This window comes from Thalassomonas sp. M1454 (genome assembly GCF_007097525.1).
In the GTDB taxonomy this organism is placed as follows: Bacteria; Pseudomonadota; Gammaproteobacteria; order Enterobacterales; family Alteromonadaceae; genus Thalassotalea_A.
Genome location: NZ_VKDD01000003.1, coordinates 288,358 through 346,028 on the forward strand (window position 1 = coordinate 288,358; position 57,671 = coordinate 346,028).

Consider the following 57,671-nt stretch of genomic DNA (forward strand, 5'->3'; position numbering starts at 1 on the left):
TCATTGGCGCTAATCGTGATGAATTTCATTTAAGGCCTACAAAATCAGCTCACTTTTGGCCGGGTAGTGACAAAATTTTAGCCGGTTTAGACCTGCAAGCTGGCGGTACTTGGTTAGGAGTTAACGGCAAAGGAGAATTCTCTGCTTTAACTAATATACGTAGTGGCAAAGCAGAGCCTGCAGCACAATCTAGAGGCGAGCTAGTAACTAAAGCTCTTCAAAGCCCCGCTTTAATCGATTTAAATTGGCTCAAACAACACAGTAATAATTACAACCCATTCAACCTAATTTACAGTCAAAATCAGCAGTTATTTTGTTATAACAGCCAAAGCCAAAAACAGAGTCCTCTGGGTGACGGTTTTCATGCTATTTGTAATGGAGCCCTTGATGACGTTTGGCCTAAAATGGCAAAGGGAGAGCGCTTGCTAGAACAACTAATCAGCGAGCAAAAAACACTTAACCCTGAGCATATTTTTGCCATTATGAAAGATCAAACCCAAGCCCCTGATGAATTATTACCTAACACTGGGGTAGGTATTGAATGGGAGCGGTTATTGTCGAGTATTTTTATCCAATCAACAGATTATGGCACTCGCTCTACTACGGTTATTATGCAACACCACTCAGGCAGCATTGACTTTTACGAGCAAAGTTATACAACTGATGGTAGTATTTTTAACAAACAGCAATTTGCTTTAGCCAAGAGCTAAAATTAAAACAATATAAGTGAAAATAAATGAGTAAAATATGTGTAGTTACAGGTGGCTCTTCTGGCATTGGTTATGCCTTAGTCAGTAAATTTATTGAAGCTGGCTACCAAGTATTTAATTTAGATATACAAGGTTCACAGCTAGGTAATTATATTGAATGTGATGTAGCTAATGTTACCCAAGTTAAACAAGCTATTGCACAAATCATCGAGCAAACTGGTAAGGTTGATGTGCTAGTATCTAACGCTGGTATTCATCTATCTGCCAATATTGAAAATACGAATGAAGAGTTACTCGATAAAGTTTTTGCCATCAATGTAAAAGGCGCATACGCGGCAACTCAAGCTGTATTGCCAGTAATGCAACAACAAAAAAGTGGTAGCATTATCTATATTGCTTCTGATCAGGCTTTAATTGCTAAAACGAATTCTTTTGCTTATAACTTATCAAAACATGCATTAGCTTCGATGGCTAAAACCACGGCGCTAGATTATGCCGCATTTAATATACGCGCTAATGCTCTTTGCCCTGGCACAATTGAAACGCCGCTATATCATAAAGCTATCGACAGCTATTGCCTTAAAAGTGGTGCCGATAAAAAACAAATACACCATGAAGAAGAACAACTGCAACCATTAGGGCGATTAGGTCAACCAGACGAAGTGGCTGAGTATGCACTGTTTTTAGCAAGTGACAAAGCAAGCTTCATTACCGGTAGTTTGCAGGTAATTGATGGCGGCTATACCACCGCATAATTATATACTTATGGATATTATCGATCCCCACCTACATTTATTTGACCTAAAAAGAGGTGATTACCATTGGCTTAAAAGCAGTGAGCCACCCTTTTGGCCAGACAAAAGTATACTCCAGCAAAACTTTTCTGAACATGACTTAACTCTTGCTAGCAACATTAATCTAGTGGGTTTTGTACATATAGAAGCCGGTTTTGATAATAAGCAGCCTCATCGTGAGCTTGAGTGGCTAGAGCAAACATGCAGCTTGGCTTTTAAATCAATAGCTTTTGCAGAACTTAGCGCTAATGACTTTGCCTTGCAGCTAGATAAACTTGAACAATTTGAATCGTTTGCCGGTATTAGGCATATTCTTGATGAGCAGCTACAACAGATATTACAACAGCCTAACACGCTAGCTAATTTACAACTATTAGCCGATAAAGGTTTGATCTTTGAAGCACAATTTGATGTGACCAACTATCAGCATAGCCAGTTATTTTATAATACCATTAAGCAATGCCCTAACTTAAAAGTAGTCATTAATCATGCAGGTTTCCCTGCGCATAATAAAGCCGATGAACAATACAGCAACTCACTTAGCATGCTGGCATCATTAGATAATTGCGCAATTAAATGCTCTGGCTGGGAAATGCAAAACAGGCAATGGCAAATAAGCGAAGTTAGTAACCTTATAAACCTAGTTATATCAGTTTTCGGTATAGATAGAGTGATGCTTGCAAGTAACTTTCCTGTAAGTAACTTATCTACTAGCTACAATCAACTATGGCAAAGCTATTGCTTTGATTTATTAAAGCCCTTTTCTACTGATGAAAAAAAACAGCTTAGCGCAAATAACGCTAAGCTGTTTTATGGATTAGTTCTAAGCTAAATAAGTGCTAGTGCAAACTAGTCTTGCTTATCCATCTCTAACATTACTTTGGCTTGGTCCATGTTTACGTATTTGCTAGAGCCTTTACCAAAACGTTTTAAACTACCAAGTACGCCAATAAAATTATCATTAATTGGTTCGATGCGCTCAGCATTTACAAAAGAGATGCCACCAGAGCGAGGGTCCGGAGAGCCAGGGAAAAATACCACAACTAAATCTTCTGTTGTACGCTCAACTTCATAACCGATTTGCAGTTGATCATCAAAACGAACCATAACAGGTTTTAATGCATTAGTTTCATCTGATGCACCTGCAACGCCTTCGGTAACGCTTTTAAGGTATGCATAACCTGGTATTACAAGCATTAACTTATCATCTAATGCTGAGAAAAGTTTTTTACCTAATTTGCTGCTAGCAAATAAACCAGCAATAAAACATATTAATACAATAGCAATATCTGCAATGATGTTAGCAACGGCAACACCACCTACCGCTTCAATTGGTACTAAATTACCTAAAGGCTCTGCCACTTTAAGCATAAGCTCATAAGCTTTGCCTAAGATCATCACAAAAATGATCACTGGGATCAAAAATAAAAAACCGCCTTTAATGGTATTTTTCAAAAAATCTAACATGTATTCACTTCCAATAATAAGTATGTTGCAATTGATATTGCTTTGATTGGAAGGATTATATAAGGCGCTGTAAAGGCAAACTGTAATACTTTGAGAAACTTTTGTTACGCAATTGTAAGGCGCAAGTTAATATAACGAAAAAAGGCACCCCTTAGGTTGCCTTTATATAACTTAGTACGCAATGACTTAGTTTAGTTCAAATTATTTTACCGTAACGTGTGGCGATCTCATTACAACGTCATCATTTAACTCGATTCCTATGCCTGGCTCTTCAGATACTTCAAAGAAACCATTTACCGGTTGCGGATCTTGAATACATAATTCACGGTTCCACGACTTAATCGCATAAGTATGGTGTTCATGAATTAAGAAGTTTGGAATTGCTGTTTCTAAATGCAATGAAGCTGCTGTTGCAACCGGGCCGCCACACACATGTGCTTGAATACGAATATCGTATACATCAGCATAATCACATACTTTTTTCGCTTCAGTAAAGCCGCCACATAAGCCAACATCAGGTTGCAAAACATCAATACTTTGATCTTCAAAATATGGGCGCACATCCCAACGATGATATAAACGTTCGCCGCCAGCAATCGGCACATTTACGTTATCCGACACTTTTTTATGCACCGCTGAATTTAAATAATTCACCGGCTCTTCGTACATCATACAGTCAACTTCTTCGATAATTTTACCCATTTGAATCGCTGATGCTGCGCCCATTAAAGAGTGCGACTCGAAAATAATATCAACATCATCACCAACAGCAGTACGAATAGCTCTTAGTCTATCACCAAATAAACGCATTTGCGGTTTGGTAAATAACTTGGTGCGATCAAAAGCAGAGCTGCCATCATGGTTATATACGATAGGATCAACTTTAACTGCATCATAGCCCTCGCTAACAGCTTTTAAAGCAGCTTCAGCATATTCTTCTGGCTGAATAAGTTTTTTACATTCCTTATCCCAGTCAAATTGTAATTGGCTAGCATAAGTGCGTAATTTACCATTAACTTTACCACCAAGTAGTTGATAAACAGGAACCCCTAAAGCCTTACCTTTTATATCCCAAAGCGCAGTATCTATTGCACTCATCGCAGAATATAACACTGGACCGCCACCTAATCCCCAAAAGCTCTCTCTTAACATTCGCGACCATAACAACTCAGTTTGAAATGGGTTGTAACCAATAAGCACAGCTTCTGCAATCTCTTTGATCATCGCCGCCGCAGCACTGTGGCCCCAATCATAAGCAAGACCCGCTTCCCCCACACCTGTTATGCCTTCATCGGTATGAATACGAATAAAAACAGGGTTCCAAGGTGGTCGCTCAGGACAATGGATATCAAATATTTCAACGTGGGTGATTTTCATTTTTATATGGGTTCCGTATTTATTTTTATATGTTGAATAGTTCTAACAATCTATGTAGCAATCTATGTGGCAAAACTTGGATCTAAACGATATGCTTTGCGGATCATCGCTGGCCAAGACTTTTGTCCACCAGTGCTTCCAGTATGTACTATCTTAGCTTGGGCAAAGATATTATCGACAATTGCCTGTGGGATACTTATGGTATCTTGCCCTGCGGCTTGTAACATTAATTGAATCTCACAGGCTCTGTTTAAATCATACATACGCATAAACGCATCACCAATAGTAGCGCCTAATGTTAAACCACCATGGTTGCGCAACAATAAATGATTATTCGTACCTAAGTTTTGCTGTAAGCGTTTTTTCTCATCCGGATTAACTGCTAATCCTTCATAGTCGTGATAGCTCATCGATGCCATAGAAAACATCGAGTACTGACTCAATGGCAACAAGCCTTGCTTTTGAGAAGCGACAGCGATAGTAGAGTTTGTATGTAAATGCATTACACATTGTGCATCGTGACGTACTTGATGAATGGCACTATGGATTGTGAATCCAGCAGGATTTATCTCAAACTCACCACCATCAAGTACATTGCCATCAATATCTATTTTAACTAAATTTGAGGCCGTAACTTCATCAAATGCAACGCCAAATGCATTTATCAAAAAATGTTCTGTACCTTCGATACGAGCCGAAATATGGGTGTAAATAAGATCATCCCAACCAAAATCAGCAACCAAACGATAACAGGCGGCTAAGTCGACACGAGTTTGCCACTCTATTTCTGAAACCTTTTCTTTTAAATTTCTTTCAAGTAATTCGTACACTTACTTTTCCTATAATTGATTATTAAAACAGTATAACCATTATTTAATCTCTAGTAATCAATGTTACAGCAGAGTACACTTATTTCAGTATATTTTTTAACAATGGACTAATGAATGTTGAATAAAGTATTCTCAACAATTCTATACATATACAGTTTGATTTTAGTCAATCAGATGGCTTTCGCTCTGGAATATAAACTACCAGAGGATAATAGTCGGTTAATTGGTGAAATAACTAAACATACTGTAGTCAAAGGAGAATTTTTTCAACAACTAGCACAGCGCTATAACGTTGGCTTGTTAGCATTGATGGAAGCTAACCCTGGCGTAGACCCTCTTCTTCCAAAAGAAGGTACTGAACTTGTTATACCTACCCAAATGATTTTGCCTTATGGCAAGCATGAAGGCATCGTTATTAACTTATCTGAATTACGTCTTTATTACTTTGATAATGCTAAACAAACAGTAAATGTATTTCCTGTAGGTATCGGCAAAATAGGTAATGCAACGCCTAAATTAATTAGTGAAATTACAGAAAAACGTACTAACCCCAACTGGTTCCCTACCGTTGATAAACGCAAAGAGCACTTTGCCACACATGGTGTTGAGTTACCAAGAATGGTTAAAGCGGGTCCAAATAACCCTTTGGGTGATTATGCTATGCGTATTGGTCGAAGTACTTATTTAATCCATGGAACTAATCAACGCTTTGGTATTGGTATGCGTGCAAGTTCAGGTTGTATACGTATGAATCCCGAAGATATTGAATGGTTGTTTAAACAAGCCGACTCAGGAACTAAGGTTAAAATTATAGATCAGCCAATAAAGATGACTTATTTAACTCCAAGTCAGCGCATGATAGAAATACATTCGCCATTATCGTTAAGTGAAGATGATAAGCCTAGCCTCTACCCTTTAAGCTCAGGCGTAAAAAGCTTTATAGGTGATAACCCTAAAGACCTTGAAGCATTAGATAAAATAATTAAACAACCTAAAGGCCTACCAGTTAAATTTTAATCCTAGTTTAACAGGCATAAAAAAACCGAGTTGCCTCGGTTTTTAAGATTAAATAATTAATTTGCAGTTATTTTTTATAGCTACTTACTACATTATCAACTCGTTCATTAGCTTGAGATGCTTTTGCCTGTGCATCTGCTGCCATTTCTTTAGCAGCTTGGGCATCGGCAGCACTTTGCTCTTGCGATGCTTTAAGTTGACCAACCTCACCAGATAGGCTTTCTACTTGGCTCGATAAGCTATCAATTTTAGAATTTAAATCTGCAACATTTTGCTCCATTGCATCATTATTAGCACACCCTGCTAAACCAAATGTAAAACATACTGCAGCTAGAGTAATTATTTTCTTGTTCATCCTGACACTCCAAAGTTTATTTTATGTAAATAACAAGTATTCGTTCTTGCCTACTTTCAGTATGGCATAAAAAATTACTAAACTCATAATAATGTTAAATATAAGTTACTTAGAGTGTGTTCTAAACTTCTAATATAGGTAAACCTAAATCTTCTTTCACATTTTCCATAACCACATAAGTATGAGTTTGTGAAACAGCAGGTAAGTTAACTATATAGCCAAGCACCTCTCGGTAGTTTTTCATGTCAGCTACTCTGATCTTAACTAAGTAGTCAAAACCACCAGCAACCATATGGCATTCTGCGACCTCGTGAATATTAACCACTTTGTCGCGAAACTGGTCAAATACATCAGCCGTGGTTCGATCTAAAGTTACCTGTATAAATGCTGACATGCCCATATTAAGCTTTTCAGCATCTAATACGGCCCCGTAACGCTTGATAAAACCTTCGGCTTCAAGCTTTTTTACTCTATCTAAACATGGACTTGCACTTAAATTGACCTGCTTTGCTAGCTCGACATTAGAGATCCGCCCTTGCTTTTGCAAAGTGTCTAAAATTGTTAAATCTATCCTATCAAGTGTTCTACTTTTGTAACTCATGCAGTATTTTCTATGGTATTTGATTACAATTGCATCATATTACACTGAAATTAACTGAATTTCATTAACACATTCTGCGAGTATTTATATAACATTCGCACCATATTATTTTGTATTTATCTAGGCTGATATCATGCTTTTTAACGGAAACTTAATTACTAATGACCCTATTCGCCAGCAAATTCGCGATCATTACCGAGCTGACGAAAATGAGGTATTAAACAACCTGATCCCACTAGCTGAAATTGGTGCCAATGCACGTTCAAGAGCTTGGGAACGCGCCAGACAAATGGTTGTTCAAATTCGAAAAGATCAAACAGGCAAAGGCGGTGTTGACGCACTGTTAAACGAGTTCTCATTATCAAGTGAAGAAGGCGTAGTGTTAATGTGTTTAGCCGAAGCATTACTGCGAGTTCCTGATAAATTAACAGCAGATAACTTAATTCGCGATAAATTAGCAGAAGGTGATTGGAGTTCGCATTTAGGCAATAGTGACTCTATTTTTGTTAACGCATCATCTTGGGGTCTATTATTTACCGGTAAATTAGTTAATTACACTGATGAAAATAAAAAACAACAATTTGGTCTGTTAAAGAAAACTATCGGCCGCTTAGGTGAGCCAGTTATCCGTAAAGCTGTACGCTATGCCATGAAGATCATGGGCACACAATTTGTTATGGGTCACACTATCGATTCTGCAGTCGAGCGAGCAGTAGATACCGAAGCAAAAGGTTATACCTACTCTTACGATATGCTAGGTGAAGGTGCTCGTACTATGGCTGATGCAGACCGCTACTTTGATAGTTACGTTAAGGCTATTGATGTTATCGGTAAAGCAGCAAAAGGCCGAGGCCCGCAAAAAAGCCCTGGCATTTCAATAAAGTTATCTGCGATACACCCACGCTATGAATTTACCCATCGTGAGCGTGTTATTGCTGAATTAATCCCTCGCTTAAAACACTTAGCTCTAGCAGCAAAATCATACAACATTGGCTTTACTGTCGACGCCGAAGAAGCTGATCGCTTAGATATATCTCTAGATGTTATCGGCGCAGTATTTTTAGATGAAGACTTAGCTGGTTGGGATGGTTTTGGTATTGCATTACAAGCTTATCAAAAACGCGCTTTATATGTTGTTGAGTGGGTACGCGAGCAAACATTAAAAGCAGGTCGTCAAATGATGGTGCGCTTAGTAAAAGGCGCTTACTGGGATGCGGAAATAAAAATTAGCCAAGTAGAAGGTTACAACGACTTCCCGGTATTTAGCAGAAAACCATCGACCGATGTCTCATATCATGCCTGTGCTAAAAAATTATTAAGCTACCGCGACAGTATTTACCCACAGTTTGCGACTCATAATGCCTACACAGTTGCTACTATTTTAGAAATGACTGATGACTATGAAGGTTTTGAATTCCAACGTTTACACGGTATGGGTGAGTCACTTTACGACCAAGTTGTTGTTAACGATAACGTACCTTGTCGTGTTTACGCGCCTGTTGGTCATCACGAAGATTTACTTGCTTATTTAGTACGTCGTTTACTTGAAAACGGTGCTAACAGCTCATTTGTAAACAACATTGTCGATGAAAATATTCCTGTTGAATCATTACTAACCGATCCAGTTGAGCTTGTTCAGAGCTGGCAAAATAAGTACAACCCACAAATCCCTCAATCTATTGAGATGTTTGGCAGCGAGCGTGCAAATTCTAAAGGCTTAGATTTAACCACCATAGATCAAATAACGCCTATGCGTGATAACTTAAATGCTTGGTTTGAAAAAGCAACGGCTACACAAGCTGTTGCCGATGCTGAAGCTGTTATTAACCCAGCAAATCACAATGAAGTTATTGGCTATATAAAACATGCCGATAGCAAGGCAATGCAAAACATCTTAGCGAGTGCCCATACGGCATTTACTCAGTGGAGCCAAACAGACGTTAATGTTAGAGCCGAGTTGTTATTAAAAACAGCAGATGCGCTTGAAGCAAATCAAGACGAGTTAATTGCTCTTTGTATAAAAGAAGCAGGTAAAATTCCAGCCGATGGTGTTGCAGAAGTTCGTGAAGCGGTAGATTTTTGTCGTTATTACGCAGCTCGTGCGCCAGAATTAATGGCTGATAAAAACTTACAGTCTCGCGGCGTGGTACTTTGTATTAGCCCGTGGAACTTCCCATTAGCAATATTCTTAGGACAAGTTGCAGCAGCAATCGTAACCGGTAATACCGTTGTAGCAAAACCGGCTGAACAAACCAGCTTAATTGCCCTGCGTACTATTGAATTAATGACAGAATGTGGTTTACCAGAAGGTGTTGTTGTACCAGTAATTGCTCGAGGTAGTGAAGTTGGTGCACACATTGTTCCTGATGAACGCATTCAGGCAGTTATGTTTACAGGTTCAACTGAGACAGGTACATGGATTTCACAAAAACTGGCAGAGCGTCAAGGTGAACAAGTTCCTCTGATCGCCGAAACTGGTGGCCAAAACTGTATGATAGTTGACTCAACTGCGCTTCCTGAGCAAGTAGTTGATGATGTGGTAACTTCAGGGTTCCAAAGTGCAGGTCAACGCTGTTCAGCATTACGAGTTCTATTTGTGCAAGAAGATGTTGCCGACAAAGTTATCTCTATGATCAAAGGTGCAATGGCTGAATTACATGTTGGCGACCCGGCATTTTTAAGTACTGATGTTGGCCCTGTTATTGATAACAAAGCATTTACCGCACTTAATGATCATGTAAGTTATTTAGAAGGTAAATCAACTTTACATTACCAATGTAAGCTGCCTGAGATGGGAGACACTGGTAACTATTTCTTTGCCCCAAGACTTTACGAAATCAGCGACTTATCTGTACTTAAAAAAGAAGTATTCGGTCCTTGTGTTCACGTTATTCGCTTTAAAGCGGCAGATATTGAAAATGTTATTGAGCAAATTAACGGTACTGGTTTTGGTTTAACTATGGGTATTCATACTCGTATTGAAGAGAAAAGTGAATACTTATCTAAGCGCTCTCGTGCAGGTAATGTCTATGTTAACCGTAACATGATTGGTGCGGTTGTTGGTGTACAACCTTTTGGTGGTCGAGGCTTATCAGGCACTGGCCCTAAAGCAGGTGGCCCAATGTACTTAACTAGGTTAGTTAAAGAAATTAACACCAGTGCAGAAAATACATTAACTAGTGAGCAAAAAGATTTACTACAGGCACAATTTAATGAACATGCAGCAGATGCATGGAAAATTGGCGCTAAATTACAATCAGCTAAAAATGATGAGTTAAACTGGCGTGACACAGCAGTAGGTGTACGAGTATCCATTGTTCGTCAGTTATTAGCTAAGATTGCCGATCACAAACTATTTATTTCACAAGAGTCTGAATTAGAAAGTGCATTAATTGCCGCGCGTCAGCAACTATCAGTTATTGAGAAAGCGCTAGCTAATCCAACTACCTTACCGGGTCCTACAGGTGAGTCGAATAAACTTTACTTGGAATCTCGTGGTATTTTAGCGTCAATTGGTGATAGCGATACTAGCTTCGAATTTTGGTTAGTTGCGATTGCTTCAGCTCTTGCTAGTGGTAATCCTGTTATCGCTTTAGTTAATGAAGAGTTTTTAGATGAAGCAATTGCCTGTGAAGAAGTACTTGCCCAATTAGGTTTAGTACCAGGAATTTTCCAAGCAGTATCTCTTAACTTCTTACCAAGTGTGTTAGAGCATGATTATATATCTGGCGCTATTGTGGAAAATAACAGCGCACTTAAACAATGGATTGGTGAGCTATTAGCAGCTAGAACTGGCGCAATCCTGCCAGTACTTACTGCGCAAAGTCATCAAGCACTATTTAAACGCTTAGTAACTGAAAAAACAGTAACTATAGATACCACAGCAGCTGGCGGTAATGCGTCACTAATGACTATGGAATTAACTGATTAATCGCGTTATCAAGTAAGCAATAAAAAGGGAACCAATGGTTCCCTTTTCACTATCTAGGCTTTGTCATATTAAAACTAAGTTTGACTTGCTGGCAACAATGCCGACTTCTTTAGCAATAAACTTGCTAAAAAGCCCGTTATTGCCAAGGTCCAAACTATGGTTGAGCCACTTGGTAAATCCCATAAAGCAGAAGCAATTAACCCCATAAGGTAAGCTATAAAGCCAATTATGTAAGCGATTCTATGGTTATATTTAATCAGTTTAACCGTTGCTAAAGCAGGAATAATTAGCGTACTAAAGACTAAATAAACTCCCACCATTTGCACCGAGCTAGTGATAGCGACAGCAAAGATAAAATAGAACCACTTACCATTAAGTAAGCCTGGTTTTAGCAGGATAAGCCCCATCAATACTGCATACAAAGCCATATGCAAATATAAATCATTAAAGGTAACCCACAAAATTTGCCCTGATAATACTTGCTTTAGTAAATCACCACCGTGTGGGTCATTGGCCAAAAGTATATAAGCGCCTGTTGCCGACAATACATATAAACAACCGATCAAAGCCTCTAAATTATCTTTAGAATAGCGTTCAAATAAAGCAATTATACTTGCCCCAGACAAAGCAAATACAGCGGCAACAATATAGGTTGCTCCAGGTAAGTGATGCTCTAAATCTAACGTCGTTACTAGAACCGCACCAACCCCAGCAATTTGAGCTATGGCTAAATCAATAAAGATAATGCCTCGCTTTAACACTTGAAAGCCCAGTGGCACATGTGTGATCAGCACTAACAATCCAGCAACTAAGGCCGGCAATAAAATATCGATTAACTCAAACATATTGATTCATCTGCTTTATTTAATTAACTCTTACGCTCTATTGCGCTGCGAGTGCACCTTTAATAAGTGCAATGTGCTGACTCATCATCGAAAATAAATCAGTTGCTTGCTCATTACCACCTACAGTATAAGGTAACTGCACACTATTAATATCGGTTTTATCTTGTAACCAGTGCGCTGCTTTCTCGTCTTGATATCCGGTATAAACCACTAACTTAACTTGCTGCTTTTCAACAATATCTAATACCGTCATCAAATGTGATGTGGTTGGTGGCAAACCTGGTTTAGGCTCTAAGTCACCCACTTGCTGCATTCCTAAAAACTCAAATAAGTAGCGAAACGACGAGTGATAAGCAATAACTTTTGTACCTTTTAGCTCTTGTGCTTGCCCTTGCCACTGAGTTGTAGCTTGCTGCCAACGAGTTAAAAAATCAGTTAATTTACTCTGATATATAGCACTGTTTTCACTATCAAGTTGCGACAACTTATTACTAAGAGCTTTCGCTAACTGAGTAATACGTGTTGGGTCAAGATGCACATGCGGATTTCCCAGAGAATGTACATCTCCCATAGATCTATCAACGCTAACCGGGATATCTAAGTTTTGTACATGATCAGAAGCATAAAACAAGCCTTTATCAGCTGATTGTACATCACGGTTATTAGATTTCATTTGCAACATTGGCAACCAACCAATTTCTAAATCAGCACCAGCACAAACAACTAAGTCTGCACGGCGCATTTTAGCAATCAAACTTGGACGAGCTTGGATAAAATGCGGATCTTGCTGTGCTGTCGTAGCACTATAGATAGTTACTTTATCACCAGCTAATTCTTGCGTAAGAGCTGCATATTCAGGTTCACAAGCAAAAACATTTAACTCCGCCTTAGCCGGCAAAGTAATTATAGCGGCTAAGCTCGCTAAACAAATTAAAACACTGTTAAAATTGATGCGCACCGTGAGCTCCTAATGCCATGCTAAATTGCAAAGTAATTTGATCGTCAGTCACTTCTTCAACTGATTTATCTTGATTGTATTGCAAACGCACTGTAGAAAAATGTGAATGGCGATATTCAACCATAGCGGTTGAAACCTCTGGCTTAAACCCATCAGAGTATGGCTCATCAAAATCAATTTGCGAATAACGCAAACCTGCAGCCCAGTTAGGGGTGAACTGATAAACAGCGCTCACATAAAAACCTTGATGACTGGTATCAATGTGATCTAGATGTTCTTCAGCTAGGCTAGTTAGGTGTTCCTCGTGCTCTTCATGTTCCTCATGCTCTTCTTCATGGTGCAGACCACCTTCTTCTTCAACAAAAAAGTACTCAGTCGCTAAGGTAAAGTTTTGGTACTTATAATTGCCGTTAGGTGCCCACTTCCATACTGCATCAATAATATAATAATCTTTGCTACCACTAAAATCACACACACCAAAAGCTTCATGAGCATGCTCTTCTTCATGCTCTTCATGCTCATCACCGTGATCTTCTTCATGAGAGTGACTACTACATGAGCCTTCATCGTTATCAAAACCTAGATATGACACACCAAGTTGCCAGCTATTTTCAATATTAAAGTCGCCACCAGTTTTAACATAAGCAGAATAAGCGCCAATGCCATCACCTTCAGCGTAGGCAGGCATAGTGCCACCTTTTAATAATTCAGTACCTAGCTCTAAGTACATATCGGTTGGAGCTAACCAAGATAAGCGAGCACCATCATCGTAATAATGGCCATTTAAAAAAGCGCGGTAAACTAATGGGCGGTCGGCAAAGCTATCGGTATGATCATGCTTACCATTTAAATAACCAATATTAGATAGAAAGCGTCCGAATCTAAGCGATAAATCATAAGGTAATGCAGTGGTTTGGATAAACGCTTCTTCTAGCTCAACTTCGGTTTCACCTTCATGTTCATCGAGTACTATGGTCAGTTTGCCGGTAAACATATCATCAATAGGCGCACTAATAGCTAGCTCAGTATGATCCGTCCAAAAGCCCTGTTTTAACCCAGAGCCATGTTCATCGACACCATAACCTGCGATGCCTGAGAAGTCTTCGCGGTCAGTGTAACCAACATTAACAATAGCACTAATATTTAACTGATCTTGTGCAAGAGCAGCGCCTGAAAAACTTGCCGCTAAAACAACGGCTGAGGTATTAACTAATTTCATTATAATTTTCCTGAATACAACTAAAACCAAGTTGAATAAACATTCGATCATTTTGTCTCGTCTAGCGACTCATCATACTGGAGTTGCTAAAATGAATTTTAACTGCTTGAAATTTAATGGATATAGAATGACTATAACCATCAAATTGTCACTTGTTAAAATCAATTTCCTCTAACTCAAAAGTGACCTAATCCTTAATCAAATTGGTATATATACCCTTTGTTTAATACAAAGAGAATGTGAATGATGTTTGTGATTAAAGAAAATTACGTGGAGGTGCTCTGCTTAAATACTGTTTAGTAAATCGCCCATAAAAGGCCGCTTCAACAGCAACGATTACATCTGATTTATAATCAATTATTGCGATATCGGAAGCTGGAGATGGTAAATCAAAGTCATCTAATGCAGATGAAGAACAAGTTTTACAATGAACTTCGTGGATACTAACATCATGATCGGCTAAATGAACTGCTTTTGCCAGAGGCATAAACAACAAAAAAGACACCATTGCTATTAAAGCAATAATGTTGTGTTGTTTAAATTTTGGCTGCTGAAACATTTTACTAAACTGACTTAATTGTAATTTTTGGTAATGTTATAATATAACATTAATTATAGCAAACTAATCATAGTAATGCCGTGATATTAAATTTATAGTTAACCTAGACTTAAAGAAGCTAAACAATAATAAGACGGATTACACATGCCAAAATCTCCTGTTACTGTCAGTATAGAAAACAACATTGCTTTAGTAACTCTTAATAAAGCAGAAAAAAGAAATGCGCTTGATATCCCTATGTTCAAAGCTTTAGACAAAGTGAGTAAGGAGCTAAAACAAAATCGCGCTATTAGAGCTGTTATAGTAAATGCCAAAGGCGAAGATTTTTGTAGCGGTTTGGATATAAAGTCTGTGCTCAGTAATAAATCATCTGCCCTTTCCCTTCTTTTTAAGTGGCTACCAGGCCAAGCAAACTTAGCCCAAAGAGTATCGTATAATTGGCGTAAAATACCTGTCCCAGTCATCATGGCCATTCATGGTAGATGTTGGGGCGGTGGCTTACAAATCGCTCTTGGCGCCGACTTTAGAATAGCTCACGAGCAGGCAAGTTTTTCCGTAATGGAAGGTAAATGGGGCTTAATACCTGACATGGCTGGTAACTTAGTCTTACGTGAAATATTAGCTAAAGATATAGCGTTAAAGCTGACAATGACAGCAGAGATTATTAGTGCCAAACAAGCATTAAATTACGGTTTAATTACTGAGCTAAGTGATGAGCCTTTGCAATCAGCTTATGACTTGGCCAAGCAAGTAAGTGAGCGTTCACCTGATAGTGTTGCGGCAGTAAAAAAACTATTCCATAACAACTGGTTTAAAGCAGACTGGGTTATGTTAGCCAAAGAAAGCTATTACCAAATAAAAATATTACTTACTAAAAACCAAAAAATCGCAGTCAAAAAACAACTTAAACCAGAGCAGGCGCCAGACTATACTAAAAGGAATAATTGGTAAGAGTAGATTTAAGCAATTGAACTTTTTATCTATAGAACTAAATAAGCGGCAAAAATAGCCCATGAAGCAACTAACAAAACCCAAGGTAAAATATTTTGCTTTGCACTATTATCTCCAACTGATTGCGGTTGTAATTGAGCGCTAGGCGTAGCTTTGTTTTTAAGTTTTTTCTTAGCTTTATCTGCTTCTCTAGCCTTGGCTTTGTGCTGTTTTTTATAAAGCTCAATGCCCTTTTGAATGCCTTGCTCTATCAGCTTAGTTTGCTCTTTGCTTTGACCTGGTTTCTTAATGCCATTAGCTATAGTTGTAGCCGCTTGTTGAGTTTCAACAGAGGGCTTTGCAGCTTTTGAGGTAGTTGCAGGGTTTGTTTTTTTGTTGCTTTTGGCATAAGTTAAAAATTCGATTAATTGCTAATAGTGAAATAATTGGTAAATAGCTTATACAGCTCAGTACCTTGATGCACACTCGCTGAAGCAAAGTGCAATATTGGCAAAACATCTTCTTCAAGGGTTAGGTAATGTAATGCATCACCATCGCCGTAATTATCCATGCGTAAAATACGGGCTAAAGGCTCACCTTTGGCTAACGGTTTACCAAATTCAGCAAGGTAATCTACCATACCGCCCATAGGCGAATAATATTGCTTATAATCTTTTAAATAACAGGCATAGCGTGTCATTTTTTCGGGCTGATAGTTATTTGAACTCAGCACATTTTTGTATTGTAAATAAGATAAAATACTTTGCGCATCGATTAATGCTTCATCTAAATCGATTAATTCCTGCGAGCCCAGCTCAACAGTAAAGCTTTCTTTGTCAAAGTTTAACTCTCTGCCTTGTTTGGCAAAGGCATCTGTTAAATACCACCAAGGGCAAAATGTTGCTTCATCCATCGCGCCAGCAAAGCCATTGGGAATAAAAATAGTGTGAGCAATATTAAAGTAATTAGCACTATCTTTGGCGTATTCTGGGCAATATAAGTGCTTAGATGAAACAGGACCAGTATGTAAGTCTAAAACAATATCTGCTTGATGAGCCATTTCTTGTAATTGATAAGCAATGCGCCTGCCTGTAGTTAAACCATAATTGTTATGATTTAGCTTATCTTGAATATCGCTTAGCATTTTTTGTTTAAATGCACTCTTTATAACTTCTATATCAGCATCAGCGAATTCTTTGGCAAAAGGTTCAATAATCGATTGCTCAAAATGATACATGCGGTTCCAATTAACCCCAGTGATTGGATCAAATCGGCCTAAGGTGTATTCACCATTTTTATGATTACAACCAATTGGGTTGGCATACGGAACTAAGGTTATATCACCCGCCAAAGTTTCCTTTTGTAGCAGCTCTAATAGCTGATAAATAACGGCATTACCTTGAACTTCGGCGCCATGGATATTGGCTTGAATGTATACTGAAGGTCCCTTACCGCTACCCGCTAAACGATAAACAGGGATCGTTAACGAAACGCCGCTGGCCATTTCGCCAACGGTTAACAATTCTTTTGAAAAATTATTCATTTAGGTTAATTACTTAACAGCACGTAAATGAGATCTACTTTGACATAACCAATCGGTAATAGCCGCGTCAGCCGCAAGGATCCCTTGGTCATTAGTTAATTCTAAATGCGTTAAAGGAGCGCGTAAAACTGGCGTGTTTAGCACGCTTTGCTTGTGCATCAATACTTTTACAGGAATAGGATTGGCTACTTCAAATAATGCATTGGTAGCATCAAACCAAACACTAGCAAGCCCCTTGGTTTCACCATTTAAACATTTTTGTACGTATAAATTAGTTGCTTCAGGCCAAGCATTTGCACAAACCGATACTAAGCCAACAGCACCTGCGCCAGCTAAAAGAGGCATTAACGGATCATCACCTGAGTACATTTTCATTGTAGGTGCCGCTTTTTGGTATGCTAAAAATTGGCTAACATCACCACTTGCTTCTTTCATTGCCCATAAATTTTTATGGTCAGCAATATTCTTAATTGTTTGTACTGGGATACTAACAGCACTTCGGCCTGGCACATTATAAATCATACAAGGATGCTCGGCTGCATCAAGTAACGCTTCAAACCACTGGGTTTGACCAACCACACCTGGCTTGGCATACATTGGCGTGCCAAGTAAAAAACTATGTATAGGCAGGCTATTACACTGCTTTATCCAAGCAATCTGAGTTGATAAGTTAGCACCTCCAACAGCAACCATTAGCGGTACATTTGGTTTTAAGTCACAAATGTACTGTACAATTTTTAACTGCTCGTCCAATTCAATGGCTAAACCTTCACCGGTACTGCCACAAATTAGGATACCATTACCGGCTTGTTGTTGGTCATCAACCAATTTATCTAAACAGCTATAATCGACTTCACCGTGTTGGTCAAATGGCGTAACTAAAGCTGTCCATAAAGGAAAATTGTTCAGGTTATTTTGCGAACTTGTCATTTTAAATCTCATCACTTGATAATAATGCAGCTATAACACTGTTTATTAATTTAAACAGTATAGCAATATCTAAGCTTAATATAGGCAATGGCATGATTAGGAATTCGTACAAATAAATGCACAAAGACCAGAAGCGCTCCACTATATAAGCATGTGGCAGCCGAAGGGATTCAACCCAATCGTCCGATACAAGCAAGACCAAACTAACTTGTACCTCGGCATTAATCCCCCTCGTTATTTGTCATTGGAGTTTGATCTCCTCAAAATAACTACCTGGTTAATGCTCCTCTTCTGGCCCTCAATATAAGGGCAGTAATAAAATATTTTCATATTCTAAGAATGTCGCTATTTAACCACTTCATCATAAGTTTTTCAATATCATAAACGCATAGTTTGCAACTAAATGGTTATTTGTCAGTAAATATTATCTTTTTAACGTCTATATTTAGTAAAAAGCGTATTTAATCGTTTACTAAAGTCACACAAACGATGAAAATAGCGCCACTATATTGTTAGCCATTAAAAAGAGCATTTTGCATGTCATTATCGAACCCTTCACAACTGTTACTTCGAAATAGTGAATTACTAAAGAGTAATCACCCACTAGTCGTCGGCTGCCCTGATAATGAATTTTTAGCAGAGTTAATTAGCATTAACCCACAAGCACAAATAACAAGTTATCAAACTCACTTTGGCTTTTATCAAAATACAAAAGCAAGATATCAAGATTCGGTAACAAGCTGCTTTGCTGCAAGTTATGAAAATCCAACGTCTAACAAGCACGACTTAGCTATTATTTATTTTCCAAAATCAAAACCTGAGTACCAATTTTTATTGGCAATGTTAGCGCCTCACATGGCTGAGGGAGCAAACATTTTAGTGGTGGGTGAAAATAAAGGCGGAGTTAAATCTTGCGAGAAGTTAAGCACAAAATACTCTAGCTGTTCAAACAAGATAGACTCAGCTCGGCACTGCTCTTTGTTCTCTGTAGAATTTAATAACCAAGACTTTAGCTTTGATATTAATGACTTTTACAAAGAGTTTAATATCGACGTAGCAGGTATTAAGCTGAAAGTTGCTTCACTACCTGGTGTATTTAGTAGCGGTTCACTAGATAATGGTACACGCATCTTATTAGAAAATTTACCATCGCAAATCACCGGTTCAGTATTAGACTTTGGCTGTGGAGCTGGGATCATTGGTGCATTTATTAATAAAACTGATCCAACAACTAAAGTTGACCTAGTTGATGTAAGTGCCCTTGCAATTGCAAGCTCAATAAAAACATTAGAATTAAATCAACTTAAAGGTAAAGTATTTGCCTCTGACGCATTATCTAATGTTAGCGCTCAGTACAACAGCGTAATATCAAATCCTCCGTTTCACCAAGGTATTAAAACCAACTACCATGCAACAGAGTCTTTCTTGAAATATATTAAGCAGCATATGACTAAAAATGCCAACTTAACTATTGTGGCCAATAACTTTCTTAAATATGCGCCAATATTAAAGGCTGAAATCGCCGAGCCAGAACTTCTTATTAACAGCAAAGGTTTCGCCGTTCACTACTGTAAAAAGTAATTATGTTGGATTTTTGAACTAAAAGATAAACCTAGTGTTCACCCCAAGTTAAATTGATGTTAGCGCAACACCAATTTAACTTGTTGATCATCTATTTTTTCGATAATTAATGACATCCTTACCTCAATTTTCCTTAAAAATTACAATTTGTTTCATTTTTACTTTTAACACAAACGTCCAAATAAAATAATCATAACCATACAAATCAACAAGATAGCATTAAATAACAGCTATTTTAGTTGCTCATAAATCTTACATTTTTACAACAATTTCACCATTGTTTACTTTTTAACTTGCTCTATCATATACATCATTAATTTAAAGGCAGAATTTATATCGCGAATGTGAAGCGTATAAGTTTTAACCGACTTGCTAACTATATAGAGGTTAGCTATCAGTTTTTTATCGAGGTATATATGACAAACCAAGCACAGATTTTAATTGTTGAAGACGAAGAAGTAACACGCTTAAATTTAAAGAACTTGTTTGAAGCAGAAGGCTACACAACATTCGTAGCAGCTAACGGCGACAGCATGGCAGAGAAACTTCAAAGCAACAAAATAGATTTAGTGTTAATGGACATTAATCTACCTGGTAAGAACGGCTTATTATTAGCACGTGAATTATTAGAGAAAAACAGCACAGGTCTTATGTTTATCACTGGTCGCGATAGCGATGTTGATAAAGTATTAGGCTTAGAGATTGGTGCTGATGACTACGTTACTAAACCATTTAACCCTCGCGAGTTAACTATTCGTGTTCGTAATTTATTAAAACGTATTCAACAAACAGATGTAAACACACCTGTTGCTGATACTGCTATGATCCAATTTAACAACTGGAACTTAGATCCAAACTCTCGTCGTATGACGTCTCCACAAGGTGAAACTTTCCCAATCCCTCGTGGTGAATACCGTGCATTACGTTTATTAATGGCTAACAGTGGTAAAATCGTAACTCGTCAACAGCTTATCCAAGAAATGACTGGTCGTGATTTACGTGAAAATGACCGTACTGTAGACGTTACTATTCGTCGCTTACGTAAGCACTTTGAAACTGACAATACTAACTCAGAATTTATCAATACGATCCACGGTGAAGGTTACCGTTTCGTAGGAACTTTAGAAGCTTAATAAGCCCTAACGTTCAAACTAAATAGATAGAAATGGCTAACCTTGTGTTAGCCATTTTTTTATTGCCTGAATACTTTCTTTATTCAACGATTCTAACTTTTCTAAAGCTACACTTAACACTGCAAAATCATCTTTACTGTACTCTAACTCTTTCACTTGGTTAAATACCTGCTTCAGACCAGTATTACCCGAAGCGCTTTTTAAAATGTGACAGCTTTCTTGCCAATTGGCATAGTTTTGCTCGGCAACAGCTTGCTTTAATTTATCTATATATAATTGCGACTGTTCAACATAAAGGTCTACTGTTTCGCTAAATACTTCGATGCCTAATACATCTTTGTATTGACCGGCGATTTCTAAATCTAATAATTCCATATGCATACCATTTTAATGAACATCCTATTGGCAACATAGCATGAAAAATCGGCTATTGACGAATGAAATATTCAATTTTTAAGCAATAACACAAAGAAGAAACCAACACCTTACAAACCATTAACTTATGCACCACCTTAATTAACATAAGTCATCAACACAGCGCGAAAACATTGATTTTGCCTTGATATTACTGCAGAATAGCCGACCAATTTACTAGGTCTTTAGTTTTTTTGTTTTAATTTTTGCTAAAACAGAAATAAAAGTAAAACTTTATCTGCAAATTAGTTAGAATACGCGCCTTAAAAACTAAGTAGTACCTACAAAACTAAGTACTACTTACTAGTAAAACTCATTAATCAGTAACGATAAAGTAAGCGGAGCACTAATGCCGACATCAATGCCAGATATAGCCAACCACACTACGGCACAAACCGAAGGTACTCTAGACAGGGTAGGTATGGGCAACATTGAAATGCCAATAATGGTTTCAGCCAAAGATGAAGCTGAAAAAATGGTTTCTGCTCACATTGACGCTTTTGTAAATTTAAATGATGCACAGGCGAAAGGCATTCACATGTCTCGCTTGTACTTATTACTTGATGACCTTTCAAGTGGCAACACATTAAACTATCAATCACTAATCGAGCTATTAAATGAATTTATCAGCTCGCATCATGATTTAAGTGATACTGCTTATGTAAAATTTAGCTTTGACTACCCGATGCGCCGTAAAGCATTAGTAAGTGGTAAGTTAGGCTGGAGAGTTTACCCGGTAACTATTGTTGGTAAATTAGAAAAAGGCGTATTTGATATTGAGCTATGTGTAGATATTGCTTATTCATCAACATGTCCATGTTCAGCAGCTTTAGCTCGCCAATTAATTCAAAAAGCATTTACTGAAAAATTTGCCGAGCAAGACAGTGTAGCCAAAGAAGATATCCACCAATGGCTTGGCACTTCAGAAGGTATTGTGGCTACGCCGCACAGCCAACGTTCAATCGCTGAAATTAAAGTTAAACTAAATGAATCAGTAAGCTCATTCCCTATCACTGATGTGGTAGATACGGTAGAAACTGCATTACAAACGCCAGTACAAGCTGCGGTTAAACGTGAAGATGAGCAAGAGTTTGCTCGTTTAAATGGTCAAAACCTAATGTTTTGTGAAGATGCCGCTCGCCGCGTACAACACGCGATGAACTTAGTACAAGGTTATGATGATTTCTGGGTTAAGATAAACCACTTAGAATCATTACACGCCCACGATGCTGTTGCAGTAACAACCAAAGGTTTAGCAAACGGTTATAAAGCATAGCTTCAAATATTAAAAAGATAAGCCAGCATTAAGCTGGCTTTTTTGAAAAAATAGAACGCTATGAATTACCAAAGCGCTTAACAATCAGTAGCTAAAAGTCATTTACTGCTTCTATTTAAAAGTAGCATTGCGTTTTTCGGATAAGCTTTTCTTTCCTTCAAGATTTAATAAACCGTAATCATTCGTATTTTTCCAAGCATCTTGATGGTTACTTAAATCAAAAAGACTTACATGATTAATTCTAGGATAAATAAAGGCCCCTATCTCATCTTCCGTAACCATAAAGTCATTATTCTGATCATAGCCCAAAGTAGAATATTCCATAACTAACGCTTTACCGTTATCATCAACAGAAATCACTTCCCAAGTACGGTGACGCCTAAGGCCGTCATCATTAAACCTTAAGTTGATAATATTTTCACTCTTATCCCAGGTCCAACGATTATCACCTAAATTATAATGGTCAACATCAATATCATCGTAATTTTCTCCAGCTAAGATACCTGAAACACCACGTCTTAATGTGCCATCTTCTTTAAATTGATATCCCCAAATAGCATCTAAAGTGGGTAAATCACCCTGCCAATTTCCTTCTAAATAGCCATTAATATTGGCTAGTTGTATTTGTGGTAATTCAGTTACTAAATTATTAACTAACTTAAGGTATGTATTATCAAACTTTGCCATTTGAGCTACGAATAGGGATTTAACTTGATTATCTACAAGCTCCTCTGTGTAGGCTAAATATAGGTTATCTTCTTTTTGAATTGGTTTTATAACAAACTTTAAATTATCTGATGTTAAATTAATAGAGCCATTTTCTAAGCTATAATCGTAAGTAACACCACTTTCTCTTGCTATCGCCTTACCATTTGAAAATGTTAAAACTTGAGCTATAAATGATTCTGTCGATTCTTGTAAATTACTGTAATCATAAACCTCTGCATTAAAGTGCAGAACCCAATCCCCCTCAATATTATCAGCAGTTATAGTATCTAAAGAAACCTCGGCTGTAGGTAATAAATTTAATGTTGCTGTCGTTGCTTCTGTAGCGATAGGGTTTTCACTGTTCCAACCGATTCCATCAGGCATAATAAGTTGACGTTGGTATTCACCCTCGACGAATACTTTATATGTCTCAGGCGTCTTACTTAATATGGTATATTTTTTATTATCAAACCCGTATCTCATTTCAAACTGTAAGTCCGATGGTAACTTACCTGAATCTACGGCGTTAACCAAAGCAGTTTGTACTTCATTATTAAAGCCATTTGAAATTAAATTATCGAACGGATAACTTGAATATTCAAAATATACGCCCTCATATGAATTCATTTCAACATTAAGCTTCCCATCTATGATTTTCCAATCAAAACCTTGTTTACTAGATGTTCCGCGATAGATAGTTTTATGTTCAGTGCCAATTGCGTTCGCTGAAAAATGTAAAATATCACCAACAAAATCCACCCAACCAGCTTTCGTATCATTCAATACTGCAAGAGATTGATTCACAAGAATTTCTTCAGTGAATGCAAGTACTACTTTTGGATCTGCAATTGTTTCTTTTATTGCAACATCTAAATCTTGTAAGAATGAATCACTTTTTTTACCTGTTTCATCTACATTGTTCGTTGAGGTGAGATATGCATCTATAGCAACCTCAGTGTTAGACTCTCCTTGCTCAGGGTCTAGCAATGAAACAATAGTTTCACCTTCAGGAATTTCGTAGGCAGGGTTGTCAACGAGTAACTTGATTAACGCTGATGTTTCTATTAACTTTTCAGTATCAATATTTTTAGTTAGTTCTGAAAACTCTTCAAAATTTGAAAACTCATTATCATCATTTAGATCTTTTGCTAATAAGTACAGAGCTGTGGAAACATGTGTCACGTTAGTAGATAGAAGCTCATTATCTACTTGATGTAGTTCATTTGTTTGCTCTAATAATTCAGAGCTATTACCTAAAAACAAGAGTAATTCAACATTATCTTGATTGTTTAGTGCATTACCTTGGGCTGTTAGTATGATGCTTTTATTAATTTCTTTAATTAATAAATCAATAGAATAAAAGCCATCCTGGTCAGCGGTAGTAGTAAATTTATCACCTCCTATCTTAACGACAACTGTAGCGTTAGCTATTGGCGAGTCTGTAACTTGTCCTTGCACTGTAAGTTCATGATTAACATCGATGGTCACAATAGAAGAAACAGTTTCATTGCCATCAGAGATTTGGTAACTAAAACTATCTACTCCAGCAAAGCCGTTAAGAGGAGTATAAACGACTTGATTACCATCAATAACTGCAGAACCATTTTTTGGTAGCTCTGGTAAATCACTTATAGTTAAAGTATCGCCATCAGCATCAATATCATTATTAAGTACGTCAATATTTACAGTATTGCCATTTAAACTTACTACTTGATCAGGCTCTGCGGTAGGAGCAGTATTAACAACAGGTTGAGTATCAGGAGCATTTGTTACTTCAGAGTTAGAAGAGCTCCCCCCACATGCAGTCAAAGCTAAGGAGAGAAAACTTAAAGGCAAAAGGTTATAATTTTTCATAAAGATCCTATTTATTAGAAATATTAATATACAAGATTAAATTTATATATATTTCATATACTTCCTTGTATATATCAACGCTAACATTAACCATTCACAATGTAAACAGCAGGTAACCAAGGGTTTAGCAAACGGCTATAAAGCGTAAAACAAATCAATTTTGTAATTAAGCCAACATTTGTTGGCTTTTTTTATGGCAAAAATATAAATAAATTGAAATAAACCCAAGAAAACCGCTAATAATGAAATTTTATTTCATATTTTTTTTAAGCATATGAAAATAAAACCGTAAGTTTACAGATTTTACAACAACTCCCTCTATACCTTGAATTTATTGAGTTTGTTAAAAAGTCATTTTTATACACTTTTTAACATGTGTTAAAACTTTAGTATTAATACTAAGAGTAATAACTCTATTTTTGATTGACCTTTGTATAACATAGCTATATCTTACAAGGTTCCCCCAGTTTGATATTGCAATATTTATTCAGTTTTCAACTATTATTATTCGCCTTTGCAAATCAACAAAACTGGTCAGAATACAGGAGAATTATGCATGCAACTTTACGATCCCAATTATCAAAAAGACAATTGTGGTTTTGGTCTTATCGCTCATCAAGAAGGCGAGACAAGTCATAAACTGATCAAAACTGCTATTTCAGCACTGGATCGCATGCAACATCGTGGTGGTATTGCTGCCGACGGAAAAACCGGCGATGGTTGTGGCTTACTTATGCAAAAGCCTGATAGCTTCTTTAGAGCTATTGCAACAGAGAACGATTGGAATTTAGGTAACAAATATGCCGTTGGTACGGTATTCTTAAATCCAGATCCAGTACAAGCTGAATTATCAAAAAAAATATTAGAAGAAGAACTATCTCAAGAAACACTAGAAGTTGTGGGCTGGCGTGTAGTTCCTGTTGATGTAAATGTACTTGGCCCTATTGCTAAGGGTAATTTACCTGCCATTGAGCAAATTTTTGTAAATGGCCCTTCTGGTTGGTTAAATAAAGATATTGAACGCCGCTTATATATGGCGCGCCGTCGTGCTGAAAAACGCATTACTGATGAACGTTTTTATGTTGCCAGCTTATCTTGTGGGGTAACCATCTACAAAGGTTTGGTTATGCCTGCTGATCTACCTAATTTTTATTTAGATTTAGCCGATATTCGCTTACAGTCTTCGATTTGTGTATTCCATCAACGTTTCTCAACAAACACTTCTCCACAATGGCATTTAGCACAGCCATTTAGATACTTAGCTCACAACGGTGAAATCAATACTATTCGTGGTAATCGCCAATGGAGCCGTGCTCGTACTTATCGTTTTAAAACGCCGTTAATGCCAGATCTAATCGATGCGGCACCATTTGTTAATGAAAGCGGTTCAGATTCATCATCACTAGATAATATGCTTGAGCTATTTATGGCTGGTGGTATGGATGTATACCGAGGCATGCGTTTATTAATGCCGCCAGCATGGCAAAACAATCCAGCAATGGATGAAGATTTAAAAGCATTTTATGAGTTTAACTCTATGCACATGGAACCTTGGGATGGCCCTGCTGGTGTTGTTTTAACTGATGGACGCCATGTAGCATGTAACTTAGATAGAAACGGTCTACGCCCTGCCCGTTATGTTATTACTCGTAATGGTTTTATTACCCTTGCTTCTGAAGTTGGTATTTGGGAATACGGCGAAGACGAAGTTGTTGAAAAAGGTCGTGTAGGACCAGGTGAAATGCTTTCAGTTGATACCTATACAGGTAAAGTTCTGAAATCTGCCGATATTGATAATGATTTAAAATCTCGCCATCCATACAAAGAGTGGTTAGATAATAATATTCGCCGTCTAGTGCCGTTTGATCAATTGGATGCGCAATTAGTTGGTAAGCGCGCATTTAATGACGAGCAAATGAACCAGTATCAAAAATTATTTAATTACTCTTATGAAGAAATTCAGCAAGTAATTAAAGTAATGGCTGAAAATGGTCAAGAAGCTACAGGCTCAATGGGTGATGATACACCTATGGCTGTATTATCAAGTCAGTCACGTACATTATATGATTATTTCCGCCAGCAATTTGCACAAGTAACTAACCCGCCAATCGATCCATTACGTGAGCGTTACGTAATGTCGCTTGGTACTTGTATTGGCCGCGAGCACAATGTATTTAACGAAGCTACAGGCCATGCCGATCGTATTATGTTTGAAACACCTGTACTTATGTATACCGGTTTAAAACAATTACGTGAGTTAGATCCGGTAAATTACCGCAGCGAAGTTATTAACCTTAATTACGATATAAGTGAAGGTTTAGAAGCCGCAGTAAAACGCGTATGTGAAGAAGCTGTAGCAACGGTTCGTGATAACAATACTGTTATCTTGATCTTAAGTGATCGCCAGATTGATAAGACTAAATTACCTATTCCTGCTGCTATGGCTGTTGGCGCGGTGCAAAATCGCTTAGTTAACGAAAACCTACGTTGTGATTCAAACATTGTTGTTGAAACTGCATCTGTTCGTGACCCGCATCAATTTGCTGTTTTATTTGGTTTAGGCGCAACCGCTATCTATCCATTTATGGCATACGAAACCATTGAAGTGTTAGCTGAAACAGGTCAAATTTCATTGTCTCCGCGTGAGGCACTATCAAACTATCGTAATGCCATTAACAAAGGCTTGTTAAAGATCTTATCTAAGATGGGTATTTCAACCATTGCTAGTTACCGTTGTGCTGGTTTGTTTGAAATCATTGGTTTGTCAAAAGAAATCATGGAACTTTGTTTCCCAGGCATTCCAAGTCGTATTCAAGGTGCTGAATTTACCGATATTGAGCAAGACAATATTAATCTGGCTCGTAAAGCTTGGATGCCTCATCAAAAACTTAGTCATGGCGGCTTATTAAAGTACGTTCATGGTGGTGAGTACCATGCCTTCAACCCTACCGTAGTTAAGAGCTTACAAGACTCAGTACAAACGGGTAAGTATGAGCAGTATAAAGTGTATGCCGATGAAGTTAATCAGCGTCCACCAGCAACATTACGTGATTTAGTGACCTTTACCGATGAAGTTAATGCGATTGACATTGATAGTGTTGAACCTGAAACAGAAATGTTTAAGCGTTTTGACAGTGCGGCTATGTCAATTGGAGCATTAAGTCCTGAAGCGCATGAAGCATTAGCAATTGCGATGAACCGTTTAGGTGGTTTTTCAAATTCAGGTGAAGGTGGTGAAGATGCCAACCGTTTTGGTACGGTTCGTAATTCTCGCATCAAACAAATCGCTTCTGGCCGCTTTGGCGTTACGCCGCATTACTTAGTTAATGCCGACGTACTACAAATTAAAGTAGCGCAAGGTGCAAAACCTGGCGAAGGTGGTCAATTACCTGGTGATAAAGTAACGCCACTTATCGCTAAACTTCGTTATTCTGTGCCGGGTGTGACTTTAATATCACCACCGCCACATCACGATATTTATTCGATTGAAGATCTAGCACAATTAATTTTCGATTTAAAACAAGTAAACCCTAAATGTATTGTTTCAGTTAAATTAGTATCTGGCCCAGGCGTTGGTACTATTGCTTCAGGTGTAGCTAAAGCTTACGCTGATTTCATTACCATTTCTGGTTATGACGGCGGTACGGGTGCAAGTCCACTTACCTCTGTTAAATACGCAGGTTGTCCTTGGGAGCTTGGTTTAGCTGAAGCGCATCAATCATTAGTTGCTAATGGCCTACGCCATAAAGTTCGCTTACAAGTTGATGGCGGCTTAAAAACTGGTGTAGATATTGTTAAAGCGGCTATTTTAGGTGCTGAAAGCTTTGGTTTTGGTACTGCGCCTATGGTTGCTTTAGGTTGTAAATTCTTACGAATTTGTCACTTAAATAACTGTGCAACCGGTATTGCAACACAAGACCAATTATTACGTGATGAATACTTTAAAGGCTTGCCTGATCAAGTAATGAATTACTTCCGCTTTGTTGCGCAAGAAGTTCGTGAAATATTAGCATCTTTAGGCGTACCTTCATTACAAGACTTAATTGGTCGTACCGACTTATTAGTTACCTTAAAAGGTATTACAGCTAAACAATCTAAACTTGATCTATCTAGCATAATCGCGCCAGTTGTTGCTGGTGAGCATACTGCACTTTATCAAACAGAGCCAAATCCAGCTTACGATAAAGCGCCATTAAACAATGCCATATTAGCGCAAGTACAAGACGCAATCCTTAATAAGTCAGGTGGCGACTTCCACTTTACTGCGAAAAATACAGATCGCTCTGTTGGCGCATTAATTTCAGGTGAAATCGCACGTCATCATGGCAATCAAGGCATGAGCGCTAACCCTATTCACCTACATTTAACTGGTACTGTGGGTCAATCTTTTGCTTGTTGGAATGCTGGCGGTTTAGATATTACCTTAATTGGTGATGCTAACGATTACGTTGGTAAAGGCATGGCTGGCGGTAAGATCACAATTATGCCTCCTAAAGGCGTAAATTATGAATCGCACTTAACACCAATTATGGGTAACACTTGTTTATATGGTGCTACTGGTGGTCGTTTATACGCATCAGGTTGTGCGGGCGAGCGCTTTGCTGTACGTAACTCTGGTTGTAACGCAGTTATTGAAGGCGCAGGCGATCATGCATGTGAATACATGACAGGTGGTATCGTAGCTATATTAGGTGAAACAGGTCTTAACTTCGGTGCAGGTATGACCGGTGGTTTTGCTTACGTATTAGACGAAGCAGACGACATCGATGCACGCTTAAATGGCGAGTCAATTGAAACTGTTGATTTAGCTGACCTAGTAATTCATCAAGAACATTTACGTGGCATGATTAACCACCACGTTGAAGAAACTGGCAGTCCACGTGCTCAGTACATCCTTGAAAATTTCTCTGAATTTTTAACTAAATTCAAATTAATTAAACCAAAAGCGACCGATGTTAAAACTCTATTGGGTCATCGTAGTCGTTCATCGGCAGAGTTAAGAGTTCAGGCGCAGTAGGAATTTATTATGAGTAAGAATGTTTATCAATTTATTGATGTAAAAAGAATCGACCCGCCGAAAAAGGCGATAAGCGAGCGTACAGAAAATTTTGTTGAAATTTATCAACCATTAAGTAGCGATCAAAGTGCTGGTCAAGCCGATCGTTGTTTAGATTGTGGTAACCCTTATTGTGAATGGAAATGTCCAGTACATAACTACATTCCACAATGGTTAGAGTTAGTTACTGAAGGTAAAATTTTAGAAGCGGCAGAGCTTTGTCATGAAACTAATTCGCTACCAGAAATGTGTGGCCGTGTTTGTCCTCAAGATAGACTTTGTGAATCCGCGTGTACGCTAAACGATGAGTTTGGCGCAGTAACTATCGGTAACATTGAAAAATACATTACCGACACCGCCTTTGCTCAAGGCTGGAAGCCTGATTTAAGTAAAGTAGTATCAACAGGTAAAACAGTGGCTGTTATTGGCGCTGGACCTGCTGGTCTTGCTTGTGCTGATGTATTAACACGTAATGGCGTAAAAGCGGTTGTATATGACAAACAAGCTCAAATTGGTGGCCTATTAACGTTTGGTATTCCATCATTCAAACTTGAAAAAGATGTTATTCAAAAACGTCGTGAAATATTTGAAGGTATGGGCATCGAATTTAAGCTAAATACCAATGTTGGTACTGATATTAGCTTTAGCGAAATAAGCGAGCAATACGACGCCGTATTCTTAGGTTTAGGTACTTACACAGATATGACTGGTGGTTTCGATAATGAAGATGCACCAGGCGTTTATAGTGCCCTCGATTACTTAATTGCCAATACCCAACATACTATGGGGATTACTGAAAACGTAAAACCTTACACTAGCTTTGATGGTAAGAAAGTTGTAGTACTTGGTGGTGGTGATACTGCTATGGATTGTGTTCGTACAGCGGTTCGACAAGGGGCTACAGATGTTACTTGTGCTTATCGCCGTGACAAAGCCAACATGCCGGGCTCTCCACGCGAAGTGCAAAATGCAACAGAGGAAGGTGTTAACTTTCAATTTAACATTCAGCCACTAGACATTGCTGTAGACGATTCAGGTAAAGCTATTGGTGTTAAGTTTGTTAAAACTCAACTAGGCCAAGCCGATGCTAACGGTCGCCGTTCACCTGAGCCTATTGAAGGCAGTGAATTTGTGATGGAAGCTGATGCTGTTGTTATTGCTTTTGGTTTCTTACCAAGTCCACCACAGTGGATGAAAGATGCTGGCGTTGAAGTTGACAGTCGTGGTCGAGTAATTGCAACCGAAAGCTCAAGCTTTGCTATGCAAACAACTAAGCAAAACATCTTTGCTGGTGGTGATATGGTACGAGGCTCTGATCTTGTAGTTACCGCAGTAGATGAAGGCCGTAAAGCTGCATTAGGTATTTTAGATTTTGTTTTAGCTGAAAACTTAATTCAAATTCAGCAAGCATAGACAAACTTTTTCACTTATAAAAACCAGAGCTTGTCTCTGGTTTTTTGTGTCTTATATCTTTTATAAACTATAGATAATAGCAATTTACTTAAATTACTTTTACCTTGTTATCACAAAAACGCACCACGATAGAACATCAAAATAGCACTTCTGTACAATGCACCACAAAGGTGCAAAATAGATTAATTTTAGGCATATAGTTATTGTTCAAGATAATAAAAACAAAACATCCCCTTAAATAACAATAACTTAACTTATTGGTATGTAAGTTGCTCTATTCCTATACATATAAGCAAAATGTATAAAGGAAATAATAGTGGATAACAAATACATCATCTCTACAGATTTAGACGGTACGTTACTTGATCATAACACCTATAAATATCATAAAGCTGCGCCAGCTTTAGAGTATTGCGATGATATGCAAATCCCTATTATTTTCAATACCAGCAAAACCTTTGCCGAAACAGATAAACTAAGAAAGCAACTCAATAACAATCATCCTTTTATTATTGAAAATGGCGCTGCTGTTTATATTCCAAAAGAGTACTTTGACTTACCAGAACAAGGTTCAATACCAAGATTTGACGCTGGTGAATATTGGATATACAAATTCGGTATTAACCGCTCTGAAATCCTATCTAGATTAACCACCTTATGTGCAAGCCACCCATACAAGTACAAGGGATTTAACTCAACATCAACAAGAGATCTTTCACGTGATACAGGCCTTAGCCTAGAGCAATCTGCAGCCGCGCAAGAACGCCAATTTTCAGAGCCGGTTGCCTGGCTAGATAAAAAAGAAAAACTTAGTGAGTTTAGCAAACACTTAAACCTTTTCGGCTTAAACTGCATCAAAGGCGGACGTTACTCACATGTTATAGGGCAAACCAATAAAGCCAAACCACTGTTATTCTTAAAAGCTCTTTATGAACAAAAACATAACGTTGCTCAGACATTAATTTCACTAGGCGATAGCCCAAATGATAGAGAGATGTTGGAGTGTGCCGACATAGCAGTAGTAATTGAGTCACCGAGTCATCAAGATCCTGTTGTAAGTAATCATCCACACCTTATTCGTTCGCGCTTTCAAGGGCCTTTAGGCTGGAATGAATCAATGCTAAACATATTACAAGTAAATCAAGAAAGTTCAGCTGTACAGGTATAAAAAGCAAAGTAAGAAAACGAATTAACATTAAAAATGACTAAATATTAGGAGTACATTATGGGCGATTTTTATCAAAATGGCATCATCACCACCTTACACAATTTATCTAAACGTCCGGTTGAAGATATGGAAAAGGAGCTACTAGATTTTAGTAAAAAGCGCCCTATGGGCTTAGTTTTGCCTTCGCTTTATTCTGAATTAGATACCAAAGCCCTACCTAATATTGTCAAAGAATTGACCAAAGTCCCTTACCTTTCACAAATTGTTATTGGTTTAGACAGAGCTAATGAAGACGAATACCGTCATGCATTAGAGTTTTTCTCGCAGTTACCACAAAATCATCAAGTACTTTGGAATGATGGGCCAAGATTAAAGGCATTAGATAAAGAACTACGCGAGCTTGGTTTAGCGCCAGAGCATATGGGTAAAGGTCGCAATGTTTGGTATTGTTTTGGCTATACCTTAGCTTGTAATAATGTTGAGTCAGTTGCCTTACACGATTGTGACATATTGACTTATGAGCGTGATTTATTAGCTCGTTTGATATACCCAGTAGCTAACCCAAAATTCAACTACGAATTTTGTAAAGGCTTCTATTCAAGAATAGCCAATGGCACACTCAATGGTCGCGTTAGCCGTTTACTGGTAACGCCACTTATTAGAGCACTAAAAAAACAAGCCAAAGATACCGAGTATTTAGATTATCTTGACAGCTTTCGCTACGCTTTAGCTGGAGAATTCTCATTCCGCATTGATGTTCTTAACGATTTGCGCATTCCAAGTGATTGGGGCTTAGAAATTGGTGTGTTATCAGAAATGAAACGCAACTATGCAACCAACCGTATTTGCCAAGTAGATATTGCCGATGTTTACGACCATAAACATCAAGTATTATCAGAAGATAATGAAGAAGGTGGCTTGTCAAAAATGTCCATCGATATTGCCAAAGCCTTATTTAGAAAACTTGCTATTCAAGGTACAGTATTTGATAGTGGTACTTTCAGAACAATTAAAGCTACTTACTACCGAATGGCACTAGACTTTATTGAAACTTATAAGAATGATGCAATTATCAATGGCTTAGACCTTGATGTTCACAAAGAAGAACAAGCGGTTGAGTTATTTGCCGAAAATATAATTAAAGCTGGTGAAAAGTTTTTAGACGACCCAATGGAAACACCATTTATTCCAAGTTGGAACCGAGTGACTAACGCAATGCCAGATGTTTTCGAGCGTTTAAAGAAAGCTGTAGAAGAAGATAACCTAGAGTTTTCACAACCGAAAAAAAGTTTAAAAACAGCTTAACAGTAACGTTATTTGAGTAAAGGTTAAAAAGATGAATGATAGCGATCCTATGTTAAATGAAAACCACGTATTGCATGACTTACTATGCAAAACTGTTGCTCATTTAGATACACTCTATATTGATAATGACAACTTAACGTTGGCAAAACATTTACTAGCCGTTATGGATATTAGCGATGGTGGCATCGCTCCTACTCCTCATAGCAACAATTGGGATGAGTCAGATGTATATTTGATTTCTTATGCAGATTCAGTGATCGCCCAAGATCAAACCCCATTAAATACTCTGCATCACTTTTTAACTAATTACTTAAAAGATAATGTTAGCTCAGTACATTTACTGCCATTTTACCCTTATAGCTCTGACGATGGCTTTTCTGTTATCGATTACTATCAAGTAAATCAATCTGTTGGTGACTGGCCAGATATTCAAAGTATTGCCTGCGACTACAAGGTGATGGCTGATGTAGTAATTAATCATTGCTCAGCACGTAGTGGTTGGTTTGAAAATTTTAAACAGCAAAAACATCCGGGCAAGGATTTCTTCTTTTTAGCATCGCCAGATGATGACACCTCCCAAGTAGTTCGTCCTCGTACCCATGATTTATTAAAAGAAGTAGAAACGGTCGATGGTACTAAACACGTTTGGTGTACCTTTAGCCACGATCAGGTAGATTTTGACTTCACCAACCCTGAAGTCTTAATTGAATTTGTTAGCATATTAAAGTTTTACTTAGATAAAGGCATAACCATTTTTAGGTTCGATGCTGTCGCTTTTTTATGGAAGATAGTTGGCTCTACAAGTATTAATTTACCACAAACTCATGAAGTGGTGCGCTTATTACGCTTGTTAGTTGAGCACAACAACCCAAAGGCAGTAATCATTACTGAAACCAATGTGCCAAATCGTCAAAACTTGATGTATTTCGGCAATGCCAACGAAGCTCATGCCATCTATAATTTTTCATTACCACCGTTACTAATAAATACTTTAGTGACCGGTGATTGTACTCATTTAAAAACCTGGTTAATGTCTTTGCCTCCAGCGCAAAATGGCACAACCTATTTTAACTTTATCGCATCACATGACGGCATTGGATTGCGTCCAGTTGAAGGGATATTAAGCGAACAGGAAACTGACGAATTAATTAACTCAATGATTAATTTTGGTGGCCGTATTTCTTGGCGAGCATTAAAAGGTGGCAAAAACCAAGCTTATGAAATTAACATCAGCTTAATTGATGCTTTATCGGGTACGGTAAAAGGGCAAGATTCGCTACAAATACAACGTTTTATTTGTGCACATGCAATTATGCTTGCTATTGAAGGTATTCCAGCAATTTATATTCACAGCTTCCTTGGAACACAAAACGATCATGACAAAGTAAAACGTACCAACCAAAATCGCAGTATCAATCGTCATAAGTGGGACTACCCTGCCTTGCAAAAACAGCTAGATAACCCATTTAGTCATCATGCCAAAGTGTTCCATGAACTGAGTAAACTAATACAAATTAGAAAATATCAACCGGCATTTCACCCCAACGCAACGCAATTTACTTTACATTTAGGGGTTAAGTTATTTGCCTTTTGGCGTCAAAGCCCAGATCGAACGCAAAGTATATTCTCCATCAACAATATAACCGATACAGAGCAAACCTTGCCTTTATCGGATCTAAATTTGATAGAGTTAGACAGTTGGACAGACTTGATCAGTGGCCACACCTTTGATGATGTAAATGAGATCATTAAATTGCAGCCATACCAATCATTATGGCTAACCAATAAAGTACAATAATACCAATCCCATTAAGTTTCTGCTCATGGCTAGCATTTATAAAAACAAAAATGCTAGTCAGAGGCAATGGTATAAAAGTTTATTAGGCAAGCCTATATTTCGGGTATACTGAGTAAAAATAAATTACTACTGAGAGCCCTTTTGATTAAATTTACTCGTAGCCAAAATGACGCTATGGTAGCGAAAATACAACGCTACTTTATTAACGAATTAGACCAAGATATCGGCCAGTTTGATGCCGAATTTTTAATAGATTTTTTTGCCAAAGAAATGGGTAACGCCTTTTACAATAAAGGCTTACTCGATGCGCAAGCAATAGTTAATGAAAAAGTTCTCACCATTAGCGACGCCATTTATGAAATTGAACAGCCGAGTGATATTTAATGTCTGATGTTAATATATGGGTCGATGCCGATGCCTGCCCGGTAGTAATTAAAGAAATTTTATTTAAAGCCGCCGATAGAACGCAAACTAATACCGTATTATTTGCTAACCATTACTTAAAAACACCACCGTCAAAATTCATTAGCTTTGTCCAGGTTTCAAGCGGCTTTGATGTTGCCGATGACGAAATTGTTAAACGAGTTAACTCTGGTGATTTAGTCGTAACACAAGACATTCCCCTTGCCGCAGAAGTTATTGAAAAAGGTGCTCTTGCATTAAACCCAAGAGGCGAGCTTTATACTCTAAGTAATATCCGCTCACGCTTAAATATGCGTGACTTTATGGATACTATGCGTGCTAGTGGTGTGCAAACTGGAGGGCCTCCAGCATTAAACCATGGTGATAGACAAAACTTTGCTAATAACCTTGATAAGTATTTGACCGCCGTTAAAAAGTAGCTATCAAAAGTAGTGCTAAAAGCTTTTTTCTGGCAAAATAGCGCCATCAAAAAATATCTAAAAAACAAAATAATTTAAGGTCGACTATGTCTGATTTATCCACCGCAATTAAACAAATCCAACAAATGCTTACTATGCAAGATGCGATGAATTCACGCGTAAGTGATACGTGGCGTGAAAATAACTTCCAATGGTATCGCGCCATTTGGGTTGAGTGTGCAGAAATGCTTGATCACCACGGTTGGAAATGGTGGAAACATCAAGAATGTGATGTACCACAAGTACAATTAGAGTTAGTCGATATTTTTCACTTTGGCTTAAGCTTACGTTTAATGAACGAGAGCAATACCGATGTAATTGCCGAGCAGCTTGCAAACGAATTACAACTTAGCGTTGAACATACAGATTTCAAACTTGCCTTAGAAGACCTAGCGTCAGCAGCCGTAACCAATAAAGCATTTGATGGCAAAAGCTTTACCGCGTGTATGCAGTTGATGAATATGGACTTAGACGAGCTGTTTCGCCAATACGTTGGCAAAAATACCCTTAACTTCTTCCGCCAAGACTTTGGTTACAAAGAAGGTACTTATATCAAAGTATGGAATGGCAAAGAAGATAACGAAGTTCTTGCTGATTTAGTGACCTCATTAGATACATCAGCAAACGACTTCCAAACACAAGTTTACAACGGCTTAAAAGCGGCTTACCCAGCCTAGCTTATATATCAAGGTGTCAGACACCTTGATTTAGTTTTAACTAATAGAAAAGGTTTATTATGAAAGCAGGCATTATTGGCGCAATGGAGCCAGAAGTTGCTATTTTAAAAAGCAAACTTGAAAACTTAACTGAGCAAACAATCGCCGGTTACACATTTTACTCAGGTCAAATTGATGGCAGCGAAGTAGTATTAGTTCAATCTGGCATTGGTAAAGTTGCTTCTGCGCTTGCTACCGTTTTAATGATTGATAAATTCCAGCCGGATTATGTAGTTAATACTGGATCTGCTGGTGGCTTTGAGCAATCACTAAAAGTTGGTGACATTGTCATTAGCTCTGAAGTTCGTCATCACGATGCCGACGTAACTGCGTTTGGCTACGAAATTGGCCAATTACCAGGTATGCCAGCAGCATTTATACCACACCCTACTCTAGTAACTGCAGCGCAAGCAGGTATTGATAAGCTTGACGGTATTAAAACATTAACGGGTCTTATCACCACTGGTGATACCTTCATGACTAAAGACGATGACATTGCTAAAGCTCGCGCTAACTTCCCAACAATGGCGGCTGTTGAGATGGAAGGTGCAGCAATTGCACAAACTTGTCATCAAATGAATGTACCGTTTGTGGTTATTCGCTCGATGAGTGATATTGCCGGTAAAGAATCACCAACATCGTTTGAAGAATACTTAGAGACAGCTTCGGTTAATTCTTCTGAGTTGGTAATGAATATGCTAAATGAGTTAAAAGGTACAAACCTAAATTAACTCGGCTAAGGCTTTCTGCAATTAAATGGATTTATACCAAGTTAATTAACTTGGTATTATTCAGCTTTCCAAATACTCAATGAGAAAATTATGTTTCGTCATTTAATCGGTTTCATTCTTTTAATAAGTTTAATGGTTACGCCAAAGTTAGCATTTGCCAAAGATACACCTATCAACTCAGGGCTTAAAGCAGGGATCATTGGTGCGATGGAACCTGAAGTCGCCATTTTAAAAAGTAAAATCAAAGGTTTGTCAGAGACTAAAATTGCTGGTTATGTTTTTTACTCTGGAAAAATTGATGGCAGTGAAGTGGTATTAGTTCAGTCGGGGATTGGTAAAGTTGCAGCGACAATTGCAACGGTTTTAATGATAGATAAGTTTCAACCTGACTATATAGTTAATACCGGCTCTGCTGGTGGTTTTGAGCAATCACTTAAAGTTGGTGATATTGTCATTAGCTCTGAAGTTCGTCATCACGATGCCGACGTAACTGCGTTTGGTTACGAGATTGGCCAATTACCTGGTATGCCCGCTGCGTTTATACCGCACCCAACTCTAGTAACTGCGGCGCAAGCTGGTATTGATAAGCTTGATGGCATTAAAACGTTAACGGGTCTTATCACCACAGGTGATACTTTTATGACTAAAGACGATGACATAGCTAAAGCTCGCGCTAACTTCCCAACAATGGCTGCTGTTGAGATGGAAGGTGCGGCAATTGCACAAACTTGTCATCAAATGAATGTACCGTTTGTGGTTATTCGCTCGATGAGTGATATTGCCGGTAAAGAATCACCAACATCGTTTGAAGAATATTTAGAGACAGCTTCAGTTAATTCATCTAAGTTAGTGATGAATATGCTAAATGAGTTAAAAGGTACAAACTTAAATTAAAAAACATTTAAATATCTGAAATAAAGTCCTGATGTTTATTTCAGGATTTTATTGGCTTTTATAATAATGATTAAATGCTACTATTGGTTTATATAATACTAATTTTAATGATAAATTATACCAATTCCATTAATTAAGTGATCTACTTTTTCATGAGGAAAAAGGGATAAATACAAGGCATAAAATTTAGTAAGTAGTTATTCTACTTATAAATTTTATAACGCAGTAGTTATTCATTTTAACCATTAAAAATGAGCTGTTAATTAATGGACTTGGTATTAGTCAAATTGCTGTAATGGAGAGTTGCTGTGTTTCGAATATTTATTATTTTTAGTCTAATCGCGTTTACTAGTGCATGCGGTAACTTTGGCAAGTTTGAGAAGCCACCAGAGGTTATGGCAAAATTATCTGGCGAGGTTAGTCAGCAACAACTGTTAGACATGCAAAGTACTAATGAAAACTTTTTATTGTTAGATGTGCGAACCCCCGAAGAATTTGCTGCTGCTCATATCCCTGGCGCCGTAAACATTAGTCATGACGAATTAGTCAGCAACCTTAATAATGTATTTACCTATAAAGATAAAAACATTGTTGTTTATTGCCGCTCTGGCAAACGAGCTGGCATTGCTATCGATATTTTAAAAGAGAATGGCTTTCGCCAAGCGCATCATTTAAGCGGAGATATGAATGGCTGGCAAGCTGCTGGCTTAAAAGTAGTAACCGAGTAATATCAGTGGATCCGATCGAAAACCAAATCAGTACATTCCTCTATTACGCCGATATTTTTGGTGTCATCGTATTTGCCTTATCGGGAGCACTCGTTGCCGGTCGTTATCGACTAGATCCTTTCGGAGTTATGGTTCTTGCTGCAGTAACAGCCGTTGGTGGTGGTACGATCCGCGATATCATACTTGGCGTACCAGTTTTTTGGACCGTGCAAGTTGAATACATAATAATTATATTTTTCACCTCGATATTCACCATTTTTCTAATTCGTGAACCAAGATTAGTACCCAGACGATTTATGTTAATAGCCGATGCATTCGGCTTAGCATTGTTCGCAGTGTTAGGAACACATAAAGCATTAATAAACGATCAAACAATACTAACCGCAATCATTATGGGTACCATTACTGGCGTAGCAGGCGGTATGATCAGGGATATTATCTGTAACCAAATCCCTCTTATTTTGCGCAAAGAAATTTATGCCACCGCGGCATTATTAGGCGGTTCATTATATGTCGCATTAAGCTATATTGGTTGGTCTGAATATCTGGCAGGATTAGTAGCAATGCTAGGTGCATTGATTTTACGCTTAGTGGGTATTTATTGGAATGTTTCACTACCAGCCTTTAAGTTCGATGATGAACTCAATGGCTGATAGTTAGTTAAGGTTGATTAAGTTAATCAACCTTAATATTAATCGTCAACGGCAATGCCCCAACCATCGTTATAACCATCAAACTTACGTGCAAGCTTTTCAAACATAGCTTCTTTACTTACTATATTTTCATAACTTGGCAGTATTTCAATACAGCAATCAACATCCCAAACCCCAGAAGTTTTATCGGGATGGACTTCAACATCGATCGCTATTTTTTCAGTTTCAAGATGCTCAGCCATTGCGCGAGCATTTTTTTCATCTTCAAATAATTGAAAAAACTTAACCGTAGTTACCTTAGTTAAATCTACGCCAGCTTGGTGCATTTCATTTAACACTGAGCCATTTTCATCATTTGGAAAGTTCATATTATTGCCTATAAAGCACTGTAAAAATAATTATCGGCATTATAACCAATTTCCACACAATACCGATATAAATTACCGGTATTAGTTTAAATTAGTCATTTAGCTTATTAATTGCTATTAGCTGCGGGGTTATTGGCGACAGGAAAGTTAGCTAAAACATTTCTAACCGCTTCTTTAATCACTGCGTTGTTTTCATCACTAGTGTCTTTTTCATCGAGTTTCATATCAACAAAGCTTCTATATATAGAACGTTTTTTTTCATTGCCAAGCACATCGACGATCAGCATAGAGGTTTTAATGTCTTTATTTAACTGTTTTTGCTGATTATCAGAACAACCTAAACAGGCACCAACGCCTTTATTATATGCTTTTAATTCTTTTAAACTGCGCTCAACAAAAAAATAGCTAACCACAACATCGGCCTCTTCAAAGTCTTTATAGACTAAGGCAAAACGTTCCATTTCTTCTTCAATCGTTAATTCGATACGATTACGCTCGAAGTCACTTAACTGCTGAATAGAGCTAAATTTAGACTCACGAGGAAAAAGGCTATAACTCTTAATTTGGCTAAAATCATATTCTTCATTAAAGCGATACTCAGGAGACACGCTGCAACCAGAAAGCGTTAAAATGAAACACAAAAAAGAAGCTGCAATAGTTTTGTATTTAATACTTATCATAATGATTCTATATTCTTATTTTAATGATAGTGTTGTTTAAACCGTTTACTTAATGCTAGTCAATAAGCAGAAAATTAATAGGATTGCTATTATCTCTTACTTTACGTTAACCCCATAAAAAAGCCAGTCAAATGACTGGCTATTTATAAGTTTATAACGAGGTGTTAATTAGCTTAATGTTACCTTGGCAAATTTACGCTTACCTACTTGGTATATTGCTGTTGTACCAGCATCGCAAGCAAGTTTATTGTCAGTGATCTTTTCACCATCAATTTTTACGGCGCCTTGTTTAATCATTCGCATTGCTTCAGAAGTACTGGCAACTAAGCCAGCTTCTTTTAATAAATTAGCAATCGCTATGGTGCCATTTTCAGTGCTTACTGACTTTTCTTCAATTTCATCTGGCATCGCACCTTTTTGGAAGCGATTAATAAACTCATTGTGAGCAGCTTGCGCAGCATCTTCATTATGAAAACGAGCTATTAATTCTTTCGCTAAAGCAATTTTAACGTCACGTGGGTTATCACCATTTGCGATACCATCTTTATAAGCTTGAATTTCGCTAAGCGGCTTAAAGCTTAATAAGTCGTAGTAACGCCACATTAGGTCGTCAGAAATAGACATCACTTTACCAAACATCTCTGTTGCTGTGTCGGTAATACCTATGTAGTTATTTAATGATTTAGACATTTTTTGTACGCCGTCTAAACCTTCAAGTAATGGCATCATTAACACAGTTTGTGGACGTTGCCCTTCACTCTTTTGTAACTCACGTCCCATTAATAAGTTGAACTTTTGATCGGTACCACCTAATTCAACATCAGACTCTAACGCAACACTATCCCAGCCTTGTACAAGCGGGTACATAAATTCGTGAATAGCAATGGCTTGCCCTTCTTTATAGCGTTTTTTAAAGTCATCACGTTCCATCATACGAGCAACGGTTTGACGAGAGGCAAGCTTTAACATACCTGCAGCGCCTAATTTAGACATCCAAGTAGAGTTAAATTCAACACGGGTTTTAGCAGGATCTAAAATTTTAAATACTTGCTCTTTGTATGTTTCAGCATTGGCTAATACATCCGCTTCAGTTAAAGGCTTACGGGTAACGTTTTTACCTGTTGGATCACCAATCATGCCAGTGAAATCACCAATTAGAAAAATAACTTCATGGCCTAACTGTTGGAATTGACGCATTTTATTAATTAAAACAGTGTGGCCTAAGTGTAAATCAGGTGCCGTTGGATCGAAGCCAGCTTTGATTCTTAAAGGCTCGCCTTTCTTCAATTTTTCAAGAAGTTCATCTTCTACTAAGATTTCTTCAGCGCCACGTTTGATCTCTGCAAACGCCTGCATTACATCCGTCATTAACTTGCCCTATATTGCTGTTGTTAACTGGCCAAGAATCAATTAAATCATTCTAACTGATGCCAGTTTTAATTTTATTTCAAAGTTACCGAATTCTACTTTAAAGTCGCTATAGATTAAAGCAAGAAATCAACTGAGATTGTATCAAAAATGTACAATTACTAGCGTTTGCCGATAAATAATAATAGCAAGTTGATTTTTAACATTTTTTTCACCTAGCAATTAAACAAATTATTTACTAATTTCGTCGATAACACCTTAATATTGCTCAATTATAGGGGGCTAAATTACATTTTGATCTATCAATGTCCTTGTTAGTAAAATGTATAATTTGTTATAGTTAAGGTTATACAGGCTTAATTTTTCTCTTAGGATTCGGTAACACATTGATTAAATTGAAAAACATATTTTTAGAACTTCCAAAAAAGCATCAGCTATTAATTAGCGGGTGTAGTATTTTTGTGCTTTTTTTATTGCTTTTACCGTCTGAACAAGCTTCAGCAAGCCGTCAAAGTGAGAAATCTGCTGTAGAAGTTGGTAAAAGATATCAATTAGAAATCCCTGAAGAAACCCAACAAGCTTTGCGTAAAGCAAGTAAGAAAAAACCGAGTAATATTTCATGGCAAACGGCCACAGTAAAAAGTGGAGATACTTTTGGTAATATCTTAGCTGACTTTGGCTTTTCAGCGAATACCACCTACCAATTAACCAGTAGCGAGCACGGTAAAAGATTAGTCAATTTAAACATTGGCGATAAACTTGAGCTTGCAAGTAACGATGAAGGTGAATTAACAGCCTTACATTACCCTATATCTATTACTGAAACCTTAAAGTTCAAGTTAACAGAAGACGGTTTTACCAGTGATATTGATGTCAAAAAAGTTGAAAAAAGACTGAACTACGCACAAGCAGAAATTAAAACAAACTTCTGGAGTGCATCTTTAGGTGCAGGTCTTAACAACAACCAAACCATGAACTTAGCTAATATTTTTGGTTGGGATGTCGATTTTGCTTTAGATATTCGTGAAGGTGATAGCTTTAATGTTATTTATGAAAACGAATATATCGATGGCGAATTTGTCGGTAACGGTAATATTTTAGCCGCTGAATTTATTAACCAGGGTGAAACTTTCCAAGCGATCCGCTTTAAAGATGGTGAGTTTTACGCGCCAAATGGCGATAGCATGCGCAAATCATTTTTACGTGCGCCAGTTAGTTTCCAATATATTAGTTCTAGCTTTAAGCCAAAACGTTACCATCCAATCCTTAAACGAGTTAAAGCTCATAACGGTGTAGATTATCGAGCGCCAACAGGCACACCAGTTAAGGCTGCAGGTAATGGTCGCGTAATAGCTTCAACTTATAACAAGTACAATGGTAACTATGTATTTATCCAACACGCGAATAACATAGTAACTAAATACCTACACTTTTCTAAACGTGCAGTTAAAAAAGGTGCGCGAGTAAAACAAGGTCAAGTTATTGGTTACGTTGGCTCAACCGGTTTATCGCAAGCACCACATTTACATTATGAATTCTTATTAAACGGTGTGCACCGTAATCCACGTACGGTTAAATTACCGGACGCTGAGCCAATTAATAAGAAATATAAAGCCGAATTTGCGCAAGTGGCAAATGAGTTATTAACTAAATTAGAAGGCTCAAAACGCGCCTTATTAGCGGCAACCGATGACGCACCAAGAGCAATCGCCGATTAAACTTTATATAGGTTTAATGTCAGGAACCAGTGCTGACGGAATTGATTTAGCACTGGTAGATTTTACTAACACTCCCCATCAGCTTATTGCATCATATTATCAAGCATATGATGAACAAACGCGCGCGCAAATTACTAGCTTGTATACCCCAAATACTAATGAAATAGATCGCGCAGGCGCGTTAGATAAAGTTTTAGCTCAGCAATTTGCTGATGCAATTAAACAATTTTTGCTCAATGAAAAACTAAAGCCAGAAGATATTTGCGCTATAGGTAACCATGGACAAACCATTCGTCACAGGCCAATAACAAAGCAACCTTTTACCTTACAAATAGGCTGTAATCAAACTCTTGCATGTCTAACTGGCATTAAGGTAATTGGTAAGTTCCGTGACAAAGATATAGCCCTTGGCGGTCAAGGAGCCCCTTTGGTGCCAGCTTATCATCAAGAAATATTTAAAGATGAGAATAAAGATGTTTGCATAGTTAATATCGGCGGCATCAGTAATATAACCTACCTACCAGTTAACCAAGAAAATAAGATATTAGGGTTTGATACAGGACCAGGCAATGCATTACTCGACGACTGGTATCGTCTGCACTTTCCTGATTGCCCTAAAGGCATCGATTTAGATGGTAAATGGAGCGCAACCGGCGTGGTTAACCAAGCGCTTCTAGATGCCATGCTAACTGATCCCTTCTTTGCCCTACCAGCTCCGAAAAGCACGGGTCGTGAATATTTTCATATAAAATGGTTACGCTCACACTTGCATGCTTTTACTGCTGCTGACATTGAGCTGCATGCCGAAGATATTCAAGCGACTTTACTAGCTTTAACCTGCCACAGTATTGCTAAGACCATTAATCAACTAAGTAAGCATGGTGATATTATTTTATGCGGTGGCGGTGCTAATAACCCACTATTAACAAAACTCATTCGCCAGCTTTGTCCTAGCCATAATGTTTGTAGTGCACAAGATAAAGGCGTTGATAACGACAGCTTAGAAGCATTAGTTTTTGCTTGGCTCGCATACGCTTATGACTACAACATTAACGGTAACTTACCTGCTGTAACAGGTGCAAGTAAAGCAACCCGCCTTGGTCTTAAGTTTTATCCCTAACCTTACACCTTTCCTTCTTGTCTATTTTCCATACTGAACTTTATTGACTATAATTTGTCCAACTTTCACAACTTGCTAGATTTATACCAAGTTCATTAATTGGTGTTATGGCAGCTGTAGATGTATTTCCATTAGTAAAATTTATAAAAGGGGAATAATTATGGATCTTGATAAAGTACGTATTGGTATGTCATGCGCCAGCCACAAAGGCTGTGGCACAGTCACTTGGGTAGATGGTGCAACTCAAACTGTCTATTTAACTGATTTAGTTGATAACCATAGCTTTGATGTTGGTATTGAAGATATAGTAGATGATCCACAAATTCATAATCGTGAAGACAATTATTATTAAGCGCGAGTAAAATCATACCAACCGAAAAATCACTTAAACCTGTGTTTTGTTAATTCAACTGCACAGGTTTTTATTAAGATCGATTTAAATCATACCCCCGCATCATACTTTTAGTTATTATCATTATAAATAACTAAACTAAGTCCCCTTTATGCGTTCTCGAATACCTACAGGCAATGAGCCAGATCATTTTAACTGGCAAATAATCAAACAAGTTATTCCTTATTTATTTGAATTTAAGCATCGAGTCTTTTTAGCCTTGGCCTTTATGGTTTTCGCTAAACTAGCCAGTGTCGGTTTACCTTTTATTTTAAAATACATCGTTGATGACTTAACCGCCATTGATGCCGATTCAATCAACTTAGTTGCTGCCCCTATCGCTTTAGTTATTGCTTACGGGTTTGTGCGTTTTTCCAATGTCCTTTTTGGTGAAATTCGAGATACTTTATTTGGTCGAGTCACTGAGCGCGCCATCCGCCGTATCGGCTTAAAAGTGTTTAAACACTTACACTTACTTGATTTAGAGTTTCATCTTAATCGCCGCACCGGTGGTTTATCTAGAGACATAGATAGAGGCACATCTGGCATTAATTTTTTAATGCGCTTTATGGTGTTTAATATTATCCCTACCCTACTTGAAATTGGCTTAGTGGTTTTTATTTTATTTTTTAATTATGGCTTTAGCTTCGCAGCGATAACCCTAATATCAATTGTGGCTTATGTTGGTTACTCCATTAAAGCAACAGAGTGGCGTACAACCTATGTGCGTCAAGCAAATAAAGCTGACTCGGCCAGTAATTCACAAGCGATAGATAGCCTAATTAATTACGAAACAACAAAATATTTTACCGCTGAAGATTACGAGGCTAATCGTTACGACGCTGAATTAAAAGACTGGGAAATGGCCAAACGTAAGAATCGTTTATCATTGTTTGTATTAAATGGTGGTCAGGCTTTCATTATTGCCGCGTCGATGACTGCAATGATGGCCCTTGCCGCGCAACAGGTTACTGAAGGTGTTATGACCATAGGTGATTTTGTATTGATTAACGCATTTATGATGCAAATATTTTTACCACTAAATTTTCTTGGTTTTGTCTACCGTGAGATGAAGGGCTCATTGGCCAATATCGAATTAATGTTTAACTTATTAACGATAAAGTCAAAAACGGTTGAAAGCCCTCAAGCAACCACATTAAAAATAAAGCATGGGCAAGTGGAGTTTAATAATGTCTGTTTCAACTATCACCAAGATAGAAGTATTTTAAAAGATATAAACTTTAGTATTTTGCCTGGAGAAAAAGTAGCTGTCGTTGGTGCAAGTGGTAGTGGTAAGTCAACTTTAGTTAAGCTGCTATTTAGGTTTTATGACCTTAATAAAGGCAACATTTGTATCGACGGCCAAGATATTAGCCAATTAACGTTTAAGTCTTTACGCTCAGCTATCGGTATAGTGCCGCAAGATACCGTACTCTTTAATGACAATATTTTAGAAAATGTTCGTTACGGTAGGCTCGATGCAACAGATGAAGAAGTACTCGCGGCAATCAAGCTTGCTCATTTAGATGCGTTTATTCAAGCATTGCCTGACGGAGTAAATACTATGGTTGGTGAGCGCGGATTAAAATTATCTGGCGGTGAAAAACAGCGTGTCGCCATTGCTCGTACCATACTTAAAAAGCCATCAATTCTAGTATTTGATGAAGCAACATCGTCACTCGACAGTGAATCTGAACAAGCGATAATGAATGCCTTAAAAGAGATCTCCGATGGCGTTACCAGTTTGGTTATAGCCCATCGCTTATCAACTATTATTGATGCTGATAAAATTGTTGTTATGGATAAAGGCAAAATAGTTGAAATAGGCAGCCATGACACCTTAATAAATACTAAAGGGACTTACGCTAAGCTTTGGCAAATACAACAGTCGAATAGTGAAAAATAATCAAAGTAGGCAAAATATAACTCTGCTTAAAACAAAAAACTCAGCAAAGGCTGAGTTTTTTTTATCCAATAATCTAGAGCGCTTGCCTAGAAAGGAATATCGTCATCAAAATCCATAACAGGCTCTTGTGGATTTACTTTAGGTGCCTGTTGAGGTTGTTGCTGCTGGTAACCACCTTGCTGAGGCGCTTGTTGTTGGTAACCACCTTGCTGAGGAGCTTGTTGCTGATAGCCACCTTGCTGCTGAGCTTGAGGAGCTTGTTGATAGCCGCCTTGTTGCATAGCAGGTTTTGCTGCAGCTTGTGGTTTAAATCCACCTTGCTGTGGTTGTTGATATGCTTGTTGACCGCCGCCCATAGGTGCACCAGTATTTTGTCCAGCGCCACGCGAGTCTAACATTTGCATTTCATTAGCACGAATTTCTGTAGTGTATTGATCAACACCTTGAGCATTTTGCCATTTACGCGTTTGTAGACGACCTTCTACATAAACTTTTGAACCTTTCTTCAAGTATTCAGCAGCAATTTCAGCTAAACGGTTGTTAAATACAACACGGTGCCATTCAGTGATCTCTTTTGGTTCACCTGTTTGCTTGTCTTTCCAACTTTCAGAAGTAGCGATAGTTACATTACAAACTGAACCACCACTTGGGAAGAATTTAACTTCTGGATCTTGTCCTAAGTTACCTACGATTATTACTTTATTTACACCACGACTGGCCATGAAAAATCCTGTTCTTTCTATTTTATTTTATGTTAATAACTCGACGATAAGGAGTGTGAACGAGCTACGTTATGTTATTCAGTTTTTGCGAGGATATTTTTATCCCTCGACTAAATAAGAGAGTCAGTGTAGCACCGAAAATTAATTTAAAAAAGCGTTTATAGCGATCAAAAGCTCGATATTTTTAAGCAAATAAAAAAGCCTTAATAAGATCAATTATTAAGGCTTGATTTAAATTTTATTTTTTAATAATTAAATTATTTTTCAAAATAAAATGGCTTACGTTTGTTATCGTAATTACCAATCTCATTCATGCTGTCGCCATCATAAATGCGGCCATTAATCATGATATGAGATACTTTATCACTCTCGCGGATATCATTAGCTACATCACCATCAATCACGATAATATCGGCTAACTTACCCGCTTTTAATGAGCCAATGTGAGCATCTAAACCTAAATGCTTAGCAGGGTCGATAGTCGCAGTGCGAAGTGCTTGTAAAGGCGTCATACCACCTTGCGCCATCATCCACATTTCCCAATGTGCCGCTAAGCCTTCACGCTGACCATGTGCACCAATACCAACTAGTACGCCCATGTCTTGCATTTCTTTGGCAATGCTAGCAACGCTTTTGTGATTATAGTGATGCTCTGGTGCTGTAGTTCTACGCATAGAGCGTGGCGCTAAAACGTTACTTGGTACGTACTTGCTTAAACGCGGGTGTTTCCACACTTCGGTTTTATCATACCAGTAATGCTCTCCAGAGATACCACCATAAGCAACTACAAGAGTTGGAACATATGCCGTTTCTGATTGCTGCCAAAATTGACGAATATCATCATAAATTGTCGCCGTTGAAATCGAATGCTCTAACGATGTGTGACCATCGGCAACCATAGATAGGTTATGTTGTAGTAATGAACCACCTTCAGGTACAACCATCACACCTAACTCACGGCCAGCTTGGATTATTTGCTGACGTTGGTTACGGCGAGGTTGGTTATATGATTTAACACTAAATGCACCTACTTTTTGTAAGCGTTCTAGTTGAAATCTAGCATCGTCTAAACTATCAACGTGCGAAGTATAACCTGCTGCTGATGCACCGTATAAAATACTACCGGTAGAGAAGATACGAGGTGCAACAATGTCACCTGCTTTTTGTAACTCACTAGCGGCAAATATTTCAGTGGTATCGTTTGAAGGGTCATGAATTGTCGTTACACCTAAAGAAAGCGTGGCGTAGTTTTTCCAGTTTTGCTGAGGAATGATCTCATTTGATCCTTGCGGCCCATGAGCGTGAGCATCAACTAAACCAGGCATTACCGTTTTGCCTGTAACATCAATAATTTCAGCACCCGATGGGATCTTAACATCACTACGACTACCAACAGCTTTAATGTGTTTACCATCAACAAGCACAACACCGTCATTGATAATTTCTTCGCCTTCCATGGTTAGCACTTTACCGCCAACTAATGCCACTAAACCTTGCGGAGCATCGGCTTTTTTACTAAAACCAAGGGAAGTTACTTTTGGTGTTAACTCTTCATCAGCTTTGTAGCCAATATCAAACATACCATTTAAGCTAGCTTGGTATAAATCAGGCCCTAAGCTCCAGTAAATTTCATCACTAGTAGAGTTAAAGCTGATACTTTCACCGGCACGAGTTGATAATTTACGTACTGGGATATTTTTTGCGCTAGGACCAATGTGGATCACATCACCGCGTTCAACTAGTGGCGTAACAAACACTTTAAAGCGTTCAGCAAAAGCTAGGTATTTGCCATTTGGGGCTACTTTAAATTCAGTTGCGTATTTACCTGTGTATAACGTTTTTTCGTTTTGTCCGTCTAAATCAACACGGGCAAACTCTGGCATCTCACCGTAACGTTGTACATAAATGCGGTCATTGCGATCAGCAAACTGTGGCGCGCTACCATTTTCAGTAACAAGTGTGGCTTTACCACCTTTAACTGATACTTGATAAATACCTGAGTTTAACCCCCATTTAGGATCGGTGATATAACCACCCGATACCTTTCTAAATACTACAGTTTTACCGTTTGGCGAAAACGTTGCTTCAATGTACTTACCAGGCTCTGATAGTAAGTTTTTACCACGACCGGTTCTTGCAGATACAACGCGGATGTTACCTTGTTTTTTATCATCCCAAGTTGAATAAACAATGCTGTTACCATCTCGAGAAAAACTTGGGTTTAATTCAAAATGATCAGTTTGCTTAGTTAAACGTTTAGGCTTACCGTCAGGTAATGTGCGCGTATAAATATGACCTAAAGCTTCAAAAACAACTTTTTTGCCATTTGGTGAAATTTCAACATCACGCAGCATTTTCACGTCAAAATTATCAACATCAATATTTTGTGCAAAACGTAGTGTTTTTTGAATTTTCTTTTCAGCAGTAACGTTAAATTCGATAACTTCTGTTTCATTATCTTCAAGGTTTAACTTGTTAATTTTACCGCCAGCCCAAAAGATAATTTCTTCATTATCTGGTGTCCAAGCCATTGTTGGATAAACACCATGAATAGCCCAAGTCTCTTGCATATCACGATCAAGTTTGTCGTATACAGGTGTTTTACTACCGGTTTCTAAATCGTAAATAAATAATGTCGATTGAAAATCAACACGAGAGATATAAGCTAACTTCTTGCCGTCAGGTGATGGTGTTGGACGAATTGCACCGCCGCGACCAGATAGAATAACTTCAATCTCACCAGTTTCACGATCTAAACGCTTAATTTTGTAAATACCTTTTTCACTATCTTTTGAGTAGTGGAAAGTTTTACCTGGGGTAGCATCTTGTGAGAAGTAAACATAACGACCGTCAGCAGAAAAAGCTGGTTCACCTAAATCTTTTTGTTGATTAGGACGCTTAGTCAGCATCATGCCATCGCCGCCAGTTTTATGGTACATCCATACTTCGCCAGCACCTAGTGAGCGACTACCAGTAAAGTGTTTACGAGCAACGATGTAGTCACCATCAGGACTCCAAGCAGGAGAGTTGATTAAGCGAAACGTTTCTTTCGTAACCGCGGTTTGGTTTGAACCATCTGCGTCCATTACCCAAATATTGTCGCCGCCGCCTTGGTCCGATGTAAACGCAATATGTTTACCATCAGGAGAGAATGTTGGTTGCATTTGCCAAGCGATATCGGAAGTTAACACTTTGGCTTCACCGCCGCTTACCGGCATAGTGTAAATATCACCTAATAAATCAAATACGATAGTTTTACCGTCAGGTGAAATATCAACGTTCATCCAAGTACCTTGGTTAACGTTAATTTTAGCTGTAGTAAATTCACCTTGAGGCTCATCTACCGACCATTCTTTTTTCTCTTCTTTTACTGCATCAGTAACCGTTGCATTTTCAGCATAAACTGATGTTGACGCTAACATTACACCTAACGTTGCAGCAACAATTGAAGGTTTAGTTTTCATTTTCAAAAATGACATGTATCTGCCCTATTTCGTTCTTATTTAACTAGCCCACATTGACTAGTTTTTTTAATTGCACAAAATAGAACACATTGAGGACAAGGTGTAAAGAAAGGTTACAAATTGATAACCAACTTTAAGGTGAATAACGTAGTTTTAACGATAGATAGCAGCTAAATACAACTGAAAAATAAATGGACATATTTTTTCAGTTATATTTATTTAAGAGTAATTATTTAGAATATCCCCATCTTGGCATCATTGTTTGTTCAATACCTAAATGGTCAAGCATTCTGCCCACCATAAAATCGATTAAGTCATTGATACTTGTTGGGTTGTGATAAAAACCTGGGGCTGCTGGCATTATAGTTACCCCCATTTGAGACAAGCTGTGCATATTGGCTAAGTGGATAGTTGAAAATGGCGTTTCTCTTGGCACCATAATAAGTTGGCCGCGCTCTTTAATGACTACATCAGCAGCACGTTCAATTAAATTATCACTCATGCCTTGGCTAATAGCCGCCAGCGTTCCAGTTGAACATGGGCATACCACCATTTGTTTTGGCGCAGCTGAACCTGAAGCTACCGGCGAGAACCATTGCTCTTTGCCAAACACGGTTATTTGCTCAGGCTTCGCTTGGTATTTATCAATAAGTACTTGGCTCGCTTTTTCAGGATTAGACGGAAGCTTTAAACCTACTTCAGTATCAAGTACCACACGGGCTGCACTTGAGATAAGTACATAGACTTGATAATTAGCAGCAACTAAGCACTCTAATAAACGCAGCGCATATAAAGAGCCAGAAGCACCGGTAATTGCTAGCGTTATTTTGCTTTCAAAATCTGAAGTTGTAGTTAGGTTTGTCATCTTTACTCGTTCTTATTTATTTTTTAATGCGGCGATAAGTTTTTTATGAAAACTACCAAAGCCACCATTACTCATTACCACGATATGATCATTTTCTTGCGCGTTGCTACTAACCATTTGCACTAAATTATCGATATCGTCTGCACAAAACGTAGGTGCTTTGGTGTCATTAATCAAATCACTAACCGACCATTTTACATTTTCATCTTGATATAAATAAACTACATCGGCATCATCAAGTGACTTTGCTAGTGTGTCTTTATGTACACCTGACTTCATGGTATTCGATCTTGGCTCTAGCACTGCAAGTATGCGCTCACTACCAACCCTAGCTCTAAATCCTTGTAAGTTTTTACTTATAGCTGTTGGGTGATGAGCAAAGTCATCATAAACTTTAACGCCATTAACATCTCCTACTAGCTCTTGGCGACGTTTGGTATTAATAAACTCGCCTAATGCATCACAGGCAATATGACTCGGCACGCCAGCGTGGCGAGCAGCGGCTATAGCCATTAAGGCGTTGTCTATATTAAAATCGCCTAACAGGTTCCACTTAACCGTGCCCTGTACTTGTTGATTGAACAATACTTTGAATTCGCTACCATCTGGATTTAATTTTTCAGCAGTCCAACCACTATTATCGCCAGCGTATTCGATGGGCGTCCAACTACCCATAGCAATGGTTTGTGCAAGATAATCATCATGCTTAGGCGCAAGTAATAAACCATTATTAGGTACCATACGCACAACATGATGAAACTGCTTTTGAATATCTTTAATCGAGTCAAAAATATCGGCATGGTCAAACTCTAAATTATTCATGATTAATGTACGCGGACGGTAATGCACAAACTTAGAGCGTTTATCAAAAAATGCGGTGTCGTATTCATCGGCTTCAATAACAAAAAATGGTGAGTTACCAAGCCTTGCAGAAGTATCAAAATTTTGCGGTACACCACCAATTAAATAACCAGGAGTTAATAAGCCGTATTCTAAGATCCAAGCAAGCATCGAGCTCGTTGTGGTTTTGCCATGGGTGCCAGCAACAGCGAGTACCCATCTGTCTTTTAACACGTTTTCTAACAACCATTGCGGCCCTGAAATATATGGGATATTACGAGCCATAACATACTCAACCATAGGGTTGCCACGAGACATAGCATTGCCAACAATAACCATGTCAGGTTCGTCGGCTAAATGCTTAGTGTCATAACCTTGCATCAGCTCAATGCCAAGCTCTTCAAGCTGAGTGCTCATTGGCGGATAAACATTGGCATCACAACCGGAAACTCGAAAGCCAAGTTGTTTCGCTATGGCAGCAATGCCTCCCATGAAGGTACCGCAAATACCTAGTATATGAACATGTTTTGTCATTTATCCGTATCTTTCCTAGTTAGTAGTTAGAGCATAATCTACAAATTAGAGCCAATTGGCGAACCCGGCGGTAAGCTTACCGGTGCAGGAGTTTGAATCACTTTACCCTGCTCTAAACTAAATTGAATTTGTTTGCTTAATAATTGGTATTGAGCGTATAAAGGGTTCGATTTTTGGTGATAGTTAGACATCGACTTTAACCATTTATCTAAGCTAAGTAATTGCCCATAAACCGTAGTTTTAACTTCCGCCACCACGCTATTACTGTGATAAAGCGCTAATACACTATCGAGCACTTGTTGATTAACTCGTTGCTGTACTAATAGCTTTAACTCGGTTTGTGCTGGCTGTTTTATTGTTGTAGCAAATAACTCGGTAATTAACTGGGCAACTGATAACTGTTGTTTATCCATAGCATGTTGCTGGGCTAAACGCGCAAGGCGCTGCTCATTAAGTAATAATGACAAGCTATGCTTAGCACTGGCCTGCGCCGCGGTTATAGGATCAAACGTTAAACCGGTATTTGAGCTGAAACTTTCTCGGTCACGATAAAAGCCATAAGCCTTAGGCGGAATTATTGAAATAATATCATCTGATAGCGTTAAAATATCGCTCGATAATGTATTTAAAAGTGCGTCTAACGCGGCTTTTTGCTGCTTGGCAATCACCGTTTTTTGCGGCTGTGCATCTTCACCTTTTATTGCATAAGAGTAGTCGACACCGGCAATTAGCTTAGCCACAGCTTCAACTTGGTAACGATGAAAGTTATAAATAGGTACTAAACTTTTTTCCAGTTCAGAATATGGCGTGCCATCTGCAATTGAATTGCGACCAAAATTATTAAGCGCTTTAGCTCGAACGGCCAAAACATTATCTAACTCAATAATGGCATCACTACCATTGTCCCATAAGTGTCCATGACCATCCGCGCCTGATTTAGGACGAGCATCAGGATCTGACATATACAGCAATCCTTTAGCTTTAGTATCTTTTATTAATGCGGCTAATTGCTCAGATTCATTATTACCATACTCACCATACGCATAAGCAATAACGTGTTTATCCCAGTCGCCAATATCTTTGCTATAGGCGTCAGATAAGTCGATTTCGCCATTAGTAATTTTTACTAGAGGGTGTGGATAATCCATAACCGAGGCGCGATTATTAACACTAGCAGAGAAATTATGGGCTATGCCAAGGGTATGCCCCACTTCATGTGCAGACAGTTGACGAATACGGGCAAGTGCCATTTCTTTTTGTGCGCTAGTATCGGTGTTTGCATTAGTAAATGGTGAGGTTAGACCTAACGCAATAAGGTAGTCCTGACGCACTCGCAGAGAGCCTAGCGTTACATGGCCTTTTAATATTTCACCAGTTCTAGGGTCAATCACAGAAGAGCCATACGACCAACCGCGAGTTGCTCTGTGTACCCATTGAATTACGTTATAACGCACATCCATAGGGTCGGCATCTGCTGGCAGCATTTTTACTTGAAACGCATCTTTATAACCAATAGCAGCAAATGCTTGATCCCACCAAGCTGCGCCATCAAGTAAAGCAGAGCGAACAGGCTCCGGCACACCAGGATCTAAATAATAAATAATTGGCTCCACTGCTTCACTAATTGCGGCACTAGGATCTTTTTTGTTTAAACGATGCCTTGGGATCACACGTTGTATAAGTGACTCATCAATGGCACTCGCGTAGTCAGCATATTCTACCGACCACATACCTGAGTAAGGATGGAATTTTCGCGTTTTATAGTTGTTATCAGGTAGGCGGATTAACGAGTGGTGCATATTAACGGTAACTGCGCTAGCATCAGGCGTAACAGAGCGAAGGTATTGACCAGCTCCTGTACCTTTAAAGGTAATAATGGCCTCTAGTTCGGTATTATCGACAAATGCTTTACTGCGCTTTGCGTATAAGCCACTGCGGGTTGCATCAATAGCAAAGTTACCTTGTTTACTATCTTTTAACCGTAACGCTAAATTATGAATATCAGATAATAAAAACGGCGTGTAATCTATGTATACTTTGCCATTAATTACCTGTTCAACTTTAAAGCCCCAAATAATTGAACTTGCAAATGCTTCATCAATGGCTTGGCGCTCTAACTCATTTTGACTGTCGGCGCGATAATAGCTATTTTTTTGACGTAAAAAAACTTTATTACCAACTCGTTCAAATTGCACTAAGCGAGTATCGCCTAGCTGGCCTCTATCAATACCAATATCATTTGAGCCAATACCGTGTGGCAAACTACTTTGAAATAAAAATTCTTGATTAAAATTAGTTAGCTCAAGAAATACTTTGCCAGTTTCTTCGTCAATGTAGAAAGGAATATAACCTTGATGTAGGGTTTTATTGTCAAAAAATTTATCCCCAGCAAAGCTATTAAAAGAAAACAAAAGGCTTGTTAAGAGTAGAAAAATTGATATTTTAGCGGTGTTCATTTGATTCAATCCAAATTTGAATATTTATAATTATTATCTGCCACTAAATATACAATATTTATAGGTGAATTAGTTTAACTTATATGAAATATTTTTATTCACTATCAAATTAACTATTTTCCTTAGTGTTCTTTAGATTTTTTTAGTACAATGTTTGCTCTAATTCCTTATAAAATTACAAAACCTTAGGTATTACAATGCAACGAATTGCACCAGCCCTACGCGAAGACAATGTTCCTCTAGACCTTATTTCTCTTATCAAAACCATCCTTGCCGCCACCAAAGAAATCTCTTTCCGTGTTGGTCAAGGTCAATTAAGTGGGGTATTAGGTTCCACTTTAGATGAAAATATTCAAGGTGAGATACAAAAGCAGTTAGATGTGGTATCTAACCAATTGTTCAAAGATATCACTTTAGAATCTGGTTTTGTAAAAGCAATTTCATCAGAAGAAGAAGAAACTTCAGTAGCAGGACACGAAACAGGAAAATATATTGTTTCATTTGATCCTCTTGATGGTAGCTCGAACATCGAGATTAACTCATTAATTGGCACTATCTTTTCTATTATGGAAGCGCCTGAAGGCATGAAAGCTGCTGATCCTGATATGTTTAAACAACCTGGTACTAAACAAGTATGTGCCGGTTATGTTTTATATGGTCCATCAACAGTGTTAGCGCTTACTACGGGTAAAGGTACTCATTTTTATACCTTAGATAAAACTCACGGTAGTTACATGCTTACTGAACGTAACGTTAAAATACCTGAAGATACAGCAGAGTTTGCTATTAATATGTCAAACCAGCGTAGTTGGCAGCAACCAATGAAAAATTACATCGCTGATTTATTATTAGGTAAAGAAGGTC

General features: G+C 38.0%; 48 protein-coding genes and 1 riboswitch (2 of these 49 only partly in view). Of the genes, 26 read left to right on the top strand and 22 right to left on the bottom strand.

Annotated features, from left to right (window positions below; all coding sequences use genetic code 11):
• The 3 genes in view from FNN08_RS09625 to FNN08_RS09635 are tightly spaced (at most 26 nt apart) and all read left to right on the top strand, a layout consistent with a single transcriptional unit that may run on beyond the window.
• Positions 1-710, top strand: partial view of an NRDE family protein gene (locus tag FNN08_RS09625; RefSeq protein WP_143585172.1) — the 3' portion only. Its footprint begins 49 nt before the window's first position; 710 of the gene's 759 nt are visible here — the last part of the coding sequence; its start codon lies off the left edge, out of view; the stop codon is at positions 708-710.
• Positions 711-736: 26 nt separating this feature from the next.
• Positions 737-1,465, top strand: coding sequence for an SDR family NAD(P)-dependent oxidoreductase (locus FNN08_RS09630; RefSeq protein ID WP_143585174.1), 729 nt, complete (start codon positions 737-739; stop codon positions 1,463-1,465).
• Positions 1,443-2,336, top strand: coding sequence for an amidohydrolase family protein (locus FNN08_RS09635; protein WP_143585176.1), 894 nt, complete (start codon positions 1,443-1,445; stop codon positions 2,334-2,336). Before FNN08_RS09630 ends, FNN08_RS09635 begins: the two co-directional genes overlap by 23 nt.
• Before the next feature lie 17 nt (positions 2,337-2,353).
• Here FNN08_RS09635 and FNN08_RS09640 read toward each other — a convergent pair whose 3' ends face one another.
• The 3 genes from FNN08_RS09640 to FNN08_RS09650 all read right to left on the bottom strand — a co-directional run bounded on the left by FNN08_RS09640 (position 2,354) and on the right by FNN08_RS09650 (position 5,178).
• Positions 2,354-2,971 carry a DUF502 domain-containing protein gene (locus FNN08_RS09640; protein ID WP_143585178.1) on the bottom strand — a complete coding sequence of 206 codons (618 nt, stop codon included), beginning with the start codon at positions 2,969-2,971 and terminating at the stop codon, positions 2,354-2,356.
• A gap of 201 nt (positions 2,972-3,172) precedes the next feature.
• Positions 3,173-4,348, bottom strand: coding sequence for a mandelate racemase/muconate lactonizing enzyme family protein (locus tag FNN08_RS09645; RefSeq protein ID WP_143585180.1), 1,176 nt, complete (start codon positions 4,346-4,348; stop codon positions 3,173-3,175).
• 62 nt (positions 4,349-4,410) lie between these two features.
• Entirely contained in the window at positions 4,411-5,178 is a 768-nt protein-coding gene (locus FNN08_RS09650) for a class II aldolase/adducin family protein (RefSeq protein WP_143585182.1), read from the bottom strand.
• Positions 5,179-5,292: 114 nt separating this feature from the next.
• Between FNN08_RS09650 and FNN08_RS09655 the strand changes: the two genes are divergently transcribed.
• Positions 5,293-6,195, top strand: coding sequence for a L,D-transpeptidase family protein (locus tag FNN08_RS09655; RefSeq protein ID WP_260679311.1), 903 nt, complete (start codon positions 5,293-5,295; stop codon positions 6,193-6,195).
• A 67-nt stretch (positions 6,196-6,262) separates the two neighbouring features.
• Here FNN08_RS09655 and FNN08_RS09660 read toward each other — a convergent pair whose 3' ends face one another.
• Positions 6,263-6,550: an Lpp/OprI family alanine-zipper lipoprotein gene (locus FNN08_RS09660; protein ID WP_143585184.1), complete on the bottom strand. Its 288-nt coding sequence runs from the start codon at positions 6,548-6,550 to the stop codon at positions 6,263-6,265.
• Between the two features lie 121 nt (positions 6,551-6,671).
• Positions 6,672-7,151 carry an Lrp/AsnC ligand binding domain-containing protein gene (locus tag FNN08_RS09665; RefSeq protein WP_143585186.1) on the bottom strand — a complete coding sequence of 160 codons (480 nt, stop codon included), beginning with the start codon at positions 7,149-7,151 and terminating at the stop codon, positions 6,672-6,674.
• A 133-nt stretch (positions 7,152-7,284) separates the two neighbouring features.
• On the opposite strand from FNN08_RS09665, the gene putA reads away from it, so the two are divergent.
• A complete protein-coding gene (gene putA, locus FNN08_RS09670) occupies positions 7,285-11,082 on the top strand; it encodes a bifunctional proline dehydrogenase/L-glutamate gamma-semialdehyde dehydrogenase PutA (RefSeq protein WP_143585188.1) in 3,798 nt (1,265 codons plus the stop codon).
• Between the two features lie 74 nt (positions 11,083-11,156).
• Here the strand turns inward: putA and FNN08_RS09675 are convergent, their stop codons facing one another.
• From FNN08_RS09675 to FNN08_RS09690, 4 genes are all read right to left on the bottom strand, one after another.
• Entirely contained in the window at positions 11,157-11,927 is a 771-nt protein-coding gene (locus tag FNN08_RS09675) for a metal ABC transporter permease (protein WP_143585190.1), read from the bottom strand.
• Between the two features lie 37 nt (positions 11,928-11,964).
• Positions 11,965-12,885: a metal ABC transporter solute-binding protein, Zn/Mn family gene (locus tag FNN08_RS09680; RefSeq protein ID WP_185962619.1), complete on the bottom strand. Its 921-nt coding sequence runs from the start codon at positions 12,883-12,885 to the stop codon at positions 11,965-11,967.
• A complete protein-coding gene (locus FNN08_RS09685; RefSeq protein WP_143585192.1) occupies positions 12,869-14,104 on the bottom strand; it encodes a hypothetical protein in 1,236 nt (411 codons plus the stop codon). Before FNN08_RS09685 ends, FNN08_RS09680 begins: the two co-directional genes overlap by 17 nt.
• Positions 14,105-14,360: 256 nt before the next feature.
• Positions 14,361-14,663, bottom strand: coding sequence for a hypothetical protein (locus FNN08_RS09690; RefSeq protein ID WP_143585194.1), 303 nt, complete (start codon positions 14,661-14,663; stop codon positions 14,361-14,363).
• Positions 14,664-14,807: 144 nt separating this feature from the next.
• On the opposite strand from FNN08_RS09690, the gene FNN08_RS09695 reads away from it, so the two are divergent.
• Positions 14,808-15,614, top strand: coding sequence for a crotonase/enoyl-CoA hydratase family protein (locus FNN08_RS09695; protein ID WP_143585196.1), 807 nt, complete (start codon positions 14,808-14,810; stop codon positions 15,612-15,614).
• A 29-nt stretch (positions 15,615-15,643) separates the two neighbouring features.
• Here the strand turns inward: FNN08_RS09695 and FNN08_RS09700 are convergent, their stop codons facing one another.
• Genes FNN08_RS09700 through dapA form a run of 3 tightly spaced genes read right to left on the bottom strand, consistent with a single transcriptional unit; the run spans position 15,644 to position 18,066 of the window.
• Positions 15,644-16,018, bottom strand: a complete 375-nt coding sequence (locus tag FNN08_RS09700) for a DUF2956 domain-containing protein (RefSeq protein WP_143585288.1) — start codon at positions 16,016-16,018, stop codon at positions 15,644-15,646.
• Positions 16,018-17,136, bottom strand: coding sequence for a succinylglutamate desuccinylase/aspartoacylase family protein (locus FNN08_RS09705; RefSeq protein WP_143585198.1), 1,119 nt, complete (start codon positions 17,134-17,136; stop codon positions 16,018-16,020). The genes FNN08_RS09700 and FNN08_RS09705 overlap by 1 nt, the downstream gene beginning before the upstream one ends.
• 9 nt (positions 17,137-17,145) lie before the next feature.
• Positions 17,146-18,066 (bottom strand): 4-hydroxy-tetrahydrodipicolinate synthase, encoded by a 921-nt coding sequence (gene dapA / locus FNN08_RS09710; protein ID WP_143585200.1) that lies wholly within the window; start codon positions 18,064-18,066, stop codon positions 17,146-17,148.
• Between the two features lie 123 nt (positions 18,067-18,189).
• Positions 18,190-18,365, bottom strand: a riboswitch (Lysine riboswitch).
• 238 nt (positions 18,366-18,603) lie between these two features.
• Here dapA and FNN08_RS09715 point away from each other — a divergent pair.
• Both FNN08_RS09715 and arcA read left to right on the top strand, forming a co-directional pair.
• Positions 18,604-19,647 carry a methyltransferase gene (locus FNN08_RS09715; RefSeq protein ID WP_143585202.1) on the top strand — a complete coding sequence of 348 codons (1,044 nt, stop codon included), beginning with the start codon at positions 18,604-18,606 and terminating at the stop codon, positions 19,645-19,647.
• Positions 19,648-20,063: 416 nt separating this feature from the next.
• Entirely contained in the window at positions 20,064-20,780 is a 717-nt protein-coding gene (gene arcA, locus FNN08_RS09720) for a two-component system response regulator ArcA (protein ID WP_143585204.1), read from the top strand.
• Between the two features lie 36 nt (positions 20,781-20,816).
• Here the strand turns inward: arcA and FNN08_RS09725 are convergent, their stop codons facing one another.
• Positions 20,817-21,155, bottom strand: coding sequence for an Hpt domain-containing protein (locus FNN08_RS09725; RefSeq protein WP_185962620.1), 339 nt, complete (start codon positions 21,153-21,155; stop codon positions 20,817-20,819).
• A 388-nt stretch (positions 21,156-21,543) separates the two neighbouring features.
• On the opposite strand from FNN08_RS09725, the gene folE2 reads away from it, so the two are divergent.
• The gene (folE2, locus tag FNN08_RS09730) at positions 21,544-22,470 is read left to right on the top strand and encodes a GTP cyclohydrolase FolE2 (RefSeq protein WP_143585208.1); all 927 of its coding nucleotides are present in this window, start codon (positions 21,544-21,546) and stop codon (positions 22,468-22,470) included.
• A 111-nt stretch (positions 22,471-22,581) separates the two neighbouring features.
• On the opposite strand, the gene FNN08_RS09735 is transcribed toward folE2, so the two are convergent.
• Positions 22,582-25,032, bottom strand: a complete 2,451-nt coding sequence (locus FNN08_RS09735; protein WP_143585210.1) for an Ig-like domain-containing protein — start codon at positions 25,030-25,032, stop codon at positions 22,582-22,584.
• 556 nt (positions 25,033-25,588) lie between these two features.
• Here FNN08_RS09735 and gltB point away from each other — a divergent pair.
• The 12 genes from gltB to FNN08_RS09795 all read left to right on the top strand — a co-directional run bounded on the left by gltB (position 25,589) and on the right by FNN08_RS09795 (position 40,375).
• Positions 25,589-30,049: a glutamate synthase large subunit gene (gene gltB, locus FNN08_RS09740; RefSeq protein WP_143585212.1), complete on the top strand. Its 4,461-nt coding sequence runs from the start codon at positions 25,589-25,591 to the stop codon at positions 30,047-30,049.
• Between the two features lie 9 nt (positions 30,050-30,058).
• Positions 30,059-31,501 carry an FAD-dependent oxidoreductase gene (locus FNN08_RS09745; RefSeq protein ID WP_143585214.1) on the top strand — a complete coding sequence of 481 codons (1,443 nt, stop codon included), beginning with the start codon at positions 30,059-30,061 and terminating at the stop codon, positions 31,499-31,501.
• Positions 31,502-31,817: 316 nt separating this feature from the next.
• Complete coding sequence (locus FNN08_RS09750) at positions 31,818-32,669, top strand: HAD-IIB family hydrolase (protein ID WP_185962621.1); 852 nt, start codon at positions 31,818-31,820, stop codon at positions 32,667-32,669.
• 57 nt (positions 32,670-32,726) lie between these two features.
• The gene (locus FNN08_RS09755) at positions 32,727-33,974 is read left to right on the top strand and encodes a glycosyl transferase (protein WP_143585218.1); all 1,248 of its coding nucleotides are present in this window, start codon (positions 32,727-32,729) and stop codon (positions 33,972-33,974) included.
• A 31-nt stretch (positions 33,975-34,005) separates the two neighbouring features.
• Positions 34,006-35,772 (top strand): sugar phosphorylase, encoded by a 1,767-nt coding sequence (locus tag FNN08_RS09760; RefSeq protein WP_260679312.1) that lies wholly within the window; start codon positions 34,006-34,008, stop codon positions 35,770-35,772.
• A gap of 141 nt (positions 35,773-35,913) precedes the next feature.
• Positions 35,914-36,156 (top strand): DUF2164 domain-containing protein, encoded by a 243-nt coding sequence (locus FNN08_RS09765; RefSeq protein WP_260679313.1) that lies wholly within the window; start codon positions 35,914-35,916, stop codon positions 36,154-36,156.
• Positions 36,156-36,614, top strand: coding sequence for a YaiI/YqxD family protein (locus FNN08_RS09770; protein WP_143585219.1), 459 nt, complete (start codon positions 36,156-36,158; stop codon positions 36,612-36,614). The genes FNN08_RS09765 and FNN08_RS09770 overlap by 1 nt, the downstream gene beginning before the upstream one ends.
• A gap of 86 nt (positions 36,615-36,700) precedes the next feature.
• Positions 36,701-37,330 carry a dUTP diphosphatase gene (locus tag FNN08_RS09775; protein WP_143585221.1) on the top strand — a complete coding sequence of 210 codons (630 nt, stop codon included), beginning with the start codon at positions 36,701-36,703 and terminating at the stop codon, positions 37,328-37,330.
• A 59-nt stretch (positions 37,331-37,389) separates the two neighbouring features.
• Positions 37,390-38,100 (top strand): 5'-methylthioadenosine/S-adenosylhomocysteine nucleosidase, encoded by a 711-nt coding sequence (mtnN, locus tag FNN08_RS09780; RefSeq protein ID WP_143585223.1) that lies wholly within the window; start codon positions 37,390-37,392, stop codon positions 38,098-38,100.
• 132 nt (positions 38,101-38,232) lie between these two features.
• Positions 38,233-38,994 carry a 5'-methylthioadenosine/S-adenosylhomocysteine nucleosidase gene (gene mtnN, locus FNN08_RS09785; RefSeq protein ID WP_143585295.1) on the top strand — a complete coding sequence of 254 codons (762 nt, stop codon included), beginning with the start codon at positions 38,233-38,235 and terminating at the stop codon, positions 38,992-38,994.
• Between the two features lie 308 nt (positions 38,995-39,302).
• Positions 39,303-39,722, top strand: coding sequence for a rhodanese-like domain-containing protein (locus FNN08_RS09790; protein WP_143585225.1), 420 nt, complete (start codon positions 39,303-39,305; stop codon positions 39,720-39,722).
• Positions 39,723-39,748: 26 nt separating this feature from the next.
• Entirely contained in the window at positions 39,749-40,375 is a 627-nt protein-coding gene (locus tag FNN08_RS09795; RefSeq protein ID WP_143585297.1) for a trimeric intracellular cation channel family protein, read from the top strand.
• Between the two features lie 38 nt (positions 40,376-40,413).
• Here FNN08_RS09795 and FNN08_RS09800 read toward each other — a convergent pair whose 3' ends face one another.
• The 3 genes from FNN08_RS09800 to tyrS all read right to left on the bottom strand — a co-directional run bounded on the left by FNN08_RS09800 (position 40,414) and on the right by tyrS (position 42,791).
• On the bottom strand, positions 40,414-40,743 hold the full coding sequence (locus FNN08_RS09800; protein WP_143585227.1) for a ribonuclease E inhibitor RraB: 330 nt from the start codon (positions 40,741-40,743) through the stop codon (positions 40,414-40,416).
• Between the two features lie 107 nt (positions 40,744-40,850).
• Positions 40,851-41,423: a DUF4136 domain-containing protein gene (locus FNN08_RS09805; RefSeq protein ID WP_143585229.1), complete on the bottom strand. Its 573-nt coding sequence runs from the start codon at positions 41,421-41,423 to the stop codon at positions 40,851-40,853.
• Positions 41,424-41,591: 168 nt separating this feature from the next.
• On the bottom strand, positions 41,592-42,791 hold the full coding sequence (gene tyrS, locus FNN08_RS09810; RefSeq protein WP_143585231.1) for a tyrosine--tRNA ligase: 1,200 nt from the start codon (positions 42,789-42,791) through the stop codon (positions 41,592-41,594).
• 386 nt (positions 42,792-43,177) lie between these two features.
• Here tyrS and FNN08_RS09815 point away from each other — a divergent pair, with 386 nt between their 5' ends.
• The 4 genes from FNN08_RS09815 (at position 43,178) to FNN08_RS09830 (ending at position 47,926) form a co-directional block, all read left to right on the top strand.
• A complete protein-coding gene (locus FNN08_RS09815) occupies positions 43,178-44,509 on the top strand; it encodes a peptidoglycan DD-metalloendopeptidase family protein (protein WP_185962622.1) in 1,332 nt (443 codons plus the stop codon).
• Positions 44,481-45,629, top strand: coding sequence for an anhydro-N-acetylmuramic acid kinase (locus tag FNN08_RS09820; protein ID WP_143585233.1), 1,149 nt, complete (start codon positions 44,481-44,483; stop codon positions 45,627-45,629). Before FNN08_RS09815 ends, FNN08_RS09820 begins: the two co-directional genes overlap by 29 nt.
• A 160-nt stretch (positions 45,630-45,789) precedes the next feature.
• Positions 45,790-45,981, top strand: a complete 192-nt coding sequence (locus FNN08_RS09825) for a hypothetical protein (protein ID WP_143585235.1) — start codon at positions 45,790-45,792, stop codon at positions 45,979-45,981.
• 151 nt (positions 45,982-46,132) lie between these two features.
• Positions 46,133-47,926: an ABCB family ABC transporter ATP-binding protein/permease gene (locus FNN08_RS09830; protein ID WP_143585237.1), complete on the top strand. Its 1,794-nt coding sequence runs from the start codon at positions 46,133-46,135 to the stop codon at positions 47,924-47,926.
• A gap of 86 nt (positions 47,927-48,012) precedes the next feature.
• On the opposite strand, the gene ssb is transcribed toward FNN08_RS09830, so the two are convergent.
• The 5 genes from ssb to FNN08_RS09855 form a co-directional block, all read right to left on the bottom strand.
• Positions 48,013-48,648, bottom strand: coding sequence for a single-stranded DNA-binding protein (gene ssb / locus FNN08_RS09835; protein WP_143585239.1), 636 nt, complete (start codon positions 48,646-48,648; stop codon positions 48,013-48,015).
• Between the two features lie 257 nt (positions 48,649-48,905).
• Positions 48,906-52,127 (bottom strand): amidohydrolase family protein, encoded by a 3,222-nt coding sequence (locus FNN08_RS09840; protein WP_409574603.1) that lies wholly within the window; start codon positions 52,125-52,127, stop codon positions 48,906-48,908.
• 214 nt (positions 52,128-52,341) lie between these two features.
• Entirely contained in the window at positions 52,342-52,977 is a 636-nt protein-coding gene (locus FNN08_RS09845; protein ID WP_143585241.1) for a flavin prenyltransferase UbiX, read from the bottom strand.
• Positions 52,978-52,989: 12 nt separating this feature from the next.
• Positions 52,990-54,351: a UDP-N-acetylmuramate:L-alanyl-gamma-D-glutamyl-meso-diaminopimelate ligase gene (gene mpl, locus FNN08_RS09850; protein ID WP_143585243.1), complete on the bottom strand. Its 1,362-nt coding sequence runs from the start codon at positions 54,349-54,351 to the stop codon at positions 52,990-52,992.
• 38 nt (positions 54,352-54,389) lie between these two features.
• Entirely contained in the window at positions 54,390-56,807 is a 2,418-nt protein-coding gene (locus FNN08_RS09855) for a zinc-dependent metalloprotease (protein WP_143585245.1), read from the bottom strand.
• Positions 56,808-57,004: 197 nt separating this feature from the next.
• Between FNN08_RS09855 and FNN08_RS09860 the strand changes: the two genes are divergently transcribed.
• Positions 57,005-57,671, top strand: partial view of a class 1 fructose-bisphosphatase gene (locus FNN08_RS09860; RefSeq protein ID WP_143585247.1) — the 5' portion only. Its footprint extends 302 nt past the window's final position; the window shows 667 of its 969 coding nt (coding positions 1-667); its start codon is at positions 57,005-57,007; its stop codon lies beyond the right edge, outside the window.

Excerpts from the sequence above, each read along its gene's own strand:
- FNN08_RS09630 (WP_143585174.1), top strand. The coding sequence starts at position 737 with ATGAGTAAAATATGTGTAGTTACAGGTGGCTCTTCTGGCATTGGTTAT.
- FNN08_RS09725 (WP_185962620.1), bottom strand. The coding sequence starts at position 21,155 with ATGGAATTATTAGATTTAGAAATCGCCGGTCAATACAAAGATGTATTA.
- FNN08_RS09735 (WP_143585210.1), bottom strand. The coding sequence starts at position 25,032 with ATGAAAAATTATAACCTTTTGCCTTTAAGTTTTCTCTCCTTAGCTTTG.
- ssb (WP_143585239.1), bottom strand. The coding sequence starts at position 48,648 with ATGGCCAGTCGTGGTGTAAATAAAGTAATAATCGTAGGTAACTTAGGA.
- tyrS (WP_143585231.1), bottom strand. The coding sequence starts at position 42,791 with ATGACGGATGTAATGCAGGCGTTTGCAGAGATCAAACGTGGCGCTGAA.
- FNN08_RS09840 (WP_409574603.1), bottom strand. The coding sequence starts at position 52,127 with ATGTCATTTTTGAAAATGAAAACTAAACCTTCAATTGTTGCTGCAACG.
- FNN08_RS09665 (WP_143585186.1), bottom strand. The coding sequence starts at position 7,151 with ATGAGTTACAAAAGTAGAACACTTGATAGGATAGATTTAACAATTTTA.
- FNN08_RS09660 (WP_143585184.1), bottom strand. The coding sequence starts at position 6,550 with ATGAACAAGAAAATAATTACTCTAGCTGCAGTATGTTTTACATTTGGT.
- FNN08_RS09770 (WP_143585219.1), top strand. The coding sequence starts at position 36,156 with ATGTCTGATGTTAATATATGGGTCGATGCCGATGCCTGCCCGGTAGTA.
- folE2 (WP_143585208.1), top strand. The coding sequence starts at position 21,544 with ATGCCGACATCAATGCCAGATATAGCCAACCACACTACGGCACAAACC.
- FNN08_RS09745 (WP_143585214.1), top strand. The coding sequence starts at position 30,059 with ATGAGTAAGAATGTTTATCAATTTATTGATGTAAAAAGAATCGACCCG.
- arcA (WP_143585204.1), top strand. The coding sequence starts at position 20,064 with ATGACAAACCAAGCACAGATTTTAATTGTTGAAGACGAAGAAGTAACA.
- FNN08_RS09820 (WP_143585233.1), top strand. The coding sequence starts at position 44,481 with ATGACGCACCAAGAGCAATCGCCGATTAAACTTTATATAGGTTTAATG.
- FNN08_RS09845 (WP_143585241.1), bottom strand. The coding sequence starts at position 52,977 with ATGACAAACCTAACTACAACTTCAGATTTTGAAAGCAAAATAACGCTA.
- dapA (WP_143585200.1), bottom strand. The coding sequence starts at position 18,066 with ATGACAAGTTCGCAAAATAACCTGAACAATTTTCCTTTATGGACAGCT.
- FNN08_RS09775 (WP_143585221.1), top strand. The coding sequence starts at position 36,701 with ATGTCTGATTTATCCACCGCAATTAAACAAATCCAACAAATGCTTACT.
- mtnN (WP_143585223.1), top strand. The coding sequence starts at position 37,390 with ATGAAAGCAGGCATTATTGGCGCAATGGAGCCAGAAGTTGCTATTTTA.
- FNN08_RS09645 (WP_143585180.1), bottom strand. The coding sequence starts at position 4,348 with ATGAAAATCACCCACGTTGAAATATTTGATATCCATTGTCCTGAGCGA.
- FNN08_RS09685 (WP_143585192.1), bottom strand. The coding sequence starts at position 14,104 with ATGAAATTAGTTAATACCTCAGCCGTTGTTTTAGCGGCAAGTTTTTCA.
- FNN08_RS09760 (WP_260679312.1), top strand. The coding sequence starts at position 34,006 with ATGAATGATAGCGATCCTATGTTAAATGAAAACCACGTATTGCATGAC.
- FNN08_RS09655 (WP_260679311.1), top strand. The coding sequence starts at position 5,293 with ATGTTGAATAAAGTATTCTCAACAATTCTATACATATACAGTTTGATT.
- FNN08_RS09825 (WP_143585235.1), top strand. The coding sequence starts at position 45,790 with ATGGATCTTGATAAAGTACGTATTGGTATGTCATGCGCCAGCCACAAA.
- FNN08_RS09695 (WP_143585196.1), top strand. The coding sequence starts at position 14,808 with ATGCCAAAATCTCCTGTTACTGTCAGTATAGAAAACAACATTGCTTTA.
- FNN08_RS09755 (WP_143585218.1), top strand. The coding sequence starts at position 32,727 with ATGGGCGATTTTTATCAAAATGGCATCATCACCACCTTACACAATTTA.
- FNN08_RS09690 (WP_143585194.1), bottom strand. The coding sequence starts at position 14,663 with ATGTTTCAGCAGCCAAAATTTAAACAACACAACATTATTGCTTTAATA.
- mtnN (WP_143585295.1), top strand. The coding sequence starts at position 38,233 with ATGGTTACGCCAAAGTTAGCATTTGCCAAAGATACACCTATCAACTCA.
- FNN08_RS09705 (WP_143585198.1), bottom strand. The coding sequence starts at position 17,136 with ATGAATAATTTTTCAAAAGAATTGTTAACCGTTGGCGAAATGGCCAGC.
- FNN08_RS09675 (WP_143585190.1), bottom strand. The coding sequence starts at position 11,927 with ATGTTTGAGTTAATCGATATTTTATTGCCGGCCTTAGTTGCTGGATTG.
- mpl (WP_143585243.1), bottom strand. The coding sequence starts at position 54,351 with ATGACAAAACATGTTCATATACTAGGTATTTGCGGTACCTTCATGGGA.
- putA (WP_143585188.1), top strand. The coding sequence starts at position 7,285 with ATGCTTTTTAACGGAAACTTAATTACTAATGACCCTATTCGCCAGCAA.
- gltB (WP_143585212.1), top strand. The coding sequence starts at position 25,589 with ATGCAACTTTACGATCCCAATTATCAAAAAGACAATTGTGGTTTTGGT.
- FNN08_RS09715 (WP_143585202.1), top strand. The coding sequence starts at position 18,604 with ATGTCATTATCGAACCCTTCACAACTGTTACTTCGAAATAGTGAATTA.
- FNN08_RS09635 (WP_143585176.1), top strand. The coding sequence starts at position 1,443 with ATGGCGGCTATACCACCGCATAATTATATACTTATGGATATTATCGAT.
- FNN08_RS09830 (WP_143585237.1), top strand. The coding sequence starts at position 46,133 with ATGCGTTCTCGAATACCTACAGGCAATGAGCCAGATCATTTTAACTGG.
- FNN08_RS09855 (WP_143585245.1), bottom strand. The coding sequence starts at position 56,807 with ATGAACACCGCTAAAATATCAATTTTTCTACTCTTAACAAGCCTTTTG.
- FNN08_RS09640 (WP_143585178.1), bottom strand. The coding sequence starts at position 2,971 with ATGTTAGATTTTTTGAAAAATACCATTAAAGGCGGTTTTTTATTTTTG.
- FNN08_RS09805 (WP_143585229.1), bottom strand. The coding sequence starts at position 41,423 with ATGATAAGTATTAAATACAAAACTATTGCAGCTTCTTTTTTGTGTTTC.
- FNN08_RS09800 (WP_143585227.1), bottom strand. The coding sequence starts at position 40,743 with ATGAACTTTCCAAATGATGAAAATGGCTCAGTGTTAAATGAAATGCAC.